50 protein-coding genes, 1 tRNA gene and 1 pseudogene (1 of these 52 running past the window's edge) are annotated in these 57,671 nt (G+C 61.8%); 31 read left to right on the plus strand and 21 right to left on the minus strand.

The window, feature by feature from the left end; translation table 11 throughout:
* From accB to coq7, 9 genes and pseudogenes are all read left to right on the plus strand, one after another.
* The coding region (gene accB, locus IG627_RS16865; RefSeq protein WP_193193786.1) for an acetyl-CoA carboxylase biotin carboxyl carrier protein at positions 1-332 on the plus strand (332 nt) is incomplete at its 5' end.
* Positions 333-347: 15 nt separating this feature from the next.
* A pseudogene (gene accC / locus IG627_RS16870) lies at positions 348-1,702 on the plus strand (acetyl-CoA carboxylase biotin carboxylase subunit).
* 260 nt (positions 1,703-1,962) lie between these two features.
* On the plus strand, positions 1,963-2,844 hold the full coding sequence (prmA, locus tag IG627_RS16875; RefSeq protein ID WP_193193788.1) for a 50S ribosomal protein L11 methyltransferase: 882 nt from the start codon (positions 1,963-1,965) through the stop codon (positions 2,842-2,844).
* Between the two features lie 63 nt (positions 2,845-2,907).
* The gene (locus IG627_RS16880; RefSeq protein ID WP_193193789.1) at positions 2,908-4,065 is read left to right on the plus strand and encodes a DUF3426 domain-containing protein; all 1,158 of its coding nucleotides are present in this window, start codon (positions 2,908-2,910) and stop codon (positions 4,063-4,065) included.
* A 270-nt stretch (positions 4,066-4,335) separates the two neighbouring features.
* Complete coding sequence (gene dusB, locus IG627_RS16885; RefSeq protein WP_264300020.1) at positions 4,336-5,286, plus strand: tRNA dihydrouridine synthase DusB; 951 nt, start codon at positions 4,336-4,338, stop codon at positions 5,284-5,286.
* Positions 5,283-5,591, plus strand: a complete 309-nt coding sequence (fis, locus tag IG627_RS16890; RefSeq protein ID WP_193193793.1) for a DNA-binding transcriptional regulator Fis — start codon at positions 5,283-5,285, stop codon at positions 5,589-5,591. Before dusB ends, fis begins: the two co-directional genes overlap by 4 nt.
* 170 nt (positions 5,592-5,761) lie before the next feature.
* Entirely contained in the window at positions 5,762-7,333 is a 1,572-nt protein-coding gene (gene purH, locus IG627_RS16895) for a bifunctional phosphoribosylaminoimidazolecarboxamide formyltransferase/IMP cyclohydrolase (protein ID WP_193193795.1), read from the plus strand.
* 144 nt (positions 7,334-7,477) lie between these two features.
* Positions 7,478-8,779, plus strand: a complete 1,302-nt coding sequence (gene purD, locus IG627_RS16900; protein WP_193193797.1) for a phosphoribosylamine--glycine ligase — start codon at positions 7,478-7,480, stop codon at positions 8,777-8,779.
* A 27-nt stretch (positions 8,780-8,806) separates the two neighbouring features.
* Complete coding sequence (gene coq7 / locus IG627_RS16905; protein WP_193193799.1) at positions 8,807-9,451, plus strand: 2-polyprenyl-3-methyl-6-methoxy-1,4-benzoquinone monooxygenase; 645 nt, start codon at positions 8,807-8,809, stop codon at positions 9,449-9,451.
* 60 nt (positions 9,452-9,511) lie between these two features.
* On the opposite strand, the gene IG627_RS16910 is transcribed toward coq7, so the two are convergent.
* The gene (locus IG627_RS16910) at positions 9,512-9,922 is read right to left on the minus strand and encodes an OsmC family protein (RefSeq protein WP_193193801.1); all 411 of its coding nucleotides are present in this window, start codon (positions 9,920-9,922) and stop codon (positions 9,512-9,514) included.
* A 349-nt stretch (positions 9,923-10,271) separates the two neighbouring features.
* Here IG627_RS16910 and crp point away from each other — a divergent pair, with 349 nt between their 5' ends.
* Positions 10,272-10,883 (plus strand): cAMP-activated global transcriptional regulator CRP, encoded by a 612-nt coding sequence (gene crp, locus IG627_RS16915; RefSeq protein ID WP_193193874.1) that lies wholly within the window; start codon positions 10,272-10,274, stop codon positions 10,881-10,883.
* Between the two features lie 354 nt (positions 10,884-11,237).
* Here the strand turns inward: crp and trpC are convergent, their stop codons facing one another.
* The 8 genes from trpC to IG627_RS16955 form a co-directional block, all read right to left on the minus strand.
* The gene (trpC, locus tag IG627_RS16920) at positions 11,238-12,035 is read right to left on the minus strand and encodes an indole-3-glycerol phosphate synthase TrpC (protein WP_193193876.1); all 798 of its coding nucleotides are present in this window, start codon (positions 12,033-12,035) and stop codon (positions 11,238-11,240) included.
* Positions 12,029-13,096, minus strand: coding sequence for an anthranilate phosphoribosyltransferase (gene trpD, locus IG627_RS16925; RefSeq protein WP_193193802.1), 1,068 nt, complete (start codon positions 13,094-13,096; stop codon positions 12,029-12,031). The genes trpC and trpD overlap by 7 nt, the downstream gene beginning before the upstream one ends.
* A gap of 63 nt (positions 13,097-13,159) precedes the next feature.
* On the minus strand, positions 13,160-13,738 hold the full coding sequence (locus tag IG627_RS16930) for an anthranilate synthase component II (protein WP_193193804.1): 579 nt from the start codon (positions 13,736-13,738) through the stop codon (positions 13,160-13,162).
* On the minus strand, positions 13,735-14,583 hold the full coding sequence (locus IG627_RS16935; RefSeq protein ID WP_193193806.1) for an ion transporter: 849 nt from the start codon (positions 14,581-14,583) through the stop codon (positions 13,735-13,737). Before IG627_RS16935 ends, IG627_RS16930 begins: the two co-directional genes overlap by 4 nt.
* Positions 14,570-16,099 carry an anthranilate synthase component I gene (trpE, locus tag IG627_RS16940; protein ID WP_193193808.1) on the minus strand — a complete coding sequence of 510 codons (1,530 nt, stop codon included), beginning with the start codon at positions 16,097-16,099 and terminating at the stop codon, positions 14,570-14,572. The genes IG627_RS16935 and trpE overlap by 14 nt, the downstream gene beginning before the upstream one ends.
* Positions 16,100-16,324: 225 nt before the next feature.
* A complete protein-coding gene (gene rpe / locus IG627_RS16945; RefSeq protein WP_193193809.1) occupies positions 16,325-16,987 on the minus strand; it encodes a ribulose-phosphate 3-epimerase in 663 nt (220 codons plus the stop codon).
* Between the two features lie 11 nt (positions 16,988-16,998).
* Positions 16,999-17,715, minus strand: coding sequence for a nucleotidyltransferase family protein (locus tag IG627_RS16950; RefSeq protein ID WP_226865339.1), 717 nt, complete (start codon positions 17,713-17,715; stop codon positions 16,999-17,001).
* Positions 17,716-17,732: 17 nt separating this feature from the next.
* Positions 17,733-18,791, minus strand: coding sequence for an aminoglycoside phosphotransferase family protein (locus IG627_RS16955; protein ID WP_193193811.1), 1,059 nt, complete (start codon positions 18,789-18,791; stop codon positions 17,733-17,735).
* 209 nt (positions 18,792-19,000) lie between these two features.
* Here IG627_RS16955 and IG627_RS16960 point away from each other — a divergent pair, with 209 nt between their 5' ends.
* The 6 genes from IG627_RS16960 (at position 19,001) to IG627_RS16985 (ending at position 26,928) form a co-directional block, all read left to right on the plus strand.
* Positions 19,001-21,592: an LPS-assembly protein LptD gene (locus IG627_RS16960; RefSeq protein ID WP_193193813.1), complete on the plus strand. Its 2,592-nt coding sequence runs from the start codon at positions 19,001-19,003 to the stop codon at positions 21,590-21,592.
* Positions 21,592-22,944, plus strand: coding sequence for a peptidylprolyl isomerase (locus IG627_RS16965; RefSeq protein WP_226865342.1), 1,353 nt, complete (start codon positions 21,592-21,594; stop codon positions 22,942-22,944). The genes IG627_RS16960 and IG627_RS16965 overlap by 1 nt, the downstream gene beginning before the upstream one ends.
* Before the next feature lie 116 nt (positions 22,945-23,060).
* A complete protein-coding gene (pdxA, locus tag IG627_RS16970; protein ID WP_193193817.1) occupies positions 23,061-24,047 on the plus strand; it encodes a 4-hydroxythreonine-4-phosphate dehydrogenase PdxA in 987 nt (328 codons plus the stop codon).
* A 27-nt stretch (positions 24,048-24,074) separates the two neighbouring features.
* Positions 24,075-24,884, plus strand: coding sequence for a 16S rRNA (adenine(1518)-N(6)/adenine(1519)-N(6))-dimethyltransferase RsmA (rsmA, locus tag IG627_RS16975; RefSeq protein ID WP_193193819.1), 810 nt, complete (start codon positions 24,075-24,077; stop codon positions 24,882-24,884).
* A 23-nt stretch (positions 24,885-24,907) separates the two neighbouring features.
* Positions 24,908-25,720 (plus strand): symmetrical bis(5'-nucleosyl)-tetraphosphatase, encoded by an 813-nt coding sequence (locus IG627_RS16980; RefSeq protein WP_193193821.1) that lies wholly within the window; start codon positions 24,908-24,910, stop codon positions 25,718-25,720.
* Positions 25,721-25,815: 95 nt separating this feature from the next.
* Positions 25,816-26,928, plus strand: coding sequence for a CapA family protein (locus IG627_RS16985; protein ID WP_226865344.1), 1,113 nt, complete (start codon positions 25,816-25,818; stop codon positions 26,926-26,928).
* 59 nt (positions 26,929-26,987) lie between these two features.
* Here IG627_RS16985 and galE read toward each other — a convergent pair whose 3' ends face one another.
* On the minus strand, positions 26,988-28,013 hold the full coding sequence (gene galE, locus IG627_RS16990) for a UDP-glucose 4-epimerase GalE (protein WP_193193823.1): 1,026 nt from the start codon (positions 28,011-28,013) through the stop codon (positions 26,988-26,990).
* A gap of 364 nt (positions 28,014-28,377) precedes the next feature.
* On the opposite strand from galE, the gene IG627_RS16995 reads away from it, so the two are divergent.
* The 3 genes from IG627_RS16995 to IG627_RS17005 all read left to right on the plus strand — a co-directional run bounded on the left by IG627_RS16995 (position 28,378) and on the right by IG627_RS17005 (position 33,381).
* Positions 28,378-30,300 (plus strand): PrkA family serine protein kinase, encoded by a 1,923-nt coding sequence (locus IG627_RS16995; protein ID WP_193193825.1) that lies wholly within the window; start codon positions 28,378-28,380, stop codon positions 30,298-30,300.
* 211 nt (positions 30,301-30,511) lie between these two features.
* Entirely contained in the window at positions 30,512-31,792 is a 1,281-nt protein-coding gene (locus IG627_RS17000; RefSeq protein WP_193193827.1) for a YeaH/YhbH family protein, read from the plus strand.
* Positions 31,792-33,381 carry a SpoVR family protein gene (locus IG627_RS17005; RefSeq protein WP_193193829.1) on the plus strand — a complete coding sequence of 530 codons (1,590 nt, stop codon included), beginning with the start codon at positions 31,792-31,794 and terminating at the stop codon, positions 33,379-33,381. The genes IG627_RS17000 and IG627_RS17005 overlap by 1 nt, the downstream gene beginning before the upstream one ends.
* A gap of 71 nt (positions 33,382-33,452) precedes the next feature.
* Here IG627_RS17005 and IG627_RS17010 read toward each other — a convergent pair whose 3' ends face one another.
* Positions 33,453-34,019 carry a response regulator gene (locus IG627_RS17010; RefSeq protein ID WP_193193831.1) on the minus strand — a complete coding sequence of 189 codons (567 nt, stop codon included), beginning with the start codon at positions 34,017-34,019 and terminating at the stop codon, positions 33,453-33,455.
* 536 nt (positions 34,020-34,555) lie between these two features.
* On the opposite strand from IG627_RS17010, the gene IG627_RS17015 reads away from it, so the two are divergent.
* The gene (locus IG627_RS17015) at positions 34,556-35,779 is read left to right on the plus strand and encodes a multifunctional CCA addition/repair protein (RefSeq protein WP_193193833.1); all 1,224 of its coding nucleotides are present in this window, start codon (positions 34,556-34,558) and stop codon (positions 35,777-35,779) included.
* The gene (locus IG627_RS17020; RefSeq protein WP_193193835.1) at positions 35,772-36,515 is read left to right on the plus strand and encodes a pteridine reductase; all 744 of its coding nucleotides are present in this window, start codon (positions 35,772-35,774) and stop codon (positions 36,513-36,515) included. The genes IG627_RS17015 and IG627_RS17020 overlap by 8 nt, the downstream gene beginning before the upstream one ends.
* Before the next feature lie 103 nt (positions 36,516-36,618).
* On the opposite strand, the gene IG627_RS17025 is transcribed toward IG627_RS17020, so the two are convergent.
* A complete protein-coding gene (locus IG627_RS17025; RefSeq protein WP_193193837.1) occupies positions 36,619-37,080 on the minus strand; it encodes a winged helix-turn-helix transcriptional regulator in 462 nt (153 codons plus the stop codon).
* A gap of 129 nt (positions 37,081-37,209) precedes the next feature.
* Between IG627_RS17025 and IG627_RS17030 the strand changes: the two genes are divergently transcribed.
* A complete protein-coding gene (locus IG627_RS17030) occupies positions 37,210-38,322 on the plus strand; it encodes an NADH:flavin oxidoreductase (RefSeq protein ID WP_193193839.1) in 1,113 nt (370 codons plus the stop codon).
* A 72-nt stretch (positions 38,323-38,394) separates the two neighbouring features.
* Here the strand turns inward: IG627_RS17030 and folK are convergent, their stop codons facing one another.
* The 3 genes from folK to tsaD are packed head-to-tail and all read right to left on the minus strand — an operon-like array spanning position 38,395 to position 40,313.
* Entirely contained in the window at positions 38,395-38,892 is a 498-nt protein-coding gene (gene folK, locus IG627_RS17035; RefSeq protein WP_193193883.1) for a 2-amino-4-hydroxy-6-hydroxymethyldihydropteridine diphosphokinase, read from the minus strand.
* Between the two features lie 2 nt (positions 38,893-38,894).
* Positions 38,895-39,275, minus strand: a complete 381-nt coding sequence (folB, locus tag IG627_RS17040; protein ID WP_193193841.1) for a dihydroneopterin aldolase — start codon at positions 39,273-39,275, stop codon at positions 38,895-38,897.
* A 3-nt stretch (positions 39,276-39,278) separates the two neighbouring features.
* Positions 39,279-40,313: a tRNA (adenosine(37)-N6)-threonylcarbamoyltransferase complex transferase subunit TsaD gene (tsaD, locus tag IG627_RS17045; RefSeq protein ID WP_193193843.1), complete on the minus strand. Its 1,035-nt coding sequence runs from the start codon at positions 40,311-40,313 to the stop codon at positions 39,279-39,281.
* 228 nt (positions 40,314-40,541) lie between these two features.
* On the opposite strand from tsaD, the gene rpsU reads away from it, so the two are divergent.
* From rpsU to IG627_RS17080, 7 genes are all read left to right on the plus strand, one after another.
* Positions 40,542-40,757, plus strand: a complete 216-nt coding sequence (rpsU, locus tag IG627_RS17050; protein WP_183461320.1) for a 30S ribosomal protein S21 — start codon at positions 40,542-40,544, stop codon at positions 40,755-40,757.
* A 291-nt stretch (positions 40,758-41,048) separates the two neighbouring features.
* On the plus strand, positions 41,049-41,495 hold the full coding sequence (locus IG627_RS17055; RefSeq protein WP_193193845.1) for a GatB/YqeY domain-containing protein: 447 nt from the start codon (positions 41,049-41,051) through the stop codon (positions 41,493-41,495).
* Between the two features lie 23 nt (positions 41,496-41,518).
* Complete coding sequence (gene dnaG / locus IG627_RS17060; protein ID WP_193193847.1) at positions 41,519-43,498, plus strand: DNA primase; 1,980 nt, start codon at positions 41,519-41,521, stop codon at positions 43,496-43,498.
* 194 nt (positions 43,499-43,692) lie between these two features.
* Complete coding sequence (rpoD, locus tag IG627_RS17065) at positions 43,693-45,570, plus strand: RNA polymerase sigma factor RpoD (protein WP_193193848.1); 1,878 nt, start codon at positions 43,693-43,695, stop codon at positions 45,568-45,570.
* 147 nt (positions 45,571-45,717) lie between these two features.
* Positions 45,718-46,107, plus strand: coding sequence for a diacylglycerol kinase (locus IG627_RS17070; RefSeq protein WP_193193850.1), 390 nt, complete (start codon positions 45,718-45,720; stop codon positions 46,105-46,107).
* A 131-nt stretch (positions 46,108-46,238) separates the two neighbouring features.
* Positions 46,239-48,860, plus strand: a complete 2,622-nt coding sequence (locus IG627_RS17075) for an autotransporter family protein (protein WP_193193852.1) — start codon at positions 46,239-46,241, stop codon at positions 48,858-48,860.
* Positions 48,861-48,946: 86 nt separating this feature from the next.
* A tRNA-Ile gene (locus IG627_RS17080) sits at positions 48,947-49,023 on the plus strand.
* Positions 49,024-49,362: 339 nt separating this feature from the next.
* Here the strand turns inward: IG627_RS17080 and IG627_RS17085 are convergent.
* The 6 genes from IG627_RS17085 to IG627_RS17110 all read right to left on the minus strand — a co-directional run bounded on the left by IG627_RS17085 (position 49,363) and on the right by IG627_RS17110 (position 56,238).
* The gene (locus IG627_RS17085; protein ID WP_193193854.1) at positions 49,363-50,292 is read right to left on the minus strand and encodes a diacylglycerol kinase catalytic domain-containing protein; all 930 of its coding nucleotides are present in this window, start codon (positions 50,290-50,292) and stop codon (positions 49,363-49,365) included.
* Positions 50,289-51,308, minus strand: a complete 1,020-nt coding sequence (locus IG627_RS17090) for an SPFH domain-containing protein (protein WP_193193857.1) — start codon at positions 51,306-51,308, stop codon at positions 50,289-50,291. Before IG627_RS17090 ends, IG627_RS17085 begins: the two co-directional genes overlap by 4 nt.
* Positions 51,309-51,323: 15 nt before the next feature.
* Complete coding sequence (locus IG627_RS17095; RefSeq protein ID WP_193193860.1) at positions 51,324-52,700, minus strand: nicotinate phosphoribosyltransferase; 1,377 nt, start codon at positions 52,698-52,700, stop codon at positions 51,324-51,326.
* A gap of 236 nt (positions 52,701-52,936) precedes the next feature.
* Entirely contained in the window at positions 52,937-54,043 is a 1,107-nt protein-coding gene (locus IG627_RS17100) for a DNA methyltransferase (RefSeq protein WP_193193862.1), read from the minus strand.
* Complete coding sequence (locus IG627_RS17105; protein WP_226865348.1) at positions 54,033-55,121, minus strand: hypothetical protein; 1,089 nt, start codon at positions 55,119-55,121, stop codon at positions 54,033-54,035. Before IG627_RS17105 ends, IG627_RS17100 begins: the two co-directional genes overlap by 11 nt.
* Before the next feature lie 58 nt (positions 55,122-55,179).
* Positions 55,180-56,238: a bifunctional nicotinamide-nucleotide adenylyltransferase/Nudix hydroxylase gene (locus tag IG627_RS17110; protein WP_193193866.1), complete on the minus strand. Its 1,059-nt coding sequence runs from the start codon at positions 56,236-56,238 to the stop codon at positions 55,180-55,182.
* A gap of 129 nt (positions 56,239-56,367) precedes the next feature.
* On the opposite strand from IG627_RS17110, the gene IG627_RS17115 reads away from it, so the two are divergent.
* Positions 56,368-57,111 (plus strand): NUDIX hydrolase, encoded by a 744-nt coding sequence (locus tag IG627_RS17115; protein ID WP_226865350.1) that lies wholly within the window; start codon positions 56,368-56,370, stop codon positions 57,109-57,111.
* Between the two features lie 22 nt (positions 57,112-57,133).
* Positions 57,134-57,671 carry the 5' portion of an ADP-ribosylglycohydrolase family protein gene (locus IG627_RS17120; RefSeq protein WP_226865352.1) on the plus strand. Its footprint extends 416 nt past the window's final position, so only the first 538 of its 954 coding nucleotides appear in the window; the start codon lies at positions 57,134-57,136; the stop codon falls past the right edge of the window.

The following is a 57,671-nucleotide window of genomic DNA, read 5'->3' on the forward strand; positions in this document are numbered from 1 at the left end:
CGGTCCCCCCCGCCCGGGCAGCAGCCCCGGCCCCCCCCCCCGCCGCCCCGGCGGCGCCCCCGCCCGCCGAAGAGGCCGAGGCCGTGCCCGCACTGACCGGCCACCCGGTCAAGTCGCCGATGGTCGGCACCTATTACGCCGCCTCCAGCCCTGGCGCCGAGCCCTTCGTGAAAGTCGGCCAGCAGGTAAAGGTGGGCGATGTGGTCTGCATCGTCGAGGCGATGAAGATGATGAACCAGATTGAGGCCGACAAGGCCGGCACCATCGAATCCATCCTGGTGGAAGATGGCCAGCCGGTAGAATTTGACCAGCCGCTCGTGACCATTGTCTGAGCGGGGTGAATTGGCATGTTTGATAAAATACTGATCGCCAACCGGGGCGAAATCGCGCTGCGGGTTCTGCGCGCCTGCAAGGAGATGGGCATAGCCACAGTGGCAGTGCACTCCCAGGTAGACCGCGACCTGAAGCACGTCCGTCTCGCCGACGAGGCCGTGTGCATAGGCCCCAACCCGTCGCCGCAGAGCTACCTGAACATTCCCGCGATTGTCTCCGCGATGGAGATCACCGACTCGGTCGCGGTGCACCCGGGCTACGGCTTCCTGGCGGAGAACGCCGATTTCGCCGAGCAGGTGCAGAAGAGCGGCTTTACCTTTATCGGCCCCGACGCGGACGTCATCCGCCTGATGGGCGACAAGGTATCCGCCATCGCCGCGATGAAAAAGGCCGGCGTGCCCACGGTACCCGGCTCCGATGGCCCGCTGCCGGAAAACGGCGAACGCTGCCTGGAGATAGCGCGCAAAATCGGCTTACCGGTAATCATCAAGGCCGCCGCCGGCGGCGGTGGCCGCGGTATGCGCGTGGTACACACCGAAGCCCCCCTGCTGAACGCCATCTCGGTGGCCAAAACCGAGGCCGGCGCCCGCCTCCGGGGGAGGCCTTCGGCGACAGTACCGTCTATATGGAGAAATTCCTGCAGAACCCGCGCCACGTGGAGATCCAGGTGATGTCCGACGGACAGGGCAACGCCATTCATCTGGGCGACCGCGACTGCTCCCTGCAACGCCGCCACCAGAAGGTGCTGGAAGAGGCCCCGGCGCCGGGCATCCCCGATGAAGTACGCCAGGCGGTATATGATTCCTGCGTGCAGGCCTGTATTGATATCGGCTACCGCGGTGCCGGCACCTTCGAATTCCTGTACGAAGACGAACGCTTCTACTTCATCGAGATGAATACCCGCATCCAGGTGGAGCACCCGGTCACCGAAATGGTCACCGGCGTCGACCTGATCAAGGAGCAGATACGCGTCTGTGCTGGCGAGAAGCTGTCCCTGAAGCAGGAGGATATCGTCATCCGCGGCCACGCCTTCGAGTGCCGAATCAACGCCGAAGACCCCAAGACCTTCTTCCCCTGCCCCGGCAAGGTGAACAACTTCCACGTCCCGGGCGGCCTGGGCGTACGCGTCGACTCGCACCTCTATTCCGGTTACACGGTGCCCGCCAATTACGACTCCATGATCGCCAAGGTCATCACCCACGCCGAGAGCCGCACCGAGGCCCTGGCGCGGATGCGCGTGGCCCTGTCGGAACTGATTGTCGACGGCATCAAGACCAATATTCCGCTGCAGGAAGACCTGGTGCGCGACAAGGCATTTGCCGAGGGCGGGGTGAATATTCACTACCTTGAGAAAAAGCTGGGGCTCTAGATCGGAAGTGCGGAGCTGCAAGCCCACTAGGGAGTGGAGCTCCGTTAGCAGAACCCCGGGCGGCCCCGCTACCGGGGGCAGCATGCGGGACACGCCGTGAATCCATCCCTGGAGGCTTGTCGGCGAGGTCCCTCTCGCCAACAGTCCCGCATGCTGCCCCCGGTATCAGGGCCTTCGCATCTGCCCTATTCAGCTTTTATCGCCCCTTTCGCAGCCACCGGCCGCTCCTACACACACCATTTACCACTGGCCACTCCAATATGCCCTGGCTCCAACTCCGCGTAGACACCGACCGCGAACACGCCGAAAAGATCGAGGACGCACTGCTGTTTGCCGGCGCCGTGTCCGTCACATTGCAGGACAACGCCGACCAGCCGATCCTCGAGCCCGGTCTCGGCGAAGTGCCGCTGTGGGACCAGACCCGGATTACCGGCCTGTTCGACGCCGAGGTGGACACCGCCGTGGCCGAGGCCAGGGCCGCCTCCTACCTGTGCGAACTGCTGCCCAATGCGCGCTGGGAACAGCTGGAGGACAAAGACTGGGAACGGGAGTGGATGAGCCACTACAAGCCGATCCAGTGCGCAGCCAACCTGTGGATCTGCCCCAGCTGGTGCGAGCCGCCGCAGCCGGACGCAGTCAACCTGCTGCTGGACCCCGGGCTCGCCTTCGGCACCGGCACCCATCCCACAACCTTCCTGTGCCTGCAGTGGCTGGCGCAGGAGGAGCTGACCGGCAAGAGCGCCATCGACTTCGGCTGTGGCTCCGGTATCCTCGGCATAGGTGCGCTACTGCTCGGCGCCGAGCACGCCCTGGGAACCGATATCGATCCCCAGGCACTGATCGCCAGCCGCGACAATGCCCAGCGCAACGGTATAGATCCGGCACGCTTCCCGGTCTTTTTGCCGGAAAAGCTGCCGCGAGCAGCGGTCGACCTGATGCTGGCCAACATTCTCGCCGGCCCACTGGTGGAACTGGCACCACAACTGGTCGAGCTGACCCGCGTCGGCGGCCGCATCTGCCTGTCCGGCATACTCGCGTCCCAGGCCGAACAGGTAAAATCCGCCTATCAGCAGTGGATCGACTTCGACGAGGACGGGCATCACCAGGGATGGGTGCGCCTCAGTGGCACCCGCGCGCGCTGAGCACTACGCGGCCGCGGGTTGGACTGATAGACTTGACCGCCCGATAAATACGATCCGAATCGCATGTCGCAACTGGTTACCCGCTGCCCCCACTGCAGCACCTCCTTCCACGTCAACGAACAGCAGCTACGCGCCGCCAGGGGCGCCGTGCGCTGCGGTTCCTGTCTGCAGGTATTCCGCGCCGACGAGAATATCGTCTTCGCCGAAAGCGACCCCGCGGCCAGCAGGGACCTCGAGGCACTTCTTGAAGATGACGACTTCCTGATTCACGACGATATAGACCTGGAAGACGACCAGGAGAAGGGCCCGGAGCTGGCGCCGCCGACGGTGCCCGCAGCGAAAGAGACGGACGAAAAGATTGCCGGCGAGCCGGCCGAGGATCAGCCACTGATTGGCGAGGCTTTCGGCGACAGTCACTGGCAGGACATCGCCGCATCACCGGCAGTTGAAGACACAGACAATGATGAAGACTTAGGCCCGGCCCTGAAACCGGACCGGGACGACGATCCCTGGGCCAACGAAAGTCCGGAACCGCCGCAGAAGCGCGAGTCTTCACTCTCCACCCGCTGGGAGCAGTCTTCGCGGACGGAGGAATTCTCCGAGCGTCTGGAGCAGATGGAAGCCCACAGCGCTCGCCCCAGGACCAGTGACAGCGAGACCTTCTCCGTCGACCCGTCGCGCGAACAGCTGATCAATGCCATAGAACCAGCACCACTGGAAGTGGCGTGGAAGCCGCGGCGCGACCGGCGCCTGCCCGGCTGGCTGTGGGGGCTGCTGGCACTGCTTCTGCTCGTTGGCATAGCCGCGCAGCTGGCCTATTTCCGCTTCGACAGCCTGAGTAAGCAGCAGCCCTGGCGCGATCTCTATGCCAGTATCTGCCCACTGCTCGACTGCCAGCTGCCCCCGCTGGAGGACCTGCGAGCCATCCGTACCTCCAACCTGGTGGTGCGCAGCCACCCGCAGCTGGCGGGCGCGCTGGTGGTCGACGCGGTGCTGCTCAATACCGCGCCCTTCGCCCAGCCTTTCCCGAGCCTGCTGTTGAATTTCAGCGACCTGAAAGACAAGCCGGTGGCCAGCCGCCGCTTTACCCCGAGGGAATACCTGCAGGGAGAGCTGGCCGGGCGCAAGCAGATGCCGAGCGGCAGCCCGGTACATATCGCCCTGGAGATAGTGGATCCAGGGAGCGAGGCGGTGAACTACGAGCTGCATATTGCGCGCTGAAGTACATTCCAGATGTGACCCGGCGCCGCCTCATGGCGCATAACAACACCAAAATTGCGCAAACCTCAGGCTAAACGCGCAGCGAGCAACCAATTTGCGCGCTTTTTCGCTTTTCCAATGTCGGGGCAGCGGCTATCATAGGCGGCTCTTTTGTTGAGGGCCTGAGGCCGTTCCGCGAGGAACCACGGGCTCTCCCGACGCCCGAGCGGAGCTGCAGTGTCCATCGCCATAGGCCCCTACATTATCGACAGTCCGGTAATTCTGGCGCCCATGGCCGGCGTGACCGACCGCCCCTTCCGCCAACTGTGCCGGAAACTGGGCGCGGGGTTGGTGGTTTCAGAGATGGTGACCTCGGATACGCGCCTGTGGAACAGCCGCAAGTCGCGGCTGCGACTGGATCACGGCGGCGAGAGCAGTGCAGGCGGCGCGCCGATTTCGGTGCAGATCGCCGGCGGCGACCCGGAGATGATGGCAGAGGCGGCGCGAGAGAACGCCAAGCGCGGCGCCCAGATCATAGACATCAATATGGGCTGCCCGGCGAAGAAGGTTTGCAAGAAGGCGGCGGGTTCGGCCCTGCTGCGGGACGAAAAACTGGTCGCGGATATTCTGGAAGCCGTGGTCCAGTCCGTCTCAGTACCAGTGACGCTGAAAATCCGCACCGGCTGGTGCACGGATTCCCGCAACGGCGCCAGGGTGGCCAGAATGGCCGAAGACAGTGGTATCTCGGCCCTGGCGGTACACGGGCGCACCCGCGCCTGCGGCTATCGCGGCCAGGCTGAATTCGATACCATTGCCGAGATTGTATCCAGGGTGAAAATTCCGGTTTTCGCCAATGGCGACATCGCCGGTGCAGAGCGGGCCCGGGAGGTGCTCGACTACACAGGCGCAGCTGCAGTCATGATTGGCCGTGCAGCACAGGGACGGCCATGGATTTTTCGGGAGATAGCCCACTACCTCGCCACCGGCGAGCGGCTGCCCGAACCCTCACTGGAAGAAGTCAGGGATATTTTGCTCGCCCACCTGGGCGAATTGCACCGTTTCTACGGTGAACTGATGGGGGTCCGTATCGCCCGCAAGCATGTGGGTTGGTACCTGAAGACACTCGCGGGGAGCGAGTCCTTCCGCAAGGCCTTTTTCCAATTGGATAGCGCAGAAGCACAACATGCCAGCGTTCAGACCTGGTTTGAACGCCGAATAACGAGAGGGGCACAAGCGGCATGAATAACGAAGCACTGATTCCGGATACCGGCAGCGAAGAGGTATCCGCCGGGGGACAGACTCAACTGGCGCAGCCGCAGCAGCAGTCTCTGCGCGACGCCGTTGAGCAGGCGATGGAAAACTACTTCCGCCACCTGGACGGTCAGATGGTCACCGATGTCTACGACATGGTGTTGTCCGAAATCGAGGCGCCGATGCTGGAAGTGGTGATGAAATACACCCGCCACAACCAGACCCGCGCGGCGCAGCTGCTGGGCCTGAACCGCGGCACATTGCGCAAGAAGCTGAAGCGCTACGGGCTGCTGTAAACCAGCCGCGGCACTACAGCCGGAACAATTTGAGGGGGGATGGGGTCACTCATCCCCCCTCGCTATTTGCTGGCGGCAGTATTCCCGAGCCGCCCAATGGCCCTCCATTGAGGCCAGCAACTGCCCCACCGGGGCCGACCTTTTTCAGAAACCCAGACGGACCAACTGCTATGACTGACAAGGTTGCGATTCGCCGCGCGCTGATCAGCGTATCGGACAAGCGCGGAATCGTTGAATTCGCCCGACAGCTCAACGACTTGGGCGTGGAAATCCTCTCCACCGGTGGCACCCATCGCCAGCTGAAGGAAGCCGGTATTCCGGTGGTGGAAGTCTCCGACTACACCGGTTTCCCGGAGATGATGGACGGGCGTGTAAAAACCCTGCACCCGAAGGTACACGGCGGCATCCTTGGGCGCCGCGGCACCGACGACAGCGTCATGGCAGAGCACGGCATCACCCCGATCGATATGGTGGTGGTGAATCTCTATCCGTTTGCACAGACAGTCGCCAAACCGGATTGCACCCTGGCGGACGCCATAGAGAATATCGACATCGGCGGCCCGACCATGGTGCGCGCCGCGGCCAAGAACCATAAAGATGTGGCAATCGTAGTGAACGCCAGCGATTACGACGGCATCATCGAGGAAATGAAGGCCGGTGACGGCACCCTGGCCCACGCCAGCCGCTTCGACCTGGCGGTGAAGGCGTTCGAGCACACCGCCGGTTACGACGGCGCCATTGCCAACTATCTGGGTGCTATTAAAGATGGCGAGAAGCAGCCCTTCCCGCGCACCTTCAACAGCCAGTTCGAGAAAAAGCTGGACCTGCGCTACGGCGAGAACCCGCACCAGAAAAGCGCCTTCTACGTGGAGGCGAACCCGGCCGAGGCGAGCATCGCCACCGCCGAACAGCTGCAGGGCAAGGAACTGTCTTACAACAATATCGCCGACACCGACGCGGCCCTGGAGTGCGTCAAGTCCTTCAGCGAACCGGCCTGTGTGATCGTCAAGCACGCCAACCCTTGCGGCGTGGCCATTGCAGAGAATATCGCGGTGGCCTACGACCTGGCCTTCGCCACCGACAGCGAATCCGCCTTCGGCGGCATCATCGCTTTCAACCGCGAGCTGGACGGCGCCACCGCGAAAGCCATAGTCGCGCGCCAGTTTGTCGAGGTGATCATCGCACCCTCCGTTTCCGACGAAGCCAGGGCCGCCGTCGCCGAGAAGAAGAACCTGCGCCTGCTGGTCTGCGGCCAATGGGGCCAGGAGCGGGCGCCGGCGCTGGACTACAAGCGCGTCAACGGCGGATTGCTGGTACAGGACCGCGACGACGGCGTGGTTACCGCTGCCGACCTGAAGGTGGTGAGCAAGCGCCAGCCCACCGAGGCCGAGATCCGCGACCTGCTGTTCACCTGGAAGGTGGCCAAGTTCGTTAAATCCAACGCCATCGTCTATGGCAGTGACGGCCGCACCATCGGTGTCGGCGCCGGCCAGATGAGCCGGGTCAATTCGGCCCGCATCGCCGCCATCAAGGCAGAGCACGCGGGACTGGAGGTAAAGGGCTCGGTCATGGCCTCCGATGCCTTCTTCCCCTTCCGCGACGGCATCGACAACGCCGCGGCTGCGGGCATCCGCGCCGTGATCCAGCCGGGCGGCTCCATGCGCGACGAGGAAACCATCGCCGCCGCGGACGAGCACGATATGGCCATGGTCTTTACCGGCATGCGCCATTTTCGTCATTAATGGGCGTCATTAAGAAGCGTCACTGACCATTAACGGGTCACATAAGCCGGCGCACAATGAGCCGGCTTTTTAATGCCCGGGAGAATTCCGGGCTAAAATAGCCCATCCAATGGAATACACCGGCCGACACAGGGGGATTTGAGAATGAATGTACTGGTAATAGGCGCCGGCGGCCGCGAGCACGCCCTGGCATGGAAAGCGGCGCAGAATCCCGCCGTCGATACTGTCTTCGTGGCGCCCGGCAATGCCGGCACGGCGCGCGAACCCAAGCTGAAAAACGTCGCCATCGGCGTGGACAACTTCTCCGCACTGGCGGAATTTGCCGAGGACAACGGCGTCGAACTGACCATCGTCGGCCCCGAGGCGCCGCTGGTGGACGGCATCGTCGACTTCTTCAACGGCCGGGGCCTGCCCATCTTCGGCCCCGGCAAGGGCGCCGCGCAACTGGAGGGCTCCAAGGCCTTTACCAAGGACTTCCTCGAGCGCCACCAGATACCCACCGCCGCCTACCGCAACTTCACCGAAATAGAGCCGGCCATCGAGTATATCCGCGAGATGGGTGCCCCCATCGTCGTCAAGGCTGACGGCCTGGCCGCCGGCAAGGGCGTGATAGTCGCCGAGACGGAGCAGCAGGCGGAGCTGGCGGTGCGCGATATGCTGTCCGGCAACGCTTTCGGCGAAGCGGGTTGCCGCGTGGTGGTCGAGGAGTTCCTGGCCGGCGAGGAAGCCAGTTTTATCGTGATGGTGGACGGTGAGAATATACTGCCGATGGCCACCAGCCAGGATCACAAGCGCGTCGGCGACGGCGATACCGGCCCCAACACCGGCGGTATGGGCGCCTACTCCCCGGCGCCGGTGGTCACCGACAGTGTCTACCAGCGCATCATGGCGGAGGTTATCGAGCCGACGGTCAAGGGCCTGGCGGCGGAGGGCATGCCCTACACCGGCTTTCTCTACGCCGGCCTGATGATCGACGCAGACGGCGCACCCAGGGTGATCGAGTACAACTGTCGTTTCGGCGACCCGGAAACCCAGCCGATCATGATGCGCCTCAAGTCCGACCTGGTGGACCTGTGCCAGGCGGCCCTGGACAAGCGCCTGGACGAAGTACAGGCGGAGTGGGACTCGCGCCCGGCCCTGGGTGTGGTACTGGCCGCCCACGGCTACCCGGGTAGCTACCGCAAGGGCGACGCCATCAGCGGCCTGGACCGCGCCGACAGCGACAACGCCAAGATCTTCCACGCCGGCACGGCGCTGGACGGCGAGCGGGTGGTCACCAACGGCGGCCGCGTCCTCTGTGCCACCGCCCTCGGAGACACTGTCGCCGAGGCCCAGGCCAATGCCTATACCTGTGCCCGCGCCATTTACTGGGACGGCGTCTTCTTCCGCAAGGATATCGGCTACCGCGCCGTAGAGCGGGAAGAAACAGTTGTCGGTGACCAGTGATCCGTGATCGATACGCGGGAGCAATAAATGAGTGAACGCCAACTGACCGGCCTCGACCGGTTGCTGCTACAGGCGGACCGCGCCCTGCGCACCCTGAGCCCGGGTGCGCCCAGCCATACGCGCCCCTCGCCGGCAAAAGCCGAAGACGAGGTGGAGCTGAGCGATGCCGAGCGCCGGCACGCGGCCGGCCTGATGCGCGTCAACCACAGCGGCGAGGTCTGCGCCCAGGCCCTCTACCAGGGCCAGGCGTTGACCGCCAAGCTGCCGGAAGTGCGCGGTGAGATGGAAAGCGCCGCAGACGAGGAGATAGACCACCTGGCCTGGTGCGAGCAGCGGCTGCGCGAGCTGGACAGCCGCCCCAGCCTGCTGAACCCGCTCTGGTACGGCCTGTCCTTTGGTCTCGGTGCCGCCGCCGGCAAGGTCAGCGACCGTGTCAGCCTGGGCTTCGTCGCCGCCACCGAGGAGCAGGTCTGCAGGCATCTGGAGAGCCACCTGGAACGATTACCGGCACAGGACCGCAAGAGTCGCGCAGTGGTGGAGCAGATGCTGGTCGACGAGGAGGAGCACGGCCACACCGCGCTGCAAGCCGGCGGCACCCGCTTCCCGGCCCCGGTGAAGGGATTGATGTCGCTGGTTTCCAGGGCGATGACCTCGGCCAGCTATAGGGTCTGAAATGCGGAATGCTAAATGATGGGTGCGGAATAGATGCACCCATTCCGCACTCCGCATTCATCATTCCGCATTTTCTACCCGGTAGCTGTGCGCTATCTCCACCCCAGCGTTACGCAGCATGATCGATGCGGAGCAGTATTTGTCCGCCGACAGTTCCACCGCCCGCGCCACTTGCGCTTCCTTGAGACCGCGACCGCGCACGACGAATTCCATCTCGATTCGGGTAAAAGGCGCCGGTGTCGCGTCCGGGCGCTCGCCGTTGAGTTCGCAGTGGCAGGAAAAAACGTCCTGGCGCGCCTTCTGCAGTATGCTGACCACGTCGTAGGAGGCGCAGCCGCCGACGCCCAGCAGTATCATCTCCATCGGGCGAATACCGTTGTTCTTGCGCCCGCCTTCCATTACCACCGAATTGCCGCTGCCGGCCTCGCCGACAAAAGTCAGCCCGTCCACCCAGGTCACTCTGCCCTGCATTGCCTAACTCCTTCCGATTAAAGAGGGCGCGAAGCTTACCATATTGCACCCTGTAACCTGCGCGGAAGGATTTTTCCGGTATAGTGGCCAAAACCAGGCTGTCGCCAAAGGCAAATTGCCGGTCAACTGCGCTGCCGGTTGCCACTGAACTCCGCAGCCGTTATAAGGTCAGTCCATGGCATCGCAAAAGTGTCGCAGATCACACTGCGAGAGTTTGCCCGGCCCGGCCACTGTTGGGGACAGGTGTTTAGCGCCATAATTCGCCGGTGCTGCTGCGCATTCCGGCCGGGATCAGGCACAAAATTAAAAAATAAGGAGTAGATCCGTGACGGTTGCTACCGAAGAAACAATGAATATCGGCAATATCGAAGACTTCCTCGCCCACTGCCACCGGCGCCGCTATCCGGCCAAGAGCACCATCATCTACGCCGGCGACCGCTGCGAATCCCTCTACTTCATCATGCGCGGTTCAGTGACCGTATTGATCGAGGATGACGAGGGGCGCGAGATGATCGTGGCCTACCTGAACGACGGCGACTTCTTCGGCGAGATGGGCCTGTTCGACCAGGACACCCGCAGCGCCTGGGTGCGCACCAAGACCGAGTGCGAGGTGGCCGAGATCTCCTATAGCAAGTTCCAGGAACTGACCCGCCAACACCCGGAGTTCCTCTTCGCCCTGGCCACCCAGATGGCCGGCCGCCTGCGCAATACCACGCGCAAGGTGGGCGACCTGGCCTTCCTCGACGTAACCGGCCGCGTGGCGCGCACCCTGCTGGACCTGTGCAACGAGCCGGATGCGATGACCCACCCGGAGGGCATGCAGATCAAGATCACCCGCCAGGAAATCGGCCGTATCGTCGGCTGCTCGCGGGAGATGGTCGGCCGGGTACTGAAGACCCTGGAGGAGCAGGGGCTGGTATCGGTGAAGGGCAAGACGATGGTGGTCTACGGGACCCGCTGAGTCCGGACAACCAGCAGCAGAGAGGGCGATCCATTGGGTCGCCCTTTTTCGTTTGTGTAGCCCGGGAGATGCGATGAAGTGAATGCGCAGGCTCTGCTGCCGGTGGTCTCTTGCGGGACTGTTGGCGAGAGGGGCCGAAGGTGCCGTGAACACCTGGAACGGCCGGGCCAGGGCCACCTCGCCGACAAGCCTACATGGATGGATTTAGGGGGGACGCCTAGCCCGTGTCCCGCAGGAGACCCCCGGCAGCAGGGTCGCCCCAAGCAATCGACAGGGCCACCCCGCAAAGGCGGGCCTTCGGCCCGCCCCCTCTCCCCCAGCCCCTCTCCCGCAAGCGGGAGAGGGGAGCAGAAATCAGTTGAACATCTCCATCAACTTCCGCCCCGGCTCCGCCTCGCGCATAAATGCCTCACCCACCAGGAAGGCATTCACATCGTGACCGCGCATGGCCGCAACGTCGTCGGTGGTGTGGATGCCGCTCTCGGTGACGACGATACGGTCGTCCGGTACCAGGTCCAGCAGCTTGAAGGTGGTCTCCAGCTGTACCTCGAAGGTGTGCAGGTTGCGGTTGTTGATACCGATCAGACGATTGGGCAGCGCCAGAGCGCGCTCAAGCTCCTCGCGGTTGTGCACCTCCACCAGCACGTCCAGCCCCAGCTCCAGCGCCAGGCCGTTCAGGTCGCGCATCTGCGCGTCCTCCAGGCAGGCGGCGATCAGCAGTATGCAGTCGGCGCCGATGGCGCGGGCCTCGCACACCTGGTAGGGATCCACGGTGAAGTCCTTGCGCAGCACCGGCAGGCGCACCGCGCTCCTGGCCTGCTGCAGGTAGGCGTCGCTGCCCTGGAAGAAATCCACATCGGTCAGCACCGACAGGCAGGCGGCGCCGCCCTTCTCGTAGCTGGTGGCTATCTCCGCCGGAATAAAGTCCGGGCGGATAACGCCCTTGCTCGGCGAAGCCTTCTTGATCTCGGCGATCACCGCCGCTTCACCACCCGCCAGCTTGCTTTCGATCGCGGCGACAAAGCCGCGCGCCGGTGCCCGATCCAGCGCCCGCGCGCGCATGTCTTCCAGCGAGCGCTGCTGCCTGCGCTCGGCCACTTCCTGCCACTTGCGCTCGACGATGGTTTTCAGAATGGTCGGCGTGCTCACGATCGATTCCCCCCTTCATTTACAGCCGCCTCGGGGCGGAAGGCACTGGTAAAGGCGGCCAGGTCGTTGATCTTCTCGCCGGCGAGGCCGCTGTGTATCGCATCCTGGGCCATGGCCACGCCCTGCTCGGCGGTATCGGCCACGCCGCTGGCATAGATCGCCAGGCCGGCGTTCAGGGCAATGATATCCGCGGCCTTCTGACCGGCATCGGTGGCGCGCTTGCCCAGAGCATCCCTGATCAGCGCCAGCGACTCCTCGGAACCGGATACACAGAGGCCGTCGAGGCTCTGGCGCTCGAGGCCGAAATCCTCCGGGCGGAGTGTGCGCTCATTCAGATCGCCGCCTTTCAGCTCCACCGCAAAGGTGTCCGCCGCCAGGCTGACCTCGTCCAGGCCGTCGTCGCTGTGTACCACCAGCACATGCTCGGAGCCCAGGCTCTGCAGCACTTCCGCCAGTATGCGGCAGTAGCGTTCGTCGTAGACACCGATCACCTGGCGCCTGACGCCGGCGGGATTGGTCAGCGGGCCGAGCAGGTTGAAAATGGTGCGCATGCCCAGCGCCTTGCGCGCCGGACCCACGTGACGCACGGCACTGTGATAGGTGGGCGCAAACATAAAGCCGACGCCGATGGTGTCGACGCAGCGACCGACCTGCGCCGGTGACAGTTCGAGATATATTCCCGCGCGCTCCAGCAGGTCGGCGGCGCCGCTGCTGGAGGAAACCGAGCGGTTGCCGTGCTTGGCCACCCGCGCCCCTGCGGCGGCGGCGACAAAGCTGGAGGCACTGGAGACATTGAACAGGTTGGCGCCGTCACCGCCGGTGCCGACAATATCCACCGCGTTGGTCAGGTCCAGCTCCACCTTCTTTGCCAGCTCGCGCATCATCTCCACGGCGCCGGCGATCTCGTCGACCGTCTCGCCGCGAATGCGCAGCGCCACCAGCAGCGCGCCTATCTGCGCCTCCTCCGCCTCACCGCGCATTATCTGGCCCATGGTCTCGCGCATCTCGGCGCGGCTCAGGTGCTCGCCGTCTACCAGTTTGGCGATGGCCTGTTGGATATTCATCTCGCTTTCCCCTTTATCGTTGTTCCTTGCCCCGCCGCTCCTACGGGATCCGGATGAACCCCTTTAGGATTCGAGAAAATTCCTCAGCATATCGTGCCCGTGCTGGGTCAGGATGGATTCGGGATGGAATTGCACCCCTTCAATCGCCAGTTCGCGGTGGCGCAAACCCATAATCTCGTCTATTTCGCCGGCTTCCGTCTCTGTCCAGGCGGTAATCTCCAGGCACTCCGGCAGGCTGCCCTTCTCGACTACCAGCGAGTGGTAGCGGGTGGCCTCGAAGGGATTGGACAGGCCGTGGAAGACCCCCAGGTTGTTGTGCACTATCGGTGAAGTCTTGCCGTGCATCACCCGGCCGGCGCGCACCACCCTGCCGCCGAATACCTGGCCAATACTCTGGTGGCCGAGGCAGATACCCAGAATCGGGATCTGGCCGGCGAAGCGTCGGATGGTATCCATGGAGATACCCGCCTCATTGGGCGTGCAGGGCCCCGGGGAGATCACTATCTTCTCCGGCGCCAGCGCGTCTATATCTTCGACCGCTATCTCGTCGTTGCGCACCACTTTCACATTCGCGCCCAGCTCCGCCAGGTACTGCACCACATTCCAGGTGAAGGAGTCGTAATTGTCGATCATCAGAATCATTGTGCGGCTCCTTGTTCGGTTTTTTCCATACGCCGCTGCAGGCGCGCCAGGGATTCCTGGGTCGCACGCAGCTCGCGCAGGATTTCAGTCTGGCTGGGAGGCAACTGCAGCTCGTCCAGGCGACGCAGCTTGGCCTCCTCGAGATTGTTCAGCACCACGCCGATAAACAGGTTGATCATCACGAAGGCGCCCATCACCACGAAGCTGACAAAGTAGAGCCAGGCCCAGGGCATGGACTCCATGGCCGTGTACATGATGTCGGTCCAGTCCTCGAAGGTGACGATGCGGAACAGGCTCAGCAGAGCAATGGGCAGGCTGCGCCAGTGGGTCGGGTCGATCTCGTGGAAAAGGAAGTATCCGGCCACACCGTAGATATAGAAGATGATCCCCATCAGCAACGCGATATGGAACATACTCGGCAGGCTGCGCAGCAGAGTATCCACCAGCAGGCGCAATTCCGGGAAAGCCGACACCAGGCGCAGCACGCGCAAAACCCGCACCAGGCGCGCCAGGGTCGCCAGTGGTCCCGCGGCCGGTATCAGGCTCAGCGCGATAATGCTGAAATCGAAGCAGTTCCAGCCACTGGCAAAATAGCGCCAGGGCCGCTGGCCGTGCGCAGCCATCTTGACTGCCGCCTCGGCGATAAAGGCGGCCAGGATCATCTGGTTGATCGCACCCAACAGCGCACCGAAACGCTCCGTGACCCAGGTCGAGGTCTCCAGCCCCACGGCGATGCCGTTCAGCATGATCAGGCCGATGATTATCTGACTGAAAAGCGGCGCCGCGACTATGCGCTCACAGCGCTCGGCCAGGGACAGTTTCTGCGGAATACTAACTTCGTTCATTGCTGGTGATATTCGTCTTGTCGTTACTGCTGGACAGAGTCTCTTTTTCCGCAAGCGCTATTGCCGCGGCGCGGAAGAGGGCGCGGGCCTTGTTCATGGTTTCATCCCACTCGGCCTGGGGATCCGAGTCGGCCACCAGGCCGGCACCGGCCTGGATATACAGGTGACCATCCTTGATGACCGCCGTTCGTATCGCAATGGCGGTGTCCATATTGCCGTTCCAGGCCAGGTAGCCGACCGCACCGCCGTAGATGCCACGCTTTTCCGGCTCCAGCTCGTCGATGATCTCCATGGCGCGTATCTTGGGCGCACCCGATAAAGTCCCCGCCGGCAGTGCCGCGCGCAGCGCGTCTATGCCGCTGAGGCCGTCCTTCAGTTTACCGATCACATTGGAGGTAATGTGCATGACGTGAGAGTAGCGCTCCACCACCATCTTCTCGGTGACCTGCACGCTGCCGGTCTCCGCCACCCTACCCACATCGTTACGGCCCAGGTCGATCAGCATCAGGTGCTCCGCCAGCTCCTTCGGATCCGCGAGCAACTCCTCTTCCAGTGCCACATCCTCCTCCTCGCTGGCACCGCGGCGGCGGGTGCCGGCCAGCGGGCGCACCGTCATCTCGCCCTCTTCCAGGTGCACCAGGATTTCCGGGCTGGAACCGACCACCTGGTGATCGCCCAGGTCGAGGAAATACATATAGGGAGAAGGGTTCAGGCTGCGCAGGGCGCGATAGAAATTCAGCGGCGGCGCATCGAAGGGCGCAGACAGCCGCTGGGACGGCACCACCTGCATCACGTCGCCGGCGAGTATGTACTCCTTGACGCGGTCGACGCCGCGCTTGAAGGCGGTCTCGCCGAAGTGGGATCTGAACGCAGACTCATCAATGGCGTTGCCGTCCAGGTCCAGCGGTACCGTATCCGGCAGCGGCTGCGCCAGCTTGCCCACCAGCTGGTCCAGGCGCTGCTGGGCGCGCTCGAACGCACTCTCCTGCCCCGGGTCCGCGTGCACGATAAAAATCACTGCGCCGGCCAGGTTGTCGAACACCACCAGTTCGTCGCTGACCATCAGCAGGATATCCGGGTTGCCCAGGGTGTCCGGCGGCGCACTGTCGGCCAGGCGCGGCTCTATATAGCGCACGCAGTCGTAGCCGAAATAGCCCACCAGGCCGCCGTTGAAGCGCGGCAGCCCCGGCAGTTCCGGCACCCGGTAGCGGTGCTGGAACGCCTCGACGAACGCCAGCGGATCGGCGGACTCACACTGCTCCACAACGGCGCCGTCCCGCTCGACGGTAATTTCATGTCCGCGAACACGCAACAGCGTGCGCGCCGGCAGGCCGATAATCGAGTAGCGGCCCCACTTCTCACCGCCCTGCACCGACTCCAACAGGTAGCTGTAGCGGTCGGCGGCCAGCTTGAGGTAGGTGGACAGCGGCGTTTCGATATCCGCCAGCACGCGGCGCACCAGCGGTATGCGGTTGTAACCCGCGGACGCAAGTTGGGCGTATTCGCTTGGGGTCATGGTGACTCCGGGATGATTTCGACAGTGTTGGTTCCCGGGCGGTTCCGACAGACTCCGCCCGCAAGACAGGTGGCACGCAAACGGTTGCGGGCCTCAGCGGGTCAGCGGCACCATCGCCAGCTGTGAATGTGGGGGGCAGTGCAATTCACGGGGGTTTCCTCGTTGCAGGCGGGAAAGTGTACTGGGGACCGGGTGGGGCCGCAAGAGCCCCCGATTCAGCGCAGCCTAAGCCAGTTCACGGCGCATGGCGGCAACGACTTCCCCGTAGTCATCCGCATTGAAGATGGCCGAGCCGGCAACAAAGGTGTCAGCGCCGGCGGCGGCTATCTCGGCGATGTTGTCGCGGGTGACACCGCCGTCGATCTCCAGGCGGATTTCCTGGCCGGAAGCATTGATCAGCGCGCGCGCCTCGCGCAGCTTGTCCAGGGTGGCGGGGATGAACTTCTGCCCGCCAAAGCCCGGGTTGACCGACATCAGCAGGATCATATCCAGCTTGTCCATCACATACTTGGCCACATCCAGGCCGGTGGCCGGGTTGAACACCAGGCCGGCCTTGCAGCCGAGGCTGCGGATCAGCTGCAGTGAGCGGTCCACGTGGCGCGAGGCCTCCGGGTGAAAAGTGATATAAGTGGCGCCGGCGTCGGCGAACATGCGGATCATGTCGTCCACCGGCTCAACCATCAGGTGCACGTCGATGGGAGCCTCGACGCCGTGTTTGCGCAGGGCCTGGCAAACCATGGGGCCAATGGTCAGGTTGGGCACATAGTGATTGTCCATGACATCGAAGTGCACCCAGTCGGCACCGGCAGCCAGCACCGCATCCACTTCCTCGCCCAGGCGGGCGAAATCGGCGGAGAGAATGGAGGGCGCTATTTTGTTATCCGACATTCTGAAATCCTTTATTTGTTCACTTTACCTTCTGCCAGGCGTGTATCCAGCCGCTCCAGGCGCTCCGGGGTGCCCACATCGCACCAGTCGCCCTCGTAGAGTTCCGCCTGCATCTTGTCCTCGTTGTAGGTAAACACCTCGCCCAGACCGAAACAGTCGCGCACATGGGGGTATTCCGTCAGTACCTGCGGTCGCAGCCAGCTGATTCCGGCAAAGGTGTAGCGCGGCTTGGCGGTGCCGGACAGCAGGCCGCTGTCGATACCGAAATCCCCCTCGGGATTGTGTGGCGGATTGGGCACCATCAGCAGGCGACCGGGACAATCGGCGGGCAGCGGCCGCTGCAGCCAGCGGGCCAGGTCGAAATCGCACCAGACATCGCCGTTGACGACCAGGAAGGGATCCTCGCCCAGCAGTGGCAGCGCCTTCAGTATGCCGCCGGCAGTTTCCAGCGGCTCCTCCTCCCGCTCGACCGAGTAGCGGATCTCCAGCCCCCAGCGCTCACCGCTGCCCAGCTGCTCGCGGATCTTCGGCCCCAGGTAGCCGAGATTGATTACCACACGCTCAACCCCGATACGGGCCAATCGGTCCAGGGCGTATTCGATCAGCGGCTTGCCGGCTACCGGCAGCAGCGGCTTGGGTGTGCTGTCGGTGAGCGGGCGCATGCGCTTGCCGAAACCGGCGGCCAGCACCATCGCTGTGGGAATGGGGTTCTTGTTGCTAAGGGTCATCGAAATTTTCTTTGTAATTACGCGTTCTGCTCTCCGGCACTGCGGTAGTCCCTGTACCAGTCCTGGCGCTCAATGCGCGGCAATAGCTCGGCGCGGAACCAGTCGGCAAAGGGCTTCAGTTCAGGGTAGCGCTCGGACACCTCCAGCGCATAACGGATCACCAGCGGCAGGTCGGGCAGGTAACCCTGCTTACCGTCGCGCAGGTAGAGACGCGGGAAAAGACCCAGCACCTTGATATGCCGCTGCAGCCCCATCCAGTCGAACCAGCGCAGGAAGGTCTGCGGCGCCACTGACTCCAATACCCCGGCGGCCTCGGCGGTGGCGGCATAGGAAAGCACCCAGCGTTCTACCCGCTCCCGCGGCCAGCGTATATAGCAGTCGCGCAGCAGCGATGCCAGGTCGTAGGTCACAGGACCCCAGACTGCATCCTGGAAATCCACCACCCCGGGGCGCTCGCCGTCGCGGATCATCAGGTTGCGGCTGTGGTAATCGCGGTGCACCAGCACCTGGGGCTGCTCCGCGGCGCTGTCCAGCAGCAGGCCGAAGATAGTTTCCAGCAGGCGGCTGTCTGCATCGCCGAGTTCGTAGCCGAGCAGTTTTTGCGCCAGCCATTCGGGCAGTATGCGCATTTCCGTCAGCAGAAGCTCGCGATTGTAGGGCGGGAAGAGGTCGTCTGCCGGCGGAATCTGCTGCAGACACAGCAGCTCGCTCAAAACTTCCGCATAGAGCCCTTCGACACTGTCGCCATCGAGCCGACTGAGCAGCTGGCAGTCACCCAGGTCCTCCAGCAGCATAAAACCCTGCTCTACATCCGCAGCTGCCACCATCGGCGTGTGAATACCGTGGCGGCGCAGATAGTCCGCCACGGCGACAAAGCGCGCGGGATTGGTACGCTGCGGCGGCGAATCCACCGCGACCAGGCGCGGCTCGGTCAAGGTGCGAAAATAGCGGCGAAAGCCTGCATCGCCGGCCAGCGTCTGCAAGGGCACGGGATTGCCCAGCTCCAGAGCGCGCCCCGCCCAGAGACTCAGCGCCTCTCGCCTTTCATCTGTTCCGCCGTTCAAAGGCTCACTCATGCGCCGTTACTACTCCAGTGATCTGGCCGCATTGTAACCTCGACATCGGCGGCGTCCAGCAACGGCCGTACAAACCCCCGCGATATCACACCGGTAAGCGGCTATTAACCACATCTACATTCAAGTAGAATCGTCCGCTGATTTTCGCACGGGCACCCCCTGCGCCTCCCGACGGAAGAAAACTAAAGATAGCCGGAACATATCACCTGATGCTGGAAGCTTCCCGGTGGCGCCGCCTGGCGCTGGCAATCGGACAAATTTCACGCCCCCGCTCACTCGCCATCGGCCTGATCGCCGCGCAGCCGCTGTGGGCCAATGCGACCGAGCAGGCGACCACCGACGAGTCGTTCACCGGGCTCGAGGAAACCCCCTACCTGTACCTGGACTGGTTGCCCAAATGGCAGCTGACCCCGGAGCAGCGCGCCGCCATGCCCGCCGTCTGTTCCGGCGCTTTTGTCGCGCCGCCGCGCAACTATGCGGACGCCCATCTGGCGCCGGATGAGGCCCCCCTGCGCGCCACCGCCGATGAATCCAAATGGCTCGACGACGGCACCGCCGAGCTGCGCGGCAATGTGCATATCACCCAGGGCTATCGCCAGCTATTTGCCGATCAGGTGGATGTGAATCGCAACGAGAGCACGGCCTACCTGCGCGGCGCCATCGAAATGCGCGAGCCCAGCCTGCTGGTGCGCGGCGCCGCGGCGCAGGTGCACACCGACAGCCGGGCCGCCGCCATCGAGGATGCCACCTATGTGATTCACGACGCCTTTGTACACGGTAGCGCCAGTCACGCAGCCCGCGAGGCCAGCGGCGAGCTGACCCTGACCCAGGGTAACTACACCCGCTGCGAGCCGGGCGAGGAAATCTGGCGGGTCACCGGCGGCCAGATCACCATCGACAATGTGGAACGCCAGGGAGTGGCGCGGGACGTGCGCCTGGAAATCGTCGACGTACCGGTATTCTACTTCCCCTACCTGCGCTTCCCCGTGGGCGATGCGCGCCTGTCCGGCTTCCTGTTCCCGAGCCTCAGCAACAGCGAAGAGAACGGCTGGGATGTCGCCATCCCCTATTACTGGAACATCGCGCCACAACTGGACGCCACCATAGTGCCCCGCTATATCCAGTACCGTGGCACTGGCGCGGAAGTGGAAGTGCGCCACCTGAGCCAGTTGTTCAATACCGAAGTGCGCCTAGCCGGCCTGCCGAACGACAAGGGCGGCGACGACGAGGACGCACGCGACCTGATCCGGGCCGGCTTTCCCGAGGATCTGGTACTGCCCGCCAAGGGCGAGGACCGCTGGCTGCTAAACCTGGAACAGCAGGGCGGCAATGACAGCTTCTGGCGCACCAGTATCGACTACACCAAGGTCAGTGACCCAGACTACTTCCGCGACCTGGACACCGCCAACCTGAGCGTGTCCGCCGAGACCAAAGTCAACCAGACGATACAGGGCAGCCTCAGCAGCGAGCACTGGCAGGCGACACTGCGCGGCCAGGACTACCAGTTGCTGCAAAAAGACAGATTCGACACCTACGCCCAGCTGCCACGCCTGGATGTGGATGGCAACTACCGCTGGGGCGACTGGCTGCTGTCGATGCAGAACGAGGTTACCAGCTGGGATCACGACGATACCCAGACCATCCGCTTTATCGCTGACACCGCTGATCCCGACAGCGTCACAGAACGCACGCGCAACTTCGTCACCGGCGAACGCTACCGCCTGGACTACGAACTCTACTGGGACAAGCAGTGGCTGTGGGGCTATGTAAAGCCAGGCCTGGCGGCACGCTACCTGAGCTACCGCCTGGATGACCAGTTCCTGAAGCCGGAGAGCAGCGATACACCGGAAGCGTCCGCGGGTCAGTTTACCCTGGATACGGGCCTCTATTTCGAGCGCGACGGCCTCGCCTTCGGGCGCGACTATGTACAGACGCTGGAACCGCGCCTGTTTGCCCTGGTCAGCAGCGACGCCGACCAGAGCGACTTTATCGATATCAGCCAGAGTCCACGGGACGGCGGCAACGACCTGCTGTTCGACACCTCACTGTTCACCTTCAGCTACGACCAGCTGTTCCGCGACAGTCGCTTTACCGGCAACGACCGCATCGACGACGCCGACCGGGTGGCGCTGGGCCTGACCACGCGCTTTATCGATCCCGCCAGCGGTCGCGACCTGCTGTCCGCCAGTGTCGGGCAAATCTTCTATTCCGACGATGCGCGCATCGGCCGCAGCGACTTTATTCAGGACTCCCCGCGCTCCGAATTGGCCGCGCGCCTGGAGAGCCGCCCCATCCAGTCCCTGCGTATCGGCAGCGAGATCGTCTACGACGAAAGCGAACACAATATCAACCGCGGCAACTTCAGCCTGCGCTACCTGGACGAGGATTTCCGCATCTTCAACCTCGGCTATGTCTACCAGCGCAATGACAACGAGCTCATCCTGGCCGATGGTGAGGTGACGGACGAATCCGTCCGCCAGGGCAATGCCTCGGCAGTTTTACCGGTCAACGCCCACACCTCTATACTGGCGGGCGCCAACTATGATTTCACCTACAACCGGGAACTGGAATATCTGGTCGGCGTCGAATATGACAGCTGCTGTTACCGCGCGCGCCTCGTGTGGCGCCGCTCCCTGGACAACGATCTCGCGGATGTTGTGGACCCGGAGGACCTCGAATTCGACCAGGGGGTCTACCTGGAGCTGCAGTTGAAGGGGCTCGCCGGCCTCGGCACCACCGTCACGCGCATGCTCAGCCAGGGCATTGCCAATTTTGATCAGAGAGAAATACTGAAACAGTGATGAGAATAATGAAGATGTTCGCTTCCAAGAGCGGCCAGCTGGCGCTACTGGCAATGTGCGCCCTGTTCGCCAATACCGTTTCGGCCCAGGTACAGACCCTCGATCGGGTGGTCGCCGTGGTGGACGACGACGTGGTGATGGCCAGCGAACTGCAGCAGCGTATGAGTACCATCATGAACCAGATTCAGGCGCAGCAGGTGCAGGCCCCGCCGGCCGATATCCTGCAACGCCAGGTGCTGGAACAACTGATTATCGAGCGGCTGCAACTGCAGATGGCCTCGCGCGCCGGCGTCACCGTCTCGGAAGCAGAGTTGGACCAGGCCATAGCACGGGTGCAGCAGAACGCCGGCGTCAGCCCGGAACAGTTCCGCCAGCGGCTGGCCGCCGACGGCCTGTCGATGAAAACCTTCCGCCAGCAGATCCGCCAGGAGCTGCTGATCCGCCGTGTCGAGCAGGGCAGCGTCAACCGCCGTATCCAGATCACAGACCAGGATATCGACAACTTCCTGCGCTCCAAGGAGGGCGAATTCTGGAAGTCACCGCAATACGAATTGGGCCATATCCTGATCCCGGTCAGCTCCAGCGCCCCCAGCGACGAAGTGACCAAGGCGCGCGAAAAAGCCGAGCAACTCGCCGGACAGTCCCGGGGGGGCGTTGACTTCCGTCGCCTCGCCATCGCCAACTCCGCCGGCCAGAATGCGCTTGCCGGCGGCGATCTCGGCTGGCGCAAGACAGTGGAGCTGCCGACCCTGTTCGCCGACGCTCTGGACGGTCTCACCGTCGGCGATGTCACCGACCCCTTCCGCAGTGACGCCGGATTCCACTTGCTGAAGATCCACGCCCAGCGTGGATCTACCGAACAGGTGGTGGAGCAGACCAAGGTGCGCCATATCCTGGTCAAGCCCTCGGCCATTCTCAGCGACGACGACGCCTACAACAAACTGGTCGAGTTGCGCCAGCAGATTCTCGACGGTGCCGATTTCGGCGAGCTGGCGCGGGAGAACTCCGAGGATATCGGCACCATGCTCTCCGGCGGCGACCTGGGCTGGTCCATGCCCGGCCAGTTCGTGCCCGAGTTCACCCAGGCCATGGACAATACGCCAGTGGGCGAGGTGACCATGCCATTCCGCAGCCAGTTCGGCTGGCATATTCTCCAGGTAGAGGGGCGACGCAAGCAGGATATGACCGACCAGTATATCCGCAACCAGGCCGCCAATCTGTTGCGCAACCGCCGCTACGAGGAAGAGCTGCAGAACTGGCGTCGCGAAATCCGCGACCAGGCCTATGTTGAAATCAAGCTGCCGGATATGCCGGAAGAGCCCTCTGAAACCGAAGGTGAAGCACAGCAGTAATTCCGCCCAGTAGGAGCGGCGGGGCGGCCGTCCGCCCATGGCCGCGATCAGGGATGGGACAGGCAAATGCCGGGCACCCGTTGCCCGGTATTTTTATTGATTGGACCGGCGAAAACATGATCCCCAGAATCGCCCTCACCCCCGGCGAGCCCGCCGGCATAGGCCCAGAGCTGGCCGTCAAGCTAGCCAATGCCGGCAGCACGGCGCAAATCGTCGCGGTAGCCGATCCACAGCTGCTGGAGCAGACCGCCGCGCAACTGCGCCAGCCCCTGAAGCTGCTGCCTTTCGATCCCCGGGCGCCCGCCACACCAACCCCCAGCGGCAGCCTCTATATCCAGCCGGTGTCGATGGCCGAGCCAGCCCAGGCGGGCCGGCTCAATACCCCCAACGCCCCCTACGTACTGGAAACACTGCGCAGCGCCGCCGAGGGCTGCCTGGCGCGGCGCTTCGACGCCCTGGTAACGGGCCCGGTGCACAAGGGCGTGATCAACGACGCCGGTATCGTCTTCAGCGGCCACACCGAATTCTTTGCCGAGCTCGCCGGTGTCGAGCGCGTAGTGATGATGCTTGCGGCGGAAGAACTGCGCGTAGCCCTGGTGACCACGCACCTGCCGCTCAAGGACGTCAGCGCCGCCGTTACCGGTCCGCGTCTGGAGCAGATCATCACCATACTGCACCGCAGCCTGCGCGATCAGTTCCGCATCGAGACCCCCCGTATCGGCGTCTGCGGCCTCAACCCCCACGCCGGCGAGGGCGGCCATCTGGGGCGAGAGGAGATAGAGATCATAGAGCCGGCCCTGGACAAGCTGCGCGCCCTGGGCCTGCAACTGATAGGTCCTCTGCCCGCCGACACCCTCTTCACACCGCCACAGCTGGCGCGCTGTGACGCGGTGCTGGCCATGTATCACGACCAGGGCCTGCCGGTGTTAAAATTCAAGGGCTTCGGCCACGCGGTCAATATCACCCTCGGACTGCCGTTCATCCGCACCTCGGTGGACCACGGCACCGCGCTCAATATCGCCGGCCAGGGTGTGGCCGACAACGGCAGTCTGCAGGCGGCGCTGGCCGAGGCGATTCAGCTGGCCAAACTGCGCAGCCTGTAAACCTCTTTTCAACGTACAGATTTATTGATGGATAACTTTTTCCAACACAAGGCGCGCAAGCGCTTCGGCCAGAACTTCCTCGTCGATGAGAATATTATCGAGCGTATAGTGCGCGCCGTGGCGCCCAAGGAAACCGACAAGCTGGTGGAAATCGGCCCCGGCCAGGGGGCCATCACCCAACTTTTATTGCAGCGCTGCCCGTCGCTCACTGCAGTGGAACTGGACCGCGACCTGATACCGCTACTGCAATTCAAATTCCGCGACTATCCGGAATTCAGCATTATCGAAAAGGACGCGCTCAAATTCGACTTCGGCACTCTCTCCGAAGAGGCCGGCGGCAGGCCGCTGCGCATTGTTGGCAACCTGCCCTACAACATTTCCACACCGCTGCTGTTTCACCTGCTCAGTTTCAGGGGCAAGGTGCAGGACATGCACTTTATGCTGCAGAAAGAAGTGGTGGACAGACTCAGTGCCACCCCGGGCAACAAGTCCTATGGCCGCCTCAGCGTGATGGTGCAGTACCACTGCCGCGTACAGGGACTCTTCCCGGTACCGCCGCAGTCCTTCCGCCCGGCGCCCAAGGTGGAATCCGCCATAGTGCGCCTGATCCCCCACGCCAGCCCACCCCACCCGGCCCAGGATGAGGCGCTGTTGGAACGCATCGTCAATGTCGCCTTCCAGCAGCGGCGCAAGACACTGCGCAATGCCATCAAACCCCTGTATCCTGACCTCGATACCGACCGGTTGCCGGTGGACGCAGGGCGGCGACCGGAAACTTTCAGCGTGCAGGAATTCGTGCAGCTGGCAAACTACTGCGCTGAGCTCGAAAAAAAGTAACGGAAAAGATTCGGGGTTGTGTTTTGGCCACCTACGCCATCGGCGATATACAGGGCTGTTTTGAGCCGCTGCAGCGACTGCTGAAAAAAATCCATTTCCGCCCCGACCGCGACAAGCTGTGGCTGGCCGGCGATATGGTGCACCGCGGCCACGACAGCCTCGGCACACTGCGCTTTCTGTACGAGCACCGACACCAGGTCACCGCGGTGCTGGGCAACCACGACCTGCACCTGCTGGCGCTGGCCCACGGCGCCAAGCGCCTCACCGATCACGAGCACGACCTGGCAAAAGTACTGCGCGCCAAGGACGCCGACAAACTGCTGAGCTGGCTGCAGGGACTGCCGCTGGTGGTGCACAAGAAAGGTTTCACCATGGTGCACGCCGGCATACCGCCGATCTGGAGCATCACCAAGGCGCTGGAATTGTCCCGCGAAATGCACCATGCCCTGGCCGACGACGCCCTGGCCAAGGCCTTCTTCTACGGCATGTACGGCAACGAGCCCCACTGCTGGAGCGACCACCTGCTCGGCATCGAGCGGCTGCGCTCCATCACCAACTATTTCACCCGCATGCGCTTCTGCAAGGCCGATGGCACCCTCGACCTGGTCACCAAACGCGGCCCCCAGGCCGAGCACGGCGACTACAGACCCTGGTTCAGCTTCCCCGACAGAAAGACCAGGAACGACAAGATCATCTTCGGCCACTGGGCGGCGCTGGAAGGCAGGGCCGATACAAAAAATGTCTATGCGCTGGATACCGGCTGCGTCTGGGGCGGCTACCTGACTGCGATGAGGCTCAGTGACGAAGAGTTTTTCTGTGCAGACTGCAGTCTCTAGGGGCTGCTCACACTAAATTCGATGGCCGCGACCATTTGGCCTTCCTCGACTGTACGCTTTGAATTACGAATCCAGTACTCGCATAAAGGCGTGACTTGCGATCCAATGGTTTCAGACTGATCCTCACCGGCGACGTAATGACCGGCCGCGGCATTGACCAGGTACTGTCCTGCGCCGGCAACCCGCAGATCCATGAATCCCATATGCGCTCCGCCAAGGGCTATATCGCACTCGCGGAGGAGCGCAATGGCGGCATTCCGCTACCCGTGCCATATGACTATTTGTGGGGCGAGGCGCTCGGGGCCATGGCTGCGCGCGAGGCGGATTGCAGGATCATCAATCTGGAAACCGCCGTGACCCGCTGCGACGATTTCTGGCCCGGCAAGGGCATCAACTATCGCATGCACCCGGGCAATATGCCGGCCATTACCGCCGCGCAGATAGACATATGCAGCCTGGCCAACAACCATGTACTGGACTGGGGTTACGCTGGATTGCAGGAGACACTGCTCAGCCTGCGGCAGGCGGGACTGGAAGTTGCCGGTGCGGGAATAGATGCCGACTCCGCCGCGGCGCCGGCGGTAGCAAATCTCGGAGAGAAACGGCTGCTGGTGTTCGCCTGCGGTCACTACAGCAGCGGCATTCCAGAGGAGTGGGCGGCGACAGAGAATAGAGCCGGAGTCAATTTTATTGGCAACCTGTCCGCTGAAACCGCGCAAGGCCTGGCGCAGCAGATAGACGTCTATCGGCAGTCCGGGGACCTGGTCATTGTCTCCATCCACTGGGGCGGCAACTGGGGCTACCGCATCGCGCCCCAACAACGGGTATTCGCCCATAGGCTGATCGACGCCGGCGTGGACCTGGTGCACGGCCACTCCTCCCACCACCCCATCGGCATAGAGGTCTATCAGCAGCGGGCGATTCTCTACGGCTGCGGGGATCTGATCAACGACTATGAGGGCATCAGCAGTGGCCATGAAAAGTACCGCTCGCACCTGCGCCCGCTCTACTGCGTGGACCTGGACAGAGAAAGCGGCGCCCTGCGACGGCTGGAGGTGATTCCGTTCGAGATGCGTCGCTTCCGCTTGCAGACGCCGGCAAACGATGACCGCGACTGGCTGCTCGGCACCCTGGACCGCGAGTGCCGCCCGTTGGGGGCGACGTTGCGACTGTCAGATAGAGGGGAGTCGTTCCTTTTGCACTGGTAGCCCAGCGTGCCCGTCAAGACCGTGGACGATGGGCACGTCGCTGCGCTCCTTTGACCTTCCTATGAGGCGTAGCCATTCGGATTCTGCGACTGCCAGCGCCAGGTATCTGCGACCATTCGCTCCAGGTCGAATTCGGCCCTCCAGCCCAATTCCTTCGCCGCCAGTGCCGGGTCGGCATAGCAGGCAGCGATATCGCCGGGCCGGCGCGGGACTATCTGGTAGGGAACCTCGCGGCCGCTGACCCGCTCGAAGGCGCGCACTATTTCCAGCACCGAACTGCCACGGCCGGTGCCCAGGTTGTGGGTGTAACAGCCCTCCGGCGTCTCCTTGCGGCGCAGCATTTCCAGTGCCGCCAGGTGACCGCGGGCCAGGTCGACCACGTGGATATAGTCTCGCACGCCAGTACCGTCGACGGTATCGTAGTCATCGCCGAACACCTGCAGCTGCGGCAGGCGCCCCACCGCCACCTGGGCCACATAGGGCAGCAGGTTGTTGGGGATACCGCGCGGGTCCTCGCCGATGGTGCCACTCTCGTGGGCACCGATCGGATTGAAGTAGCGCAGCAGGCTGACCTTCCACTGACTCTGCGGCGCCGCACTGAGATCCCGCAGCATGTCTTCCACCATCAATTTGCTGGCACCGTAGGGGTTGGTGGCCCCGGTGGGGAAGTTTTCGCGAATGGGTACGCTGGCCGGGTCACCGTAGACGGTGGCCGAGGAGCTGAAGATCAGCTGGCGCACGCCGAACTCCTCCATCACCTGGCACAGGGTCAGGGTACCGGCAACATTGTTCTGGTAATAGCGCAGCGGCTGCGCCACAGATTCACCCACCGCCTTCAGGCCGGCAAAATGAATTACCGCATCGATGGAATAGCGGGAAAAAATTTCGTGCAGCCCGGCGGCATCGCCAATATCGACCCTGTGGAAAGGCACCTGGCGCCCGGCGATGGCCTCAACCCGGTGCAGGGAGGCTTCGCTACTGTTGGACAGGTTGTCCACCACCACCGGATCCCAGCCCGCGGCGAGCAATTCGACACACGTATGACTGCCGATATAACCGGCGCCGCCGGTAACCAGGATCGCCATAACGACTTCCTCTAATCACATTGAGTTCTCAAGAAGGTGCCTAGTAGAGCGCAAAACTGCCGTCAGATTCAACCTATGTTGGCGGCGTTTCGCCGCCGCCGTTACACGGAAGACTATGCTGGAAGTGCAGGAAGTCATTTCGCCTTTGCTTCCGCGCGGCGGTGAGCTATCACTGCCACTGGTAATAAAGATAGTGTTTTGCGCCCAAGCGCATCCCAGAAACGCTAAGCCACCGAGAAGGCTTAGCGTCCAGGCCACAGCCCATCGGGTTAGACGCACTTTTGACGCAGTAGGCTGTGCATTCATCCAGCGCGACTGGCAGGACGCCGAACGCTGTCCGACACGCTACAGGGAGCCGTACATCATGACGATTTTCAATCACTACCTGGAGAGGTACGAATCCATCCAGGATGAAGAGCTCAGCATTCAGGAATACCTGGAGCTGTGCAGGACCGACCGCAGTGCCTACGCCTCCCCGGCCGAGCGCATGCTGATGGCCATTGGCGAGGCGGAGCTGGTGGATACTTCCCGCGACCCGCGCCTGTCGCGCATCTTTTCCAACAAGGTGATCAAGCGCTACGAGGCCTTCAGCGAATTTTACGGCATGGAGGAGGCGATTGAGCAGATCGTCTCCTTCTTCCGCCACGCGGCCCAGGGACTGGAGGAAAAGAAACAGATTCTCTATCTGCTGGGACCGGTGGGCGGCGGCAAGTCCTCTCTTGCCGAGCGACTCAAGGCGCTGATGGAAGAAGTCCCCATCTATGCCATCAAGGGTTCGCCGGTATTCGAGTCTCCCCTCAGCTTGTTCTCACCGAATGAGGACGGCCAGATACTCGAAGAGGACTACGGCATAGCACGGCGCTATGTGAATACGATCATGTCGCCCTGGGCAGTGAAGCGACTGCATGAATACAAAGGCGATATCAGCAAGTTCCGCGTGGTGAAAATCCGTCCGTCGATTCTCGACCAGGTAGCCATCTCCAAGACGGAGCCGGGCGACGAAAACAACCAGGATATCTCCTCCCTGGTGGGCAAGATCGATATCCGCAAGCTGGAGGATTTTCCACAGAACGATCCGGATGCCTACAGTTTCTCCGGCAGCCTGTGCCGCGCCAACCAGGGGCTGATGGAATTTGTGGAGATGTTCAAGGCGCCGATCAAGGTACTGCACCCGCTGCTGACCGCCACCCAGGAGGGCAACTACAACAGCACCGAAGGCCTTGGGTCGATACCGTTCAACGGTACCATTCTTGCCCACTCCAACGAGTCCGAGTGGCAGTCCTTCCGCAACAACCGCAATAACGAAGCTTTCCTCGATCGTATCTATATCGTCAAGGTCCCCTACTGTGTGCGGGTGCAGGAGGAAATCAAGATTTACGGCAAGCTGCTGGAAAACAGCTCCCTGAGCAAAGCCCCCTGCGCGCCGGACACACTGCGTATGCTGGCACAGTTCTCGGTGCTGTCCCGGGTCAAGAACCCGGAAAATTCCAGTCTCTACTCGAAGATGCGTATCTACGACGGTGAGAACCTGAAGGATACGGATCCAAAGGCCAAGACCATCCAGGAGTACAGGGACAACGCCGGCGTCGACGAGGGCATGAACGGTCTCTCCACACGCTTTGCATTCAAGATACTGTCCAAGGTGTTCAATTTCGACGCCACCGAAGTGGCGGCCAATCCGGTGCACTTGCTCTACGTCCTCGAGCAGCAGATAGAGCAGGAACAGTTCCCGCCGGAGGTCCAGGAAAACTACCTGGGCTTTATCAAGGAATACCTGGCGCCGCGCTATGTTGAGTTTATTGGCAAGGAAATTCAGACCGCCTACCTCGAATCCTATGCCGAGTACGGCCAGAACCTGTTCGATCGCTATGTTACCTATGCCGATTTCTGGATCCAGGACCAGGAATACCGTGACCCGGAGACCGGCGAGATACTCGATCGCGGCGCACTGAACGAGGAGCTGGAAAAGACTGAGAAACCCGCCGGCATTTCCAACCCGAAGGATTTCCGCAATGAGATAGTCAACTTCGTACTGCGCGCCCGCGCCAACAACCAGGGCAAGAACCCCGACTGGCGCTCCTACGAAAAACTGCGCGCGGTGATCGAGAAGAAGATGTTCTCCAATACCGAGGACCTGCTGCCGGTGATCTCCTTCAACACCAAGGCCTCTGCAGACGACAAGAAGAAACATGCCGATTTTGTCGCCCGAATGGTGGAGCGGGGGTATACGGAGAAACAGGTGCGCCTGCTTTCGGAGTGGTATCTGCGGGTGCGCAAGTCGCAATAGCGAAAACAACCATTTAGCCAAGGCGAGCCCGTACTGGACGCCGGATCAAATGCGAAGGACGTGATGCCGGTGGCCTTTTGCGGGACTGTCGGCCGGAGGGACCCGGCCGACAAGCCTACAGGGATGTATTCACGGCGTGTCCCGCGAAAGGCCACCGGCAGCACGGCCGCCACGGAGCCACAAGCGGACCACCTGGTCACAAGGCAGTAATATGAGTTACATCATCGACCGCCGCCTGAACGGCAAAAAGAAAAGCACAGTCAACCGCCAGCGGTTCCTGCGCCGTTACAAGGCCCATATCAAGAAGGCTGTCGGAGAGGCGATGAACAGCCGCTCCATTACCGATATGGATAAGGGGGAACGTATCAGTATCCCCACCCGCGATATCAACGAACCCATTTTTTCCCACGGTGCCGGCGGCCACGTCGAGCGGGTATTGCCCGGCAACAAGGAATTCATTTCCGGCGACAGGATTCCCCGCCAGGGCCAGCAGGGTGGCAGCGGTGGAGGCGGCGGAGCCGCCAGTGACAGCGGCGAAGGCGTGGATGAGTTCGTCTTCCAGATCTCCCAGGAAGAATTTCTCGACTTTATGTTCGAGGGCCTGCAGCTGCCCAATATGATCAAGCGCCGCCTGGCCGGCAACGAGTCATTCCAGGTGGTGCGCGCCGGCATCAGTAACGAGGGCACACCGGGCCGTATCAATGTGGTGCGCTCTCTGCGTGCGGCGAATGCGCGGCGTATCGCATTGACCAGCAGCAAGCGGCGCAATATTCGCGAACTGGAACTGGAGCTCGAACAGGAGGAAAACAAGGATCCGGCCCTGCGTGACCAACGCAGGATCGAGTCACTGAGCGGCGAAATTGCCGAGCTGCGCCGCCGCATAGATCGCGTGCCCTTCCTCGACGACTTCGATCTCAAGTACAACTTACTGGTGCGCCAGCCGCGCCCCCGGTCCCGCGCGGTGATGTTCTGCCTGATGGACGTGTCCGGTTCCATGAACCAGGCCACCAAGGATATGGCCAAGCGTTTCTTCCTGCTGCTGTACCTGTTTCTGCAGCGCAGCTATGAATACACCGAAGTGGTATTTATCCGCCACCATACCAGCGCCAAGGAAGTGGACGAGGAGGAGTTTTTCTATTCGCGAGAAACCGGCGGCACCATCGTTTCCAGTGCACTGAAACTGATGCGCCGCATCATGCACGAGCGTTACCCCGCCAGCGAGTGGAATATCTACGGCGCCCAGGCATCTGATGGCGACAACTGGAACGACGACTCAAGCACCTGCCACAAGATACTGATCGACGACATCATGCCCCACGTGCAGTACTACTCCTACGTGGAGATTACTCCGAGAGATCACCAGGCGCTGTGGGAGGAGTACGAAAGCGTGCGCACCCTGTTCCCGAATCATTTTGCCATGGAGCAGATAGTCGACGTACAGGATATCTACCCGGTTTTCCGCCAACTGTTCAGCCAGAAGGTTGCCGCCTGATGCTAGATACTTTTACAACCGAGACCGATGCGCCCAAGTCGGAATCCAGCGGCCCCATCTCCACCAGCTCGGAGTGGACTTTCGAGCTGATCCAGGACTACGACCGGGCCATCGGCGAACTGGCGGAGGAGTTTGGCCTGGACACCTACCCCAACCAGATAGAGGTGATCAGCTCCGAACAGATGATGGACGCCTACTCATCGGTGGGCATGCCAGTGGGCTACAACCACTGGTCTTTCGGCAAGCAGTTCATCAGCGTGGAGAACAACTACCAGCGCGGACTGATGGGCCTGGCCTATGAGATTGTGATCAACTCCAATCCCTGTATCGCCTATCTCATGGAAGAAAACACCATGACGATGCAGGCACTGGTAATCGCTCACGCCAGTTACGGCCATAACTCCTTTTTCAAGGGCAATTACCTGTTCCGCTCCTGGACAGATGCCAGCAGCATCATCGACTACCTGATTTTCGCCAAGAACTACATCGCCCGCTGCGAAGAGCGCCATGGCCTGGACGAGGTGGAGGCGATCCTGGATTCCTGCCACGCGCTGATGAATTACGGTGTGGACCGCTACAAGCGTCCATACCCCATCTCGGCGGTGGAAGAGGAGCGGCGGCAGAAGGAGCGGGAGGAATACCGCCAGCGGCAATTGAATGACTTGTGGCGGACAATCCCCAAACTGGGCGAGGGAGCGGAAGAAGCGGCAGTAAGGCGCTTCCCGGAGGAGCCCCAGGAAAATCTCCTCTACTTCGTCGAGAAAAATGCGCCGCTGCTGGAGAACTGGCAGCGGGAGCTGGTGCGCATAGTGCGCAAGCTGGCACAGTATTTCTATCCACAGCGCCAGACCCAGGTAATGAACGAGGGTTGGGCCACCTTCTGGCACTACACACTGTTGTCCGAACTCTATCGACGCGGCCGGGTGACCGAAGGCTTTATGATGGAGTTCCTGCAGAGTCACACCAATGTGATCTACCAGCCATCCTTCGACACCCCCTACTACAACGGCATCAATCCCTACACCCTGGGCTTCAGCATCTTCAGCGACCTGAGGCGCATCTGCGAAAATCCCACCGATGAGGATCGCCAGTGGTTCCCGGACATCGCGGGAAGCAACTGGAAGGAGACGCTGCAGTTCGCCATGCGCGACTTCAAGGATGAGAGCTTTATCCTGCAGTTTCTGTCGCCGAAGGTGATGCGCGACATGAAGCTCTTCTCCATCAGCGACAACGACCGCGAGAACGAGATAGTGGTCAGTGCCATCCACGACGAGGATGGCTACCGGGAGCTGCGCGCCAATCTGGCCGGGCAGTACAACCTGGGCAACCGCGAACCCAACATCCAGGTCTATTCGGTGGAAACCCGCGGGGACCGCTCCCTGACCCTGCACCACACCCAGCATCGCCGCCGCCCACTGGGCAAGGACACCAATGAGGTGCTACGTCACCTGCACCGCCTGTGGGGATTCGACGTGCACCTACACAGCCTGAATGGCGAAGAAATCACCGCCAGCTATCACTGCCCGGAACTGGGCAGGGACAGGCCCGACCGGGAAGAGGAATCGATGCTGGTTCCCAAGCCCATTTGACGAGTGGCCAGTGGTTGGTGGTGAGTGTTCAGCAGGGCTGCAGCCACTGACCACCAACCACTGATCACTAATCACACTTCGAGCAGCAACTTCACCTTGGCCGCCAGCTCGCTGCGCTCGCCCGGGTGGGCCACCAGGGCATCCGCCCCGGCATCCAGCCAGCGCTGCTGATCCCGCTCACCGGCCGGCGCTACCACCAGCACACGCACGTTGGCGTACTCGCTGCGCGAGCGCAGGTGATCCAGGATCTGGAAGCCGTTGACCCCCACCAGATTGGCATCAATCACCATCAGGGCTGGCTTACAGCCCGCCATCAGGGTTCCGGCGATAAAGCTGTCTCCGGCCACCTCGACATCGCAACCCACCTGCTGCAGGGCCTGGCGGCCGGCGGCGGTCAGCTCCGGGTCACTCGCCAGCAGCAGCACCTTGCGGCTGGCAGCGGCCAGCTCACTGGGCACCGGCATGGCGTTATCGCGCAAAAAACCGACAAAGTCGTCGACGCAGATACGGTGATCTCCACGACCAGGCAGCTTGTATGCCTTGAGCTGACCCCGTTCAATCCAGCGAATTACGGTGCGGAAATTCACCCCACAGTATCTCGCGGCCTCCCCGGTGGTAAGCACATGCAGTTCGTTCATCTTTATTCTTCCCCCAACATCCTGCAATTACTGACAGGCACTTTCGAAGTCCGCATACGCAACATGCGGCTGTAATTCACAGTTTAACGCGAATTTATCCTGTTTTTTCGAAATGCCCTTATAAATTATGCTGTTCAATGCTGCAAAACCAGCTTGAAACTCGGCCCATGTACTTTATTAACGAACGGCAGAGAAACCCCCTCAAAAAATAATGAATGGTAGAGTTGACAGTTATGGCAGGTTAAATAGAATGGTCACGAATCGGCAGTTCTCTTGGATGCCGAAGCGCCCACGGGCGCAGCCAGGCATGGCATCAGTCTCTTTGAATGGCGAACGGATATTCCCGAGCGAATACCCTAAGACCCTGGGCCCCCTTGTATTTTCGGGGCCTTTTTTTTATCTTGCCGAAACTCCAGATTTCACTCCTCTCGATATATACCGCTCCCGAGATAAGGGTGCGGCGCCGGAACTATTGGATTTATGGCAGTGCACAGCTCACCCCGGCAAACCATTCACCCCTCCCCGGAGCCCTCCCGATGAAGATATACCTGGTCGGCGGCGCCGTGCGCGACAGGCTGCTCGACCGGCCGATCCACGAGCGCGATTGGGTGGTAGTGGGGGCCGATGAAAAGCAGATGCGTGGCCTCGGCTTCAGCCCGGTGGGCAAGGACTTCCCGGTATTTCTGCACCCGGAGACCAGCGAGGAGTACGCCCTGGCGCGCACCGAGCGCAAGAGCGGCCACGGCTATGGCGGATTTACGGTACACGCATCCCCCGATGTCACCCTGGAGCAGGACCTGCTGCGCCGCGACCTCACCATCAATGCCATGGCTGAGGGAGAAGACGGTGAGTTGATCGACCCCTACGGCGGTCGCACCGACCTGGAGGCACGGCTGCTGCGCCACATCTCCCCCGCCTTTGCCGAAGACCCTCTGCGTATATTGCGCGTGGCCCGCTTCGCCGCCCGCTACCACCACCTGGGTTTTACCATCGCCGACGAGACCATGGCGCTGATGCGGCAGATGGTCGACGAGGGTGAGGTCCAGCACCTGGTGGCCGAGCGGGTGTGGAAGGAGATCAGCCGCGCACTGACCGAGCCGGATCCGGATGTCTTTGTCCGCGTGCTGCGCGAGTGCGGCGCCCTTGAGATACTGCTTCCGGAGCTGGAACAGCTGTTCGGTATCCCCCAGCCACCCCAGCATCACCCGGAAATTGACACCGGCGAACATGTGCTGATGGCCCTGCGCATGGCGCCGCCTGAACTGCCGGTGCGTTTTGCGGTACTGGTACACGATCTGGGCAAAGGCCTCACTCCGAAGGAAATACTGCCCAGCCACCGCGGCCACGAGTGTGCCGGCCTGCCGCTGGTGCGCGACGTCTGCAGACGCTGGCGCGTCCCCAAGCAGCTGACCGCACTGGCCACCGGCGTGTGCGAATACCACCTCCACTGCCACAAGGCTTTCGAACTGCGACCGCAGACCCTGATGAAGCTGCTGCGCGCCCTCGATGCCCTGCGCCGGCCGGAGAGATTCGAGCAGTTCCTGCTCGCCTGCGAGGCGGACGCCCGCGGCCGCAAGGGCCTGCAGGACCGGGACTACCCCCAGGTCGACTACTTGCGCGCGGTGCGCGAGGCCGCCGCAGCGGTCACCGCCGACGGGCTGATGGAACAGGGCTACGAGGGCGCCGAACTGGGTAAAGCCCTGGACCGCGCGCGCATCCGCGCCATTGCCAAGGTAAAGGAAGACCACCCCAATGCGTAACGCACTGATCACCGGCGCCGCCGCCCGCCTCGGCCGCGCCATCGCCCGCGAGCTGCACCGGGATCACCGGGTCATCATCCACTACCGCAGTTCAGCCGGCGCGGCGCAGCAGCTGGTGGAAGAACTGAACAGTGTCCGCCCGGACTCAGCCGTGGCGATCCAGAGTGAACTGGGCAGCGCCACCGACTGCGAGAGACTGGCCGAACAGGCCACAGACCAGTGGGGAGGAATCGATGTGCTGGTCAATAACGCCTCGGCTTTCTTCCCCACCCCGGTCGGCAGCGCAGACGAGCAACAGTGGGACCAGCTGATCGGCAGCAACCTGAAGGCGCCCTTCTTCCTGAGTCAGGCGCTGGCAAAAACCCTCTCCCGCGCCAGCAATGGCGGGGGGAGCGGCTGCATCGTCAATATGGCGGACATTCACGCCGAGCGCCCCATGCCGAGACACCCGATCTACTGTGCCGCCAAGGCCGGCCTGGTGATGCTGACCAAGAGCCTGGCTCTGGAACTGGCCCCGGAGGTGCGCGTCAACTCGGTGGCACCCGGCGCCATACTCTGGCCCGAACAGGAAACCGGAGACGAAGCTGCCCAGGCACAGATCCTAGAGCGCATACCCCTGGCCCGCACCGGCAGCGAGGCGGACATTGCGCGCACGGTGCGCTTTCTCGTCACCGAAGCCCCCTATATCAGTGGCCAGGTGATTGCCGTAGACGGTGGCCGCAACCTGAACATCTGAGCCGCAAGCTGGTACCGGGAGGCCGAAAAGAAATTTTTAGGACCCCGGCTGCTGCATTCACTCTCACGAGACAGGGGTAACAGGCACCCGCGGGCAGAGTGCTTCAGCCAGCCCGCTCCAGCGGCTGGCCGTTTTCATCCACGAACAACACATCCCTGACCGTCAGTGCCTCGCCGTCGGCGCTCTGCACGACCAGCGGCGCAATGGCTTCACCGGTGGCCCTGGCCACCAGCTGCATATCGTCCCTGTTGCCGTTCCAGCGCTCGCTCCACTGGCGCAGGGCAACCACCACCGCGAACAGGTCCCGCCCCTTGTCGGTCAGGCGGTACTCATAGCGGGTACCGTGCTCACCCACATTGACGCGGGTCATTACGCCATTGTCCACCAGGCGGGACAGGCGGTCACAGAGAATATTCTTGGCAATGCCGAGGCCACTCTGGAAATCCACGAAGCGACGCGTGCCCAGCATCGCCTGCTTGATCACCAGCAGGGACCACCAGTCACCCACCTCGTTCAGCGCGCAGGCGACGGAACAGCCCAGATCATCAAAACGTTTGCGTGTCATCGGCGCAGTATACGCGGAAAAGGTTGCATCAAGAAACCAAATACAGTTTCATAACGCAACCAGATTAACGGAGCCAGTCACCCGACTGGCCCGATTCCGCCGTTTACTGAAGCAATTCGGGAGAGTGATATGAGTGGTTCCCTGGACAGCCTGCTGCGCCCCTTCGAGCATAAATCCCTGAAACTGCGCAACCGGGTGGCCATGGCCCCCATGACGCGCACCGCCTCCCCGGGCTATGTCGCCAACGACCAGGTGGCCGGCTACTACCGCCGCCGCGCCGAGGGCGAGGTCGGCCTGATCATCACCGAGGGCACCTTCATCGGCCACAGGGCCGCCAACGGCTACGAAAACGTGCCCGCGATCTACGGCGATGAAGCCATGGCGGGCTGGAAGCAGGTGGTGGACGAGGTGCACGCGGCCGGCGGTCAGATAATCCCGCAGCTGTGGCATGTCGGCGCCGTGCGCAGGGAGGGCATAGGGCCGGACAAATCCGTACCGGGCTACTCACCGTCCGGCCTGTTCAAGCCGGGCAAGCCCAATGGTCACGCGATGACCAGGGAGGATATCCGCGAAGTGGTGCGCGCCTTCGCCGACTCGGCCAGGGCAGCGAAGGAAGTCGGCTTTGACGGCGTGGAAATCCACGGCGCCCACGGCTACCTGATCGACCAGTTTCTCTGGGAGGGCACCAACCAGCGCGACGACGAGTACGGCGGCACCATCGAGAACCGCAGCCGCTTTGCGGTGGAGATTGTCGAGGCCGTGCGCGAGGCGGTGGGCGAGGATTTCACCATCGTATTCCGCTACTCCCAGTGGAAGCAGCAGGACTACGACGCCAGGCTGGCGCAGAACCCGGAAGAACTGCGGCGCCTGCTGGCGCCGCTGGTCGACGCCGGCGTCGGCATCTTCCACTCCTCGCCCAGGCGCCTCTGGGGGCGAGAGTTTAACGACTCCGATCTCAATCTGGCCGGCTGGACCAGGGAACTCACCGGCAAGCCGGTCATTTCCGTGGGCAGCGTCGGCCTGGACGATGACTTTATCGGCGGCAACAACCAGGGCATGGGCGGCACCGCCAACCCCACAGGCCTCGGCGAACTGAGCCGGCGTATGGACAAAGGCGAATTCGACCTGATCGCGGTCGGGCGGGCCCTGCTGCAGGACCCCCACTGGCTGGCGAAGGTGCGGGACGGGCGCGAAAAGGAAATCGTTCCCTTTACCAGGGAAGCACTGGCCAGCCTGAGCTAATGGGGCAGCCCGCCAAACTAGAAAGCGGCCCCTATCGGCCGCTTTCTAGTTTGCTTTTTTTAACCGTGGCCTTTACCCACCCGAAGCGTCAAAGCTGACCGGCCACAACTCTTGCGAAGCCTGGTCGTACTCTTCCCACAGCTGCCGGTAACTCTTCCGCTCCAGCGGGTGGACGGCATCCGGCGCCAGCTCCGCCAGCGGCAACAGCACAAACGCATTCTTGAGGATCTCTCCACGCGGGAGTTTAACGCCGTCGACGGTACCGCTCAGGTCGTCGTAGGTCAGGATATCGATATCCAGGGTGCGGGCGCTGAACTTGGGTCCGGCGCGCAGGCGGCCGTTGGCATCCTCGATTTCGCGCAGGCGCAGGGCCAGCTGGCCCACCGGCAGGTCGGTGTGAATGCCGACCACCAGGTTGTAAAAGTTGTCGCCATCGAAACCCACGGCCACACTCTCGAAAACCCGCGAGACCTGCAATGCGCCGAATTGCCCTGCCAGCGCATCGAGCCCTGCGCGGATATGCCGCTCGCGATCGATATTGCTGCCGAGGCTGAGGAATACCTGCGCCACCATCACACCTCCGCCGCGGCGCCAGTGGCCGGCCTGTCACCGCGCTCGATGATGACCCCCACATCGCGGGAGCCGCGCACGGCGCCGGGTTTGGATAGTCGCAGGCGCAGCCAGGACACCGCGAACTCCTCCCGCACTATGGCCGCCGCCTGTTCCGCCATGGTTTCCACCAGCAGGAACTCACTGCCCTCGATAAACGCGATCAACCGCTTGGCCACCGCCTTGTAGTTGAGGGTGTGCCGGATATCGTCGGTGCGCGCGGCCTCGCTGATGTCGAAGGCCATCTCCAGGTCCAGGCTCACCGTCTGGCGTACTTCGCGCTCCCAGTCGTAGATACCGATAATGGTATCCACCTTCAAATCCCGTATATAAACGATATCCATGGGTCAGCTGAGACTCCCTTTCAATTCCGTCATCGGCCAGCGCGGCCGCACTTCTATAGCCAGGTCAGACTGTTCCCCCGCCTGCAGGCGCAGGCAGCCAGCATAGGCGATCATGGCGCCATTATCGGTGCAGAACTCGTGGCGCGGATAGAAGACCCCAGCCCCCTCTTCGCGCAACTTCGCCTCCAGGCGCGCACGCAACAGCTTGTTCGCGGAAACGCCGCCGGCGATGACCAAAGTCTTGTGGCCGGACGCCTTAATGGCACGGCGGCACTTGATCACCAGCGTATCCACCACCGCCATCTGGAAGGCGGCGGCGATATCCGCGCAGGTCTGCTCATCCGGCAGGCCATCCGCCAGGGCGTGGTCGCGCACCGTTGTCAATGTATAGGTCTTGAGGCCGGAAAAGCTGAAGTCGAGCCCCGGCCTGTCGGTCATCGGCCGCGGGAAGGTGAAGCGCTGCGGATCCCCCTTCTCCGCCAGTGCGGCCAGGCGCGGGCCACCCGGGTAGTCCAGGTCCAGCATCTTGGCCGCCTTGTCGAATGCCTCGCCGGCGGCATCGTCCAGGGACTCGCCCATCAGCTCATAGTCACCGAGGCCGCGCACATTCACCAGTTGGGTGTGGCCACCGGACACCAACAGGGCAACAAAGGGGAAAGCCGGCGGCTGCTCCTCCAGCATCGGCGCCAGCAGGTGGCCCTCCATATGATGGATCGCCACCGCCGGTATATCCCAGCCGTAGGCCAGGGCGCGGCCGGCGCAGGCACCCACCATCAGCGCGCCGACGAGGCCCGGCCCCGCCGTATAGGCGATACCGTCCAGATCGGTCGGCCGCGTATCCGTCTTGCCCATCACCTGACGCACCAGCGGCAGTAGCTTGCGCACATGGTCGCGACTGGCCAGTTCCGGCACTACACCGCCATAATCGGCGTGCAGATCCACCTGGCTGAAGAGGGCGTGACCGAGCAGCCCCTTTTCGGTGTCGTAAATGGCCACGCCGGTCTCGTCGCAGGAGGTTTCTATACCCAGAACTCGCACTTCATCTCTCTATATAACTGGCTCGAAGGCTTTCTATCTATTGGCCCGGAGGCTCTTTGTAGGGACCGGCCCGAAGGGGCGCTATCATACCCGAAAAGAGGCTTGCGATCGCCGATCCAAGTGTTTAGAATTTGCGCCCTCGCTGTGAACCGGCCGCCGGATTGCAACTGCGAGATGCGAAAAAGCAATTGCCGGAAAGGCCGAGAGAAACGAATTACAGGTAAACCAATGCCATCAGTACGACTGAAAGACAACGAACCTTTCGATATCGCCCTGCGCCGCTTCAAGCGCTCCTGTGAAAAAGCCGGTGTACTGTCCGAAGTACGTCGCCGCGAGTTCTACGAGAAGCCGACTGCAGTGCGCAAGCGCAAGGCTGCCGCCGCTGTCAAGCGTCACGCCAAGAAGCTGCAGCGCGAAAACCGCAAGTTCCAGCGCCTGTACTAAATAGCAGTCGCCGGGCGGGACAGATCCCGCAGCGGAATCCGAAAACGGCGTGCGAGCCAGACTCGCGCGCCGTTTTTTGTTTGGCACATCCCTGTGCCGCCCCTTCGGGGCAGTCTTCGGCTGTATAAATCGGCCCTCCTGCCGATTTTTGTTTGTCCGGGAAAGCGCTATTCTTGCCCTTCACCATAAGCTTTGACGAACACCCCCTGTAGGAGCGGCCCATGGGCGGACGGCCGCCCCGCCGCTCCTGCAAGTCTGTGAAACCCAGATGGCACATACGGAATAAGAACCATGAGCACACTCAAGGAAACCCTGGCCCAGGCCACCAAAGACGCGATGAAAGCCCGTGCCAAGGAGCGACTGGCTACCCTGCGCCTGGTCAACGCCGAGATCAAGCGCGTGGAAGTGGACGAGCGCATCGAGCTGGACGACGCCCGCATCCTCGCCCTGCTGGATAAGATGACGAAGCAGCGCCGAGATTCCATCACCCAGTACGAGAAGGCTGGCCGCGCCGAGCTGGCGGCGGTGGAGCAGGCGGAGATCGACGTCATCCAGGAATTCCTGCCAGAGCAGCTGTCCGAGGCGGAAATTGCCGAACTAGTGGCTGCAGCAGTCAAAGAGACGGGCGCCGCCGGCATGGCCGATATGGGCAAGGTCATGGCCCTGGTGAAGCCGCAGGTGCAGGGCCGCGCAGATATGGGTGCGGTCAGCAAGCTGGTCAAAGCCCAGCTGGGCTGATCGCCGGGAAGCAGTGAGAGCCTATGGCCGGCAAGATACCCCAGCACTTTATCGACGACCTGCTCGCACGGGCGGATATCGTCGAGCTGGTGGATAGCCGGGTCAAGCTGCGCAAGACGGGCAAAAACTATTCCGCCTGCTGCCCATTTCACGATGAAAAAACCCCCTCTTTTACCGTAAGCCCGGATAAGCAGTTCTACTACTGCTTCGGCTGCGGCGCCAACGGCAACGCCGTCGGCTTCCTGATGGAATACGACCGCCTGGGCTTCCCCGAGGCGGTGGAGAAGTTGGCCGCCAGCCAGGGCCTGGAGGTGCCGAGGGAGCAGCTGGCGCCGGGGCAGGAGAAGCGCCAGCGGGAGAGCCAGTCCCTCTACCAGCTGACCGAGAAGGCCGCCGACTACTACCGCAGCCAGCTGCGTGCCCACCCCTCAGCCGGCCGCGCCGTCGCCTACTTGCGCAACCGCGGCCTGTCCGGCGAGATAGCGCGGGATTTCGGTATCGGCCTGGCGCCGCCGGGCTGGGACAACCTGCTCAACGAACTGGGCGACACCGCGCAGAAAGCCGACCAGCTGGAACAGGCCGGCCTCGCCATCCGCCGCCAGGACAGCGACGGCAACAGCAAGTCGGGGCAGCGCCACCACTACGACCGCTTCCGCAACCGCATCATTTTCCCGATCCGCGACCAGCGCGGCCGCGCCATCGCCTTTGGCGGCCGGGTGCTGGGGGACGATAAACCCAAGTACCTGAATTCACCCGAGACCCCCATCTTCCACAAGGGCCGAGAACTCTACGGCCTGTGGGAGGCGCGCCAGGCCAATCGCAGCCTGGAGCGACTGATCGTGGTGGAAGGCTATATGGACGTGGTGGCCCTGGCCCAGTTCGGTATCCGCTGCGCCGTAGCCACCCTGGGTACCGCCTGCGGCGAAGAGCATATCAAGCTGGCCTTCCGCCACGCGCCGGAACTGGTGTTCTGCTTCGACGGCGACCAGGCCGGTCGCGCGGCAGCGCGCCGCGCCCTGGAGGCGGCGCTGCCACAGATGCAGGACGGCCGCAGCCTGCGCTTCCTGCTGCTGCCGGAAGGCGAGGACCCGGACACACTGGTGCGCCAGGTGGGCGGCGAGCGCTTTGAGCAACTGCTCGACGAACAGGCGCGACCGCTGGAGGACTTCCTGTTCGACCTGCTCGGCGAGGACATCAACCTGCAGACCATGGGCGGCCGTGCGCGCCTATCCAAGCAGGCGGCGCCGCTGCTCGACCTGCTTCCGGAAGGTGTCTACCGCCAACTGATGTTCCAACAACTGGCCGCCCGTACCGGCCTGGACAAGGAAACCCTGCAGGAGGTGATCAGCGCGGAAAAGGCCAGAGCCCGCGCGTCGCAGCCGCCGCCGGCCCAGCCACAAACCCGGCCGTCGCGCCAGGGCGATGCGCCCCCGCAACCGGCAGAGCAGCCACCTGCCCCGACAGAGTACGGCGACCTGCCACCAGCAGAGGAATACGATGCCCCGGACAGCGAACAATACCGGCCCAGTGCGAAACCGCGCCGCAGCGGCCAGTATCGCCTGCCGACGGAGCGAATGCTGATCGCACTGCTGCTGCACCACCCGCAACTGGCGCAGCAGATCGATGACAGCGAGCGCTTCCACAACAGCGGCGACCCGGATCTGCAACTCTTTGGCAAACTTGTGGACGTCATCAAGCATCGCCCCGGGCAAACCCTCTACCAACTGCTCGGCCATTGGCGCGGCCACTACCGCGATGGCAGCCATGAAACACTGGAGACCCTGGCCAGCTCCCCCCTGGTAACGGGCGCCCGCATGCTGGCACGAAATGGCAATTTTGAAGAGTACGCGCCCGAAACCGAATTCAGAGATTGCCTGCAACGACTAGAATTGGCAGTCAGCAAACAACACAAGCGCGGCCTGCTGAACCAATTAAAAAGCAGTAACGGCCAACTCAGTGCCGAGGAACTCGCCATTCTTGCGCACTGGAAACCGAAAAACTGAAAGTCACAGGTGCAGCCCTTGAAATACCAGGGGGCAGCACCATATCCAGTCACCCCGGACGGGATCGGGAGCCGAACAGCCCAGACATCACACCCAGGCTTTACTTGACAGCCAGAGTGGTTATTGCTATCGCAAATACGCTATAATCCCGCGTCTTTGTCCCGTATTTTCATCCCCAGAATTCAGGGTTGTGCATGACCGACAAAACCCAACAGCAGCAGACAACTTCCCGCATCAAGGAACTGATCGCCCGCGGTAAAGAACAGGGCTATCTGACCTATGCGGAGGTGAACGACCACCTGCCGGAGGACATCTCCGATCCCGATCAGGTGGAAGACATCATCGGCATGATCAACGACATGGGTATCAAGGTGTTCGAAAGCGCACCGGATGCCGAAGAGTTGTTGATGGCCGAGGGCGACAGCTCCGCCGATGAGATAGCCGCCGCCGAAGCCGCCGCCGCCCTGGCCGCAGTGGAATCCGACGTGGGCCGCACCACCGATCCGGTACGCATGTATATGCGCGAAATGGGCACCGTTGAGCTGCTCACGCGCGAGGGCGAAATCGCCATTGCCAAGCGTATCGAGGAGGGCCTGCGCGAACTGATGGCCGCCCTGGCCTACTGGCCCGGCGCCGTGCAGCAGATCATCGACGAGTACCAGCTGATCGAGAAAGAAGAGCGCCGCATCCCCGACGTCATCGCCGGCTGGCTGGACCCGGCCGACGAAGTGCCCCCGGGCGCACAGACGGGCCAGGCCGCAGCGCAAACCAGCAGCAGCGACAATGACGACGACGGCGATTCCGACGACGATGACGGCGATGACTCCTCCGAGGAAGAGGAAGAGAACACCGGCGGCATAGACCCGGAAGAGCTGGCCGAGCGCATGAGCAAGTTGATCGCCGCGCAGAAGAAAGCCGACGCCGCGATCAAGAAGCATGGCCGCGACTCCAAACAGGCCGGCGAGGCCATGGAAGCAGTGGGCGAGGTCTTCCGCTTCTTCAAACTGGCCCCGCGCCAGTTCGACCCGCTGTACAACGAGGTGCGCAGCATTCTCGACGATGTGCGCGAGCAGGAGCGCACCGTGATGAACCTGTGCATCAAGCGGGCGCGGATGCCGCGCAAGACCTTCATCAAGGAGTTCCCCGGCAACGAGACCAACGAAGAGTGGATCCCGGGCATCATCAAGAAGAAGCGCGACTACTCCGACGCCCTGCGCCAGGTGGCAGATGACATCATCCGCTGCCAGCGCAAACTGGCCCAGTGCCAGGAGCGCGCCGGCCTGGAAATCGGCCAGATCAAGGAAATCAACCGCCGCATGTCCATCGGCGAGGCCCGCTCGCGCCGCGCCAAGAAAGAGATGGTCGAGGCCAACCTGCGCCTGGTAATTTCCATCGCCAAGAAGTACACCAACCGCGGCCTGCAGTTTCTGGACCTGATCCAGGAGGGCAACATCGGCCTGATGAAGGCGGTGGACAAGTTCGAGTACCGCCGCGGCTACAAGTTCTCCACTTACGCCACCTGGTGGATTCGCCAGGCGATCACCCGCTCCATCGCCGACCAGGCGCGCACCATCCGCATTCCGGTGCACATGATTGAGACCATCAACAAGCTCAATCGCATCAGCCGCCAGATGCTGCAGGAGATGGGTCGCGAGCCGACACCGGAAGAGCTGGGCGAGCGTATGGATATGCCGGAAGACAAGGTGCGCAAGGTCCTCAAGATCGCCAAGGAACCCATCTCCATGGAGACTCCGATCGGCGACGACGAAGACTCACACCTGGGCGACTTCATCGAGGACCAGAACCAGTCCTCGCCGGTGGATACCGCCACCCAGACCGGCCTGCACGACGCCACCCGCTCCGTGCTCTCCGGCCTGACCGCGCGCGAAGCCAAGGTGCTGCGCATGCGCTTCGGTATCGATATGAATACCGACCACACGTTGGAGGAAGTGGGCAAGCAGTTCGACGTGACGCGCGAGCGCATCCGCCAGATCGAGGCCAAGGCACTGCGCAAGCTGCGCCACCCGTCTCGCTCCGAGCACCTGCGTAGCTTCCTCGACGAGAGCTCGTAAGCGCTTAACGAAAAGCCCGGCACTGCCGGGCTTTTTTATGACATTAAGATGACTGCGCCCTGCCCTCACTCTCCCCTCTCCCGCTTGCGGGAGAGGGGAGAGTGGCCGGGGGAGAGGGTGAAAAGAATGCGCCTAAAGAAAAACAGCATGCAAGAAGAATTCATCAACAAACCCGGCAAGACCGGCATCTCCCGACTGATCGACGCCACCACCTACTCCTGGCACGGCCTGCTCGCCACCTGGCGCAACGAGGCCGCATTCCGCCAGGAGGTCACCCTGGCCATATTCCTGATTCCGCTGGCACTGTGGCTCGGCGAGAGCGGTATAGAACGCGCCATACTGATCGGCGTCACCCTGCTGGTGATGATCGTCGAACTGCTCAACAGTGCGGTGGAGGCGGCCATCGACCGCATAGGCCCGGAAAAACATCCGCTGTCGAAAATCGCCAAGGACACCGGCTCCGCCGCCGTATCCATTTCCCTGCTGCTGTGGCTCTTCACCTGGAGCTGCATTCTGGTGCCGCGCTGGTTGCCCTGACCGCCTGTGGGAGCCCGGCTCCCACCCTTCCCTTCCGTCCCCCGCATTAGATCCCAACTATTCCGCCAGTTGCAGGAGGCTCGTCTAGACTTTTTCCCCGAACAATCCGATCAGTAAACCAGGGAAGGTTTATGGCCCCAAAGCGCCCGCGGCACCTGTGGATTCACTGCACCAGCCTGCTGCTGGCCGCCGGATTTTCCAGCCCCCAGGCACTCCTCGCCGCCTGCAGCGACAACACGCCCGCCAGCAACAGCAGCGTGCTCTGTGAAGGCACGGATACCGCCGGCGTACAGGCACCCGCCTCCAGCAATGTCACTGTGACCGTCGACAGCGGAGCCACCATCGATACGGCCGCCAGCCCGGCCATCGAGCTCGGCGATAACGCCTTAGTGGAGAACAACGGCACCCTGAACAGCAGCGGTGCCAACACCCTGGAGCTGTCCGCGGATGGCGACGACACAGTGACCAACCGAGGTAATATCAGCAACAGCGGCGGCCTCGCGATCGAATTTGGCGATGGCAGCGGAAGTGACACCTTCAATATGGAGGGCGGCCAGGTCAGCGGCCATATCGAACAGCGCGGCGGCGTCGACCACTTCAATATGCGCGGCGGCCTTATCGACAGCCTCGACCAGGGCAGCGGCTTGGATCGCGCTCTGATCGAGGGTGGCCGCATTGTCGGCACCCTTTCCGACGGCGACTTCACCACTATGACCGGCGGCCGCGTCGGCACCATCGACCTGCGTATCGCCAACAATGAGATGAACATGCGCGGCGGCCGGGTGGACGACGACATACTGGCGGGACTCCAGAATGACACGCTGCGCATGACCGGCGGCAGCGTCGGCAACGATGTGGATTTCAGTCGCGGCGACAACGTCATCGAACTCTCCGGCGGCGCCATCGGCAACCGGGTTATCACCGGTCACGACAACGATACCTTTACCTGGAGCGGTGCCGGCACAGTCAGCGACAGCGTGCAGCTGGGCGACGGTGATGACAACGCCACCCTGAACGCCGTCGCCACTCTCGGCAGCACCACACTCAACGGTGATCTCGGCAACGACAGCCTGCTGCTCAGCCATCAGTTCCTCGGCGACCCGGCACAACTGCAGCAGTGGGAAAGGGTGCGACTGAGCGACAACTCCGGCCTGCTGCTGAGCAACAGCCTAGTGCTCGGCGGTACCGATGGCCTGGACACAAAACTGCTCGTCGACGCCGGCAACCGCCTGTTGCTGCCGGGATTCAGCGCTAGCGTGACTTCCGCCGTGGGGCAGCCGCTACTGCTGGAAAACAACGGCACCATCGACCTGCGCGGCACTCCCGATCAAGGCGGCGCCACCGAAAACAGGCTGCGGGTCGCCGGCGATTACACCGGCAGCGGCCGGGTAATTCTCGATGTGATACTCGAAGACGACAGCAGCCCCGCCGACAAGCTGCAGATAGACGGCGGCCACGCGTCCGGTAGCACCCAACTGCTGTTCAATCAGATTGGCGGCCGCGGCGCCCGGACCGGCGACGGCATCAGGGTGGTGGAAACGCTGAACAGCGGCAGCACCGCTGGCGATGCCTTTTTTATGGTCGGCCCTCTCTCCGCGGGGCCCTACGAGTACTTCCTGTTCCGCGGCGCCGACGAACCCGACGAGGCGGACAACTGGTACCTGCGCTCCAGCCTGCTGCCGGGCAGCAATCCGCCCAGCGTCGCGACACAGCCCCCCTCCCCTGCACAGGCACCTGACACCACCCCGGTACCGCCGCAACCACCAGGCACTGTGCCTATGGTGGCCGCGGCGCCCCCGCTCGGCGCGGATCCGCTGCCCCTCTATCGCCCGGAAGTCCCGCTCTATGCCCAGGCAAAATCCCTCGCCCACTACCTCTCCCTGACGGAAATCGGCAGCTACCACAAGCGCCGCGGGGAACAGCGCAACTGGAGCGGCGGCGAGAATAGTGCCTGGCTGCGCCTCTATCGCGAGCAGGCAGAAAGGGACTGGGAGGGTGATGTCTACAGCCGCTTCGACGGCCACTTCAGCGGCTTTCAACTGGGCGCCAACCTCTACGCAGGCCCCAGCTGCCGGGGTTCCCAGGAGTTGGGCCTGTTTGTCGGCAGCAGTCGCGCCAACGGCGACGTCAGCGGCTTCGCCCGCGGCTTCCGGCACTTCAACGCCGGGCGCAACCAACTGCAGAGCCACTATGTCGGCGGCTACTTCACCGATTACCGTATGAACCAGAGCTACCTGGACCTGGTTGCCAAGGCTGCCTATGTGGAACTGGAGAGCCGCTCCAGCCGCGACGTCGACGACACCATCTACGGCGCCCAGCTCAGCCTGTCTGCCGAGCAGGGCCTTACCCTGCCGGTGAGCCAGCGGATAAACCTGGAGCCCCAGTGGCAGCTGGTGGCCAACTACACCAACTTCGACGCCTACCGGGACGGCATCTCCCGTGTGGAACCGGATGTGACCCCGGAACTCACATTCCGCGCGGGCCTGCGCGGCTACAACCGCGAGGGGCGTAACCAGTACTACCTGTTCGGCAACCTCTGGCACACCCTGGGCGGCGATGACGATATACAGTTCGACAACCGCGTCAAGCTGAGAAACGACCGCCAGGCGACCTGGGTCGAAGTCGGTGGCGGCCTGGTGTTGCTGCAGCGCGAAGGGGGCAGCGCCTACTTTGCCCTCAGCTACCAGCACTCGGTAGACAGCCTGGACTGGGAGGGCGGCAACGCCAATCTGGGCTTCAACTGGGCCTGGTAGCTCACCGGACCGTTAAAGGCGTTGATTTGCAAGGAAAAATCGAGTACTTTCCCCACCCGCTCGCAGTCATAAAGCGAGCATCTTGGGGGCCCTTAGCTCAGTTGGTTAGAGCATCCGACTCATAATCGGCAGGTCCTGGGTTCAAGTCCCGGAGGGCCCACCATCTTCTCTTCACCTTACACCATTGTTATTGAGACCTAAGCTTGTCCACTTTGACCAAGCAGCGGTCGCTTAGGGCATCCAAAAAGCCCGCATACGGGGTGAGGAGTTTCCTTCATTCTCGACATTTCCCCATCTCGCAAAGCTGAATGAAGCAGTGAGCGCCTTTCCATATCGGTGATAGACCAGATGCCGCTGTGAGTGTATCGATAACCAGTAAGCCCTCTTAGAAATAGTTGCGATTAATAATCAGACAATAATTTACAGAGGCCGCCTCGGGTAAATATTCGCAGGGTTTGGCAGCTTCATCGCCTCAATACTTACCATGTTTAACTAGCGCTATTTATACAACCAGACGTCCAACCCGCCCGGCCAGTGCAATCTCCACGGCCATCCTCGAATTGAACTCGATGGCATCGGCCACAATACCGTCCGAGAAGATCACGCCGCCTTCGGCCATACGGGAAGTCACCGTCAGAGATTGCTGGCGCTCGATCTTGCCAAACACCATATCGGTACCAGTGACATTGGATGGGAAGGGCTCCCTGACACTGAACACCAGTTCATCACTGTCCCAGGCAAGCCCTTGATCCCGGATTTTCTGGTGCAGGCTGCCGCCGGCGATGGAGGCGGCTCCGGTCAACACCGACCGCAACCACCCCGTTGACCCCAGCCCAGTTGAAACCAGCACGCCGGAGGAAGATTGCACTTCCCGCCGTCCAGCGTAAGCAATTTCATATCGGGCTGAGACAGGCAGCCTGGGGCCGATATAGATATCGTTAACTGCCAGTATCCGCTGCCCGTCATTCAGCATTGCCTCGGCCATGGAAATCGATTTGCAGCGGATATCGTTCCGCAGCACGGCCGCCACCACCTCCTCGGTATCGGCAACCTGAAAAGGTAGCAGCTGGCCATCGAACAATGACGGAGCAGGATTGACCGCCAGCAGTGGCTGTCCATTCAGATACTTGAGAGTGTTGGCGACCAATCCGTCCTGACCGGCCACAACGACGATATCTTGCGGGCCAAACAGAAAGTTGGGCAGGAATTCCCGCTCCAGCAGCTGCACATGGCCCAGCCCCCTGAGCCTACCGTTTAGGGCGTCCAGTGACGTTTTGAGCACACGGTCTTCCTGGTCGTACTCTTCAAAATTGTCACCCCGGCTCGTCACATAGAATCGCGCCTGCTCACGGGTATTGTGCCGTCGAACCAGCCCATCCAGCCGGGTTTCCCGGTGGATGAGCACTATCTTGCGTTCACTCCGGCGTTTCATGGGCGCGCCCTATCCATCAGGCGGTCGAGCAAGTCCGGGCTGATGTTGAGTTGCCCGATCTTGCCTGCATTGGTAGCCAGCCCCTTAAACGCCTGGGCAATAATGCGATCCGGCTCCATCCCGGAGGCGGCCATGGCTTCCACGAAGGTCGGATCCAGTCTGGAGAAGGCATCCATCATTTTCTCCATGGCATAAGCCCGCGCCTCCCTCTGTTTGCGCTCGTTTGCTGTGGCCACATCGACGAGCTGCTGGCGTTTTTCCTCCAGCGCCACGTCTGCATCCATCTGCTCGCGGCGAATCTGGCGCTCCTTTTCCTTGACGGAACGGTCGGCCTCAATCTGGCTCTCACGGATTTCCCGCTTACGGGCCTCCACCGCCAGTTCGGTCTTGAGCTCGCTTTCCTTGATGGATCTTTCCTGCTCAATCGCCGCATTGCGGCGGGCGTAGATAGCCTCGTCCGCCTCCTGCAGCATGGCCTCACGGGCTGCGGCCTCCAGTGCCCGGGCAGTTTCCGGTGCCGGGCGTATGGCCTGAATCGCGAAGTCCACCACTTCAATGCCTAGACTGGCCAGCATCTCGGATTGCCGAAGCTGTTCTCCAACGGACTGAACGAGAGGCCTTGAGGCGGCAAGGGCCTCTCGCAAGGTCAGCGTCTGAACCTCGGCCCGCAGCATGACCTGCACCAGATTGAGAATCCGGTCGGCCAGTTTTTCCGGGTCTTTGCTCTGGTAGCCTTTGCCATCCGATGACAGGGTGAAGTTCATCATGCCCGCCAAACGTTCCGGCTCGTTGACCCGGAATACCAGTTGCCCTTGCAGCGTCACTTCCTGAAAGTCCGCCGTGGATTCCTTCAGCATATAGGCCGCTTCCTGGCTCGCCACGGAAATGGCTACCAGTGCCGTACTCGGCTCGAAGTAGAAAAACGACAAGCCTAAACCCTGGCGCTTGATGGTCCCCTTGCGGTATTGCAGGACATAGGTGGTCGGATCTGCCTTGAAATAGTAAAAATTCAACATCTCACTTCCCCTGTATCAATTGCTTCCGGCACGTTCGCGCACTTGGTCAAAGGTCCAGTCCACCAGCACTTCACCGTTGCGGAAGACTTTCACCAAGACATTGCGCTGATCTCCCACTTCGTCCTCGCGGACAGTTCTATAACCCTGCCCGTTATTGATAAGGGCCAGACGGCCTCGCTTGGAACGTTTGCCCGGGTCCGTAATGGGGTCCTTGAAAACATCACGCCATTCCCCGTTGATACGGATCGCTGAGGCCTTCATGGCAAACTTCTGGGTATCACGGTTGATCTTCTGGAGTAGCTCACCGCCCATGCCAAAGGCCACATTGTCAGCGCTCAAGCCCCGCTCTTTCATCGCTTCAAGAATGGCTTCAATAGAGCGGGCACAGATGCCATCGCCCTGAATCAGGCGGACACAGGCAGGCAGTACTCGATAACCCTTGCTGTTAGTTTCAAAGCCGAAGCTAGCCATCAAGCGCTCTATGGCTTCCGGAACAACCTCGGTGGGCTCACCGGAATCCGGGCGAACCACCAGGGTTCCACCGAACTGCTGCACCTGCTCCTTGAGCTCGCTGCCCCAGATGTTGTCGATGGCATTCCAGAAGTCATAGGAGTCACTCACCACAGCCACCAGACGACCTTCGCCACCAAACTGCTCGATCATATTGGCGTAGGCAGCGGTCTCACCATCGCGCCCCCAGCTGGTGATGGTGCTGTGCTCGGCAGCCGGGATGGAAAAGCCAGCCATGTCGGCGTTGTAGTAGCGACGTGCGGCCATAATGCCGGACAGGGTGTCAGTGCCCATGAAGTTCACCAAGTGTGCAGCCCCGCCCAATGCAGCGGTTTCCTCCGAGCTGGCACCGCGGGCCCCGAAATCGTGTAGCTTGAACGGCAGGCCCTCGAAGCTTTCCGCCGTTTCCTCCATATAACGGGCAATCACGTCGCGGCAGGCACGGGAGACTGTGGCCACCGTGGTGGGATACCACACGGCTCTCAGCAGTGCGGTTTCGATATAGCTGGTCAGCCAGGCACATTTCGGATCGGTATTGATGACCTGCACCATGACATTCCCGGTTGGCAGGACCGCGCCTTCGGGAGCGGCTTCAATCTCAAGCGGCAAGTAGCCATCGTACTCATTGAGGATGTATTCCCAGCCCTCACGGTTAAACGGAACCCCGTGTAAGCCGCAAATCGCATCGGCCTCATCGATATCTGCCTGGGTGATCGGGCGGGTCAGGTATTCCTTCAAAAAAGCCTGCAGGCCGAAGAAAACAGTCTCGGGATAAACGCCCCCGCGAGTCTCGATGTAGCTGGAGACATACTCGGCACCCTGCGGGTACTGAGCAAAATGGGACATCTTGTAGGAATCGGTATTGAGAATCAGGTTACGCATGACGGAGTTCCTCCTGTCTGTAGTTGTCGGCGCCGGTCTATCCAGCACTCTCTGCAGCGATCCGCTGCCCCGTTCTGGCGCCTCCCGCCGTCCCGGTGGATATATAGTGGCTCAACGCCACTATATAGTCAACAAGTTTCCCCTCCGATTATCCCGGCTTCAATCATCCTGCTTGGAAAGCCCGCCCGGCGAGGGGCGCATCAACATCACGGCGCAATCGGGGCGTGATGCGCCGTTCAACCCAGATCAACGTCATCGGTCACACAGCGCGTCCCATTCAACCGGCGGGCACGGGTGGCCAGACTCGAGTAAAGTTCAGGCGACGCAGAGAAACTCACATCCAGAGACACGCGGCGGCCGGCACTATCTAGCCGCTCGGCACGAAAATACTGCGCGGTCTCACTGGCTATCACGGCCATCTCTGCGGAAACCGGCGCTCCCCAGCGGGCGATCTGGAATTGTTGGGATTCAAGCCAGCGAACCACACAGCCAATCAGATCCGTGTCATACGGCAGCAGCAGGTCCACATCGGACGGCGCCACATTTGCGCCCGCCAGCCACCGGGCAAAGCTGCCTATCAGCAGTATCTCGGGGAATTCCTGCTGGAGTTCCTGCGCTATCGTCAACGACGTCTCGAGATCACAGGGCTTCGCCCGATGTCGGGCGATCAACACATATTCATGGGCGCGATTACTCAAGGGAGATGCCCCATCATCATGGGGCTTGTCATACACAATGATCCTATCTTCAACAAAATCAAACCGCGCCATCATCAGTTTGGCCACATCCCACGCCTGTGGAATGAATTGTCCGCCAAGACGAATGTTTTCTACCGCAACGACGAGATAACCCCCGGGCTTGAGAGCGGCCTTCAAGGCGATGAGGGTGGTGCGGATTTTTTCCAGGTAGGCCCCATAGTTGCTCGCCTGATAGAGCTGACCGTCATTCTCACTTTCAAAACCGCAGCCGAAGTACGGCATGCTGGTCAGCACCAGATCAACCGGATCAAGGGTTCCGGCCAATGCCTCACTGTCACCCAGCAGCAGGGTGGCCTGATCCATACCCAGTGCCTCCAGACGTTCACGGGCAATGCAATAGCGGCTCTCTTCAATTTCGATCCCCACGCACCGACGGCCCTCCAAACCGGCAGCGACCAGGGTAGAGCCAAATCCGGAAAAAGGGTCCAGCACTCGATCGCCGGGTTTCGTGAATTCACAAATATAGGGCCGCATCTGCTCGACCCAGCCACAATCACGAGCCCCGAAAGGGTCGGCCCCAGCCAGATCTGACTGCAAAGCGTACGCCGCCTTCTGGGAATGAAGATGCATCCAGCTATTCGGCACTGTGAAGCCCCTCCCCGGCCGCAGAGAACAGAACATGTCGGTCCGGGTTCCAGTCCGCACACAGGTTGCCATTGGCATGAAAAACCAGTTTGAAGACACGCCCGGAATCATGCTTTTCGTGCAATAGGGTGTAGTCTGAGGACTCGAAGGTGATACGCAGTCCGCCATCATCGACTACCAGATTGGTAAAATAGTAGCCATAGGTGGACTGCTTCAGTTCCGGCAGGGCATCCCCATTTCTCTCCAGGAATTCCTGCATCAGGCGCCCGACGGATACCCGCGCGGAATCTATATAGCGATAGGTGGCGTTTGCCTTATAGCGGCGATCCAGCACCGACAACTCACGGAAGATGACGTGCTTTACGCCCAGTGAGCGCGCCCATGCCAGATAGCGCAACATCTCGGCAAGGCTGTCCACCCCATCGGTCTGAACGATGCAGACCAGCTTGATATCGGTAATACCATTGAGCAGGGCCACACTTTTTTCGAATGCCATATTGTCGGCGGCAAGACTGGACGAACGAAAACGCATGATCCCCTGGTTACTCTTCTCGTCATAGTGATGCCGTGACAGTTCGATCCAGCTGAACCCGAAATCCGTTATTGCCCGCGTCAAAACCGGGTCGTCCCCAAGGACCACTAACCCGGATGCATTGCTGTACAGCACCCGGCTCTCCACCGGATTCCCGCGCGCGGCATGGATTGCCAGTGTCTCCAGTAGCTGCAAAAACCAGCTCCGGTCGTCGGTCATCTCCAGCCCGGACAGGGAGTAGGACAGCGGTAAACCGCGCAGCTCCTTCAGCACCTGCTGCAATTGCGGAAAGTAATTCCCGGCGGGGCGAAGCAGGCTGGCGTGCCGCTCTGCCTCTTTCTCCCGAAGATTCTCCGAACAGAAAAGGCAACGGCCGGAACAGGGCCGCACCGCCGCGTAGGGCGTAAACGTCACCGGCTGAATCACCTGCCAGGACCTTGCGCCAATCGTATGCTGGCGCCAGCGCGATGGCTCCCCGCGCGGCTCCCGGAGAACAACGCTCTGTACCGCATCCCGATAACGACTGACGACGCTTTCCAGATCCATATGATTACCCATTAGCATTTACCGACCGTCCCTGCTGGTCGGCAATCCCCATGTGCGATTACACCAGGCCAAGAATGTCCTGAATGATGAAATAGTGATCTTCAAACAGCATTCCGGGATTCAGATCCGCCAACGGCACCCAGCGCGCTTGCCGGGCATCGTCTCCTCCTTTCACCTTCGGTAAATCGGCATTCGGCGCCAGCTCCATATAGAACACATGGGTGATGGTGCGACCACGCGCGGAACGGTAAGGGTCGTCATAGACGGCCTGGCGGCGGATAGAGCCCTGCAGAACCGGCGCGGGGACTTTCACACGGGTCTCCTCGCGCAGCTCGCGCAGGCAGGCATCCAGTAACCTCTCCCCCTGGTCCACAAACCCGCCGGGCAGGGCCCATAGTCCCTTGCCGGGGCTGGCCCGCCTCTCCACCATCAGCACGTGGCCCGACTGCACCACCACTGCATCCACCGTAACAAAGGTGGGCGCATAGGGCGCGTCACTCCAGGCGTCGCGGTACTTCCTGACAAATGCGATTTCATCGCGTACCTGTGCGAAACCGAGGGCATCGTTCCGGAATGCCTCCAGGTAGTCCGCAACCGGCCGAGGCAGGGCCTCCGCCTCCACCATAGTTCGCAGCACTGTTTCCGGCTCCTCCGAGAAGTAACGCTCCCTGATTGGCGTAGCACTGATTTTTCTATGATTCTCCACACTGACGCTGTCCCACTGTGGAAAGAGGTTCAGGTAAAACCCGGTGTGATCTTTCCTGTGGCCAATCAGTGCGATCCTCGCCCTGCGGTGCGGTGTGGTGTAGTGGGCAGTGACCATACCCGACACGGTCGACTGCACATTGCGCACCCAGGCCTCGTCGTTATATGGCACATCCATCAGTGGCAGGCACAGCAGCCGCCGATTGTCTTCCTCGGAGAGACAGGCCCGCACCATCTGCTCCCGCTCCTGATGGGACCAGGGGTTGCGGGGATTGCGTGGTTGCCAGGAGGATCCGATCAGCAGAATCAGTCGGTCGGCCTTTTCCAGGCCGGTACGTACGACCTGAAGGTGCCCGGAGTGGAAGGGTTGAAAGCGGCCAATGAAGACCGCGAAATCGAATTCGCGCTGCATACAGCAAGCTCCTTGCCGTGAATGAGATTGTCGGGTCTATCCCGCGTTCGGTAGCAGGTGGTACAGCCGCTTGTGCTGAATGGCTGCCGGGCATATTATTGGCCAACAGCCACTATATAGCAAGCCGCCATGAATCAAGGTATCACCGAAGCGCAGTTCCTGGATCAATACAATCCCAAGGATTACGACAGCCCGCTGATGACGGTGGATATTGCACTGTTCACCCTCCATGAATCGACTCTGCAGATTCTGCTGGTCGAGCGCGGCGATCATCCACACAAAGGGCGCTGGGCGCTGCCAGGCGGATTTATTGATCTGAAGTCAGACACCGAGCTGCACGACACCGCTAAACGCAAACTGCGGGAGAAAACCGGTGTTGATGTGCCGTTACTGGAGCAGGTAAACACTATCGGCAATGCCCGGCGGGACCCCAGGGGCTGGTCGGTAACCGCGCTCTACATGGCCCTGGTCCCACATGCGCCAACGGCGGAGTTTATCGAAACCGTCAAGGATGCCCGCTGGTGGCCAATTGACGAAGTCAGAAAATTGCCTCTGGCTTTCGATCATGCGGAATTGGTCCACCTGGCGCGAGAGCGCCTGAAAAACAAAACTGCCTACACAGTTCTCCCCATTCACGTACTCAAGCAGCCGTTCTCACTGACACAGCTTCAGCAGGCCTTTGAATTGTTGATGGACGCCACGCTGGAAAAGAAATCATTCAGGCGGCGCATTCTCAATGCCGAGATACTGGAAGAAGTGGGAGAAGGTGTGCCGGAGGGAGGGCGAGGTCGGCCTACGGCGCTCTACCGACCCGCGAAGAATTCTGAACAGTATTTGTTTACACGGGTTTTTGGCGACGCCGTTTCATCGTGATCGGCAGTCATTAGAAGTTATTATGATCACGCAGGAAGAAGAACACATGGATGCACTGAAAGACAGATTCGCCGGCGCCCTGCTGGGTCTTGCCTGTGGCGATGCCATTGGCACGACCCTGGAGTTTACTCCCCGAGGGAGCTTCCAGCCCATCACCGATATGATTGGTGGCGGTCCTTTCAGGTTGAAACCCGGGCAGTGGACGGATGATACCTCCATGGCACTCTGCCTGGCGGAAAGTCTGGTCGAGAAAGGGGGCTTTGACCCTGCCGACCAGATGACCCGCTACCTCAACTGGTGGCACTGGGGCTACTTAAGTTCCACCGGCACCTGTTTCGATATCGGCAATACCGTAAGGGCGGCGTTAACCCGATTTCAGGAAACCGGGGAACCATATTCCGGTTCCCGGGATCCCCGGGCTGCCGGCAACGGCTCTTTAATGCGACTCGCGCCTGTCGTGCTGTTCGCCTATGCCTCCCCCGGTGAGCTATGGACCCTCGCAGCGGACAGCTCGCGGACGACTCATGGTGCTTGCGAAGCCATCGAAAGCTGCCAGCTCT

This window comes from Microbulbifer taiwanensis (assembly GCF_014904815.1).
Lineage (GTDB): Bacteria > Pseudomonadota > Gammaproteobacteria > Pseudomonadales > Cellvibrionaceae > Microbulbifer > Microbulbifer taiwanensis.

Excerpts from the sequence above, each read along its gene's own strand:
- purH (WP_193193795.1), top strand. The coding sequence starts at position 5,762 with ATGACTGACAAGGTTGCGATTCGCCGCGCGCTGATCAGCGTATCGGAC.
- IG627_RS17085 (WP_193193854.1), bottom strand. The coding sequence starts at position 50,292 with ATGAAACGCCGGAGTGAACGCAAGATAGTGCTCATCCACCGGGAAACC.
- coq7 (WP_193193799.1), top strand. The coding sequence starts at position 8,807 with ATGAGTGAACGCCAACTGACCGGCCTCGACCGGTTGCTGCTACAGGCG.
- IG627_RS16880 (WP_193193789.1), top strand. The coding sequence starts at position 2,908 with ATGTCGCAACTGGTTACCCGCTGCCCCCACTGCAGCACCTCCTTCCAC.
- IG627_RS17055 (WP_193193845.1), top strand. The coding sequence starts at position 41,049 with ATGAGCACACTCAAGGAAACCCTGGCCCAGGCCACCAAAGACGCGATG.
- IG627_RS16955 (WP_193193811.1), bottom strand. The coding sequence starts at position 18,791 with ATGAGTGAGCCTTTGAACGGCGGAACAGATGAAAGGCGAGAGGCGCTG.
- galE (WP_193193823.1), bottom strand. The coding sequence starts at position 28,013 with ATGGCGATCCTGGTTACCGGCGGCGCCGGTTATATCGGCAGTCATACG.
- IG627_RS17095 (WP_193193860.1), bottom strand. The coding sequence starts at position 52,700 with ATGCGTAACCTGATTCTCAATACCGATTCCTACAAGATGTCCCATTTT.
- prmA (WP_193193788.1), top strand. The coding sequence starts at position 1,963 with ATGCCCTGGCTCCAACTCCGCGTAGACACCGACCGCGAACACGCCGAA.
- IG627_RS17110 (WP_193193866.1), bottom strand. The coding sequence starts at position 56,238 with ATGCAGCGCGAATTCGATTTCGCGGTCTTCATTGGCCGCTTTCAACCC.
- IG627_RS17020 (WP_193193835.1), top strand. The coding sequence starts at position 35,772 with ATGCGTAACGCACTGATCACCGGCGCCGCCGCCCGCCTCGGCCGCGCC.
- crp (WP_193193874.1), top strand. The coding sequence starts at position 10,272 with ATGAATATCGGCAATATCGAAGACTTCCTCGCCCACTGCCACCGGCGC.
- folB (WP_193193841.1), bottom strand. The coding sequence starts at position 39,275 with ATGGATATCGTTTATATACGGGATTTGAAGGTGGATACCATTATCGGT.
- IG627_RS17030 (WP_193193839.1), top strand. The coding sequence starts at position 37,210 with ATGAGTGGTTCCCTGGACAGCCTGCTGCGCCCCTTCGAGCATAAATCC.
- purD (WP_193193797.1), top strand. The coding sequence starts at position 7,478 with ATGAATGTACTGGTAATAGGCGCCGGCGGCCGCGAGCACGCCCTGGCA.
- IG627_RS17105 (WP_226865348.1), bottom strand. The coding sequence starts at position 55,121 with ATGGATCTGGAAAGCGTCGTCAGTCGTTATCGGGATGCGGTACAGAGC.
- IG627_RS17010 (WP_193193831.1), bottom strand. The coding sequence starts at position 34,019 with ATGAACGAACTGCATGTGCTTACCACCGGGGAGGCCGCGAGATACTGT.
- IG627_RS16935 (WP_193193806.1), bottom strand. The coding sequence starts at position 14,583 with ATGAACGAAGTTAGTATTCCGCAGAAACTGTCCCTGGCCGAGCGCTGT.
- IG627_RS17090 (WP_193193857.1), bottom strand. The coding sequence starts at position 51,308 with ATGTTGAATTTTTACTATTTCAAGGCAGATCCGACCACCTATGTCCTG.
- IG627_RS16910 (WP_193193801.1), bottom strand. The coding sequence starts at position 9,922 with ATGCAGGGCAGAGTGACCTGGGTGGACGGGCTGACTTTTGTCGGCGAG.
- IG627_RS17005 (WP_193193829.1), top strand. The coding sequence starts at position 31,792 with ATGCTAGATACTTTTACAACCGAGACCGATGCGCCCAAGTCGGAATCC.
- dusB (WP_264300020.1), top strand. The coding sequence starts at position 4,336 with ATGGCCGGCGTGACCGACCGCCCCTTCCGCCAACTGTGCCGGAAACTG.
- IG627_RS16960 (WP_193193813.1), top strand. The coding sequence starts at position 19,001 with ATGCTGGAAGCTTCCCGGTGGCGCCGCCTGGCGCTGGCAATCGGACAA.
- pdxA (WP_193193817.1), top strand. The coding sequence starts at position 23,061 with ATGATCCCCAGAATCGCCCTCACCCCCGGCGAGCCCGCCGGCATAGGC.
- IG627_RS16950 (WP_226865339.1), bottom strand. The coding sequence starts at position 17,715 with ATGACCCTTAGCAACAAGAACCCCATTCCCACAGCGATGGTGCTGGCC.
- rpe (WP_193193809.1), bottom strand. The coding sequence starts at position 16,987 with ATGTCGGATAACAAAATAGCGCCCTCCATTCTCTCCGCCGATTTCGCC.
- IG627_RS16930 (WP_193193804.1), bottom strand. The coding sequence starts at position 13,738 with ATGATTCTGATGATCGACAATTACGACTCCTTCACCTGGAATGTGGTG.
- IG627_RS16995 (WP_193193825.1), top strand. The coding sequence starts at position 28,378 with ATGACGATTTTCAATCACTACCTGGAGAGGTACGAATCCATCCAGGAT.
- IG627_RS17015 (WP_193193833.1), top strand. The coding sequence starts at position 34,556 with ATGAAGATATACCTGGTCGGCGGCGCCGTGCGCGACAGGCTGCTCGAC.
- IG627_RS17025 (WP_193193837.1), bottom strand. The coding sequence starts at position 37,080 with ATGACACGCAAACGTTTTGATGATCTGGGCTGTTCCGTCGCCTGCGCG.
- rpsU (WP_183461320.1), top strand. The coding sequence starts at position 40,542 with ATGCCATCAGTACGACTGAAAGACAACGAACCTTTCGATATCGCCCTG.
- IG627_RS17000 (WP_193193827.1), top strand. The coding sequence starts at position 30,512 with ATGAGTTACATCATCGACCGCCGCCTGAACGGCAAAAAGAAAAGCACA.
- IG627_RS17070 (WP_193193850.1), top strand. The coding sequence starts at position 45,718 with ATGCAAGAAGAATTCATCAACAAACCCGGCAAGACCGGCATCTCCCGA.
- IG627_RS16965 (WP_226865342.1), top strand. The coding sequence starts at position 21,592 with ATGAGAATAATGAAGATGTTCGCTTCCAAGAGCGGCCAGCTGGCGCTA.
- fis (WP_193193793.1), top strand. The coding sequence starts at position 5,283 with ATGAATAACGAAGCACTGATTCCGGATACCGGCAGCGAAGAGGTATCC.
- trpD (WP_193193802.1), bottom strand. The coding sequence starts at position 13,096 with ATGAATATCCAACAGGCCATCGCCAAACTGGTAGACGGCGAGCACCTG.
- trpE (WP_193193808.1), bottom strand. The coding sequence starts at position 16,099 with ATGACCCCAAGCGAATACGCCCAACTTGCGTCCGCGGGTTACAACCGC.
- dnaG (WP_193193847.1), top strand. The coding sequence starts at position 41,519 with ATGGCCGGCAAGATACCCCAGCACTTTATCGACGACCTGCTCGCACGG.
- IG627_RS17115 (WP_226865350.1), top strand. The coding sequence starts at position 56,368 with ATGAATCAAGGTATCACCGAAGCGCAGTTCCTGGATCAATACAATCCC.
- rpoD (WP_193193848.1), top strand. The coding sequence starts at position 43,693 with ATGACCGACAAAACCCAACAGCAGCAGACAACTTCCCGCATCAAGGAA.
- IG627_RS17075 (WP_193193852.1), top strand. The coding sequence starts at position 46,239 with ATGGCCCCAAAGCGCCCGCGGCACCTGTGGATTCACTGCACCAGCCTG.
- rsmA (WP_193193819.1), top strand. The coding sequence starts at position 24,075 with ATGGATAACTTTTTCCAACACAAGGCGCGCAAGCGCTTCGGCCAGAAC.